General features: G+C 67.9%; 52 protein-coding genes (1 of these 52 only partly in view). 25 read left to right on the top strand and 27 right to left on the bottom strand.

Annotated elements, in window-relative coordinates; genetic code table 11:
- From OWC43_RS02875 to OWC43_RS02860, 4 genes are all read left to right on the top strand, one after another.
- On the top strand, positions 1–852 hold the 3' portion of the coding sequence (locus tag OWC43_RS02875; protein WP_393955649.1) for a sugar MFS transporter. The gene continues 456 nt to the left of window position 1, outside the view; 852 of the gene's 1,308 nt are visible here — the last part of the coding sequence; its start codon lies off the left edge, out of view; its stop codon occupies positions 850–852.
- Between the two features lie 505 nt (positions 853–1,357).
- Positions 1,358–2,683 carry a proline--tRNA ligase gene (gene proS / locus OWC43_RS02870; protein WP_137828744.1) on the top strand — a complete coding sequence of 442 codons (1,326 nt, stop codon included), beginning with the start codon at positions 1,358–1,360 and terminating at the stop codon, positions 2,681–2,683.
- A gap of 10 nt (positions 2,684–2,693) precedes the next feature.
- Entirely contained in the window at positions 2,694–4,001 is a 1,308-nt protein-coding gene (locus OWC43_RS02865; RefSeq protein ID WP_393955647.1) for a lipoprotein-releasing ABC transporter permease subunit, read from the top strand.
- A gap of 25 nt (positions 4,002–4,026) precedes the next feature.
- The gene (locus OWC43_RS02860) at positions 4,027–4,737 is read left to right on the top strand and encodes an ABC transporter ATP-binding protein (protein WP_137828742.1); all 711 of its coding nucleotides are present in this window, start codon (positions 4,027–4,029) and stop codon (positions 4,735–4,737) included.
- A gap of 51 nt (positions 4,738–4,788) precedes the next feature.
- On the opposite strand, the gene OWC43_RS02855 is transcribed toward OWC43_RS02860, so the two are convergent.
- Genes OWC43_RS02855 through OWC43_RS02845 form a run of 3 tightly spaced genes read right to left on the bottom strand, consistent with a single transcriptional unit; the run spans position 4,789 to position 7,710 of the window.
- The gene (locus OWC43_RS02855) at positions 4,789–6,228 is read right to left on the bottom strand and encodes a DUF2142 domain-containing protein (RefSeq protein WP_393955645.1); all 1,440 of its coding nucleotides are present in this window, start codon (positions 6,226–6,228) and stop codon (positions 4,789–4,791) included.
- On the bottom strand, positions 6,225–6,929 hold the full coding sequence (locus OWC43_RS02850) for a TVP38/TMEM64 family protein (RefSeq protein WP_393955644.1): 705 nt from the start codon (positions 6,927–6,929) through the stop codon (positions 6,225–6,227). The genes OWC43_RS02855 and OWC43_RS02850 overlap by 4 nt, the downstream gene beginning before the upstream one ends.
- Positions 6,930–6,936: 7 nt before the next feature.
- Entirely contained in the window at positions 6,937–7,710 is a 774-nt protein-coding gene (locus tag OWC43_RS02845) for a glycosyltransferase family 2 protein (protein ID WP_393955643.1), read from the bottom strand.
- Between the two features lie 627 nt (positions 7,711–8,337).
- On the opposite strand from OWC43_RS02845, the gene dnaE reads away from it, so the two are divergent.
- Together dnaE and OWC43_RS02835 are read left to right on the top strand one after the other, a co-directional pair.
- Positions 8,338–11,859, top strand: a complete 3,522-nt coding sequence (gene dnaE / locus OWC43_RS02840) for a DNA polymerase III subunit alpha (protein WP_393955642.1) — start codon at positions 8,338–8,340, stop codon at positions 11,857–11,859.
- A gap of 255 nt (positions 11,860–12,114) precedes the next feature.
- Positions 12,115–12,900, top strand: coding sequence for a lytic transglycosylase domain-containing protein (locus OWC43_RS02835; RefSeq protein WP_137828740.1), 786 nt, complete (start codon positions 12,115–12,117; stop codon positions 12,898–12,900).
- 19 nt (positions 12,901–12,919) lie between these two features.
- Here OWC43_RS02835 and OWC43_RS02830 read toward each other — a convergent pair whose 3' ends face one another.
- The gene (locus OWC43_RS02830; protein ID WP_393955641.1) at positions 12,920–13,621 is read right to left on the bottom strand and encodes a gamma-glutamylcyclotransferase; all 702 of its coding nucleotides are present in this window, start codon (positions 13,619–13,621) and stop codon (positions 12,920–12,922) included.
- A 195-nt stretch (positions 13,622–13,816) separates the two neighbouring features.
- Positions 13,817–14,209, bottom strand: a complete 393-nt coding sequence (locus OWC43_RS02825) for a hypothetical protein (RefSeq protein WP_393955640.1) — start codon at positions 14,207–14,209, stop codon at positions 13,817–13,819.
- A 235-nt stretch (positions 14,210–14,444) separates the two neighbouring features.
- Here OWC43_RS02825 and recO point away from each other — a divergent pair, with 235 nt between their 5' ends.
- The 6 genes from recO to OWC43_RS02795 all read left to right on the top strand — a co-directional run bounded on the left by recO (position 14,445) and on the right by OWC43_RS02795 (position 21,369).
- Positions 14,445–15,185, top strand: a complete 741-nt coding sequence (gene recO / locus OWC43_RS02820; protein ID WP_393955639.1) for a DNA repair protein RecO — start codon at positions 14,445–14,447, stop codon at positions 15,183–15,185.
- A 123-nt stretch (positions 15,186–15,308) separates the two neighbouring features.
- On the top strand, positions 15,309–17,555 hold the full coding sequence (gene parC, locus OWC43_RS02815; RefSeq protein ID WP_137828736.1) for a DNA topoisomerase IV subunit A: 2,247 nt from the start codon (positions 15,309–15,311) through the stop codon (positions 17,553–17,555).
- Positions 17,556–17,961: 406 nt separating this feature from the next.
- Positions 17,962–19,056 carry a hypothetical protein gene (locus tag OWC43_RS02810; RefSeq protein ID WP_393955638.1) on the top strand — a complete coding sequence of 365 codons (1,095 nt, stop codon included), beginning with the start codon at positions 17,962–17,964 and terminating at the stop codon, positions 19,054–19,056.
- Positions 19,057–19,059: 3 nt separating this feature from the next.
- Entirely contained in the window at positions 19,060–19,530 is a 471-nt protein-coding gene (locus OWC43_RS02805; RefSeq protein WP_393955637.1) for a TadE/TadG family type IV pilus assembly protein, read from the top strand.
- 55 nt (positions 19,531–19,585) lie between these two features.
- A complete protein-coding gene (locus tag OWC43_RS02800) occupies positions 19,586–20,068 on the top strand; it encodes a hypothetical protein (RefSeq protein ID WP_393955636.1) in 483 nt (160 codons plus the stop codon).
- Positions 20,069–20,997: 929 nt separating this feature from the next.
- Complete coding sequence (locus OWC43_RS02795) at positions 20,998–21,369, top strand: plastocyanin/azurin family copper-binding protein (RefSeq protein WP_393955635.1); 372 nt, start codon at positions 20,998–21,000, stop codon at positions 21,367–21,369.
- Positions 21,370–21,522: 153 nt separating this feature from the next.
- On the opposite strand, the gene OWC43_RS02790 is transcribed toward OWC43_RS02795, so the two are convergent.
- Genes OWC43_RS02790 through OWC43_RS02775 form a run of 4 tightly spaced genes read right to left on the bottom strand, consistent with a single transcriptional unit; the run spans position 21,523 to position 24,160 of the window.
- A complete protein-coding gene (locus tag OWC43_RS02790) occupies positions 21,523–22,119 on the bottom strand; it encodes an NTP transferase domain-containing protein (protein WP_393955634.1) in 597 nt (198 codons plus the stop codon).
- Complete coding sequence (locus tag OWC43_RS02785; protein WP_393955633.1) at positions 22,109–23,119, bottom strand: molybdopterin-binding protein; 1,011 nt, start codon at positions 23,117–23,119, stop codon at positions 22,109–22,111. Before OWC43_RS02785 ends, OWC43_RS02790 begins: the two co-directional genes overlap by 11 nt.
- 3 nt (positions 23,120–23,122) lie before the next feature.
- The gene (locus OWC43_RS02780) at positions 23,123–23,827 is read right to left on the bottom strand and encodes an XdhC family protein (RefSeq protein WP_393955632.1); all 705 of its coding nucleotides are present in this window, start codon (positions 23,825–23,827) and stop codon (positions 23,123–23,125) included.
- A gap of 9 nt (positions 23,828–23,836) precedes the next feature.
- Positions 23,837–24,160 carry an XdhC family protein gene (locus OWC43_RS02775; protein WP_137828728.1) on the bottom strand — a complete coding sequence of 108 codons (324 nt, stop codon included), beginning with the start codon at positions 24,158–24,160 and terminating at the stop codon, positions 23,837–23,839.
- A 293-nt stretch (positions 24,161–24,453) separates the two neighbouring features.
- On the opposite strand from OWC43_RS02775, the gene OWC43_RS02770 reads away from it, so the two are divergent.
- Positions 24,454–25,572 (top strand): branched-chain amino acid ABC transporter substrate-binding protein, encoded by a 1,119-nt coding sequence (locus tag OWC43_RS02770; protein WP_393955631.1) that lies wholly within the window; start codon positions 24,454–24,456, stop codon positions 25,570–25,572.
- Between the two features lie 322 nt (positions 25,573–25,894).
- Positions 25,895–26,176, top strand: coding sequence for a translation initiation factor IF-1 (gene infA / locus OWC43_RS02765; RefSeq protein WP_056239380.1), 282 nt, complete (start codon positions 25,895–25,897; stop codon positions 26,174–26,176).
- 45 nt (positions 26,177–26,221) lie between these two features.
- Here the strand turns inward: infA and OWC43_RS02760 are convergent, their stop codons facing one another.
- Complete coding sequence (locus OWC43_RS02760; RefSeq protein WP_171015437.1) at positions 26,222–26,410, bottom strand: DUF2256 domain-containing protein; 189 nt, start codon at positions 26,408–26,410, stop codon at positions 26,222–26,224.
- 144 nt (positions 26,411–26,554) lie between these two features.
- A complete protein-coding gene (locus OWC43_RS02755; RefSeq protein ID WP_137828726.1) occupies positions 26,555–27,421 on the bottom strand; it encodes a methionyl-tRNA formyltransferase in 867 nt (288 codons plus the stop codon).
- Between the two features lie 159 nt (positions 27,422–27,580).
- On the opposite strand from OWC43_RS02755, the gene OWC43_RS02750 reads away from it, so the two are divergent.
- Positions 27,581–28,315 carry an SDR family NAD(P)-dependent oxidoreductase gene (locus OWC43_RS02750; protein WP_393955630.1) on the top strand — a complete coding sequence of 245 codons (735 nt, stop codon included), beginning with the start codon at positions 27,581–27,583 and terminating at the stop codon, positions 28,313–28,315.
- Between the two features lie 11 nt (positions 28,316–28,326).
- Complete coding sequence (locus OWC43_RS02745; RefSeq protein WP_393955629.1) at positions 28,327–29,877, top strand: cryptochrome/photolyase family protein; 1,551 nt, start codon at positions 28,327–28,329, stop codon at positions 29,875–29,877.
- A gap of 8 nt (positions 29,878–29,885) precedes the next feature.
- Here OWC43_RS02745 and bcsS read toward each other — a convergent pair whose 3' ends face one another.
- On the bottom strand, positions 29,886–30,581 hold the full coding sequence (gene bcsS / locus OWC43_RS02740; RefSeq protein WP_393955628.1) for a cellulose biosynthesis protein BcsS: 696 nt from the start codon (positions 30,579–30,581) through the stop codon (positions 29,886–29,888).
- Between the two features lie 384 nt (positions 30,582–30,965).
- Here bcsS and OWC43_RS02735 point away from each other — a divergent pair, with 384 nt between their 5' ends.
- Positions 30,966–31,598 carry an exopolysaccharide biosynthesis protein gene (locus OWC43_RS02735; protein ID WP_281405164.1) on the top strand — a complete coding sequence of 211 codons (633 nt, stop codon included), beginning with the start codon at positions 30,966–30,968 and terminating at the stop codon, positions 31,596–31,598.
- Positions 31,599–31,698: 100 nt separating this feature from the next.
- Here the strand turns inward: OWC43_RS02735 and OWC43_RS02730 are convergent, their stop codons facing one another.
- From OWC43_RS02730 to OWC43_RS02720, 3 genes are read right to left on the bottom strand one after another with little or no spacing between them, the layout of a single operon-like run.
- Entirely contained in the window at positions 31,699–32,529 is an 831-nt protein-coding gene (locus OWC43_RS02730; protein ID WP_137828807.1) for a metal ABC transporter permease, read from the bottom strand.
- Positions 32,530–32,582: 53 nt separating this feature from the next.
- A complete protein-coding gene (locus OWC43_RS02725) occupies positions 32,583–33,449 on the bottom strand; it encodes a metal ABC transporter ATP-binding protein (RefSeq protein ID WP_393955627.1) in 867 nt (288 codons plus the stop codon).
- Positions 33,431–33,565 (bottom strand): hypothetical protein, encoded by a 135-nt coding sequence (locus OWC43_RS02720; RefSeq protein WP_281405163.1) that lies wholly within the window; start codon positions 33,563–33,565, stop codon positions 33,431–33,433. Before OWC43_RS02720 ends, OWC43_RS02725 begins: the two co-directional genes overlap by 19 nt.
- 147 nt (positions 33,566–33,712) lie before the next feature.
- Between OWC43_RS02720 and OWC43_RS02715 the strand changes: the two genes are divergently transcribed.
- The gene (locus OWC43_RS02715; protein WP_137828721.1) at positions 33,713–34,243 is read left to right on the top strand and encodes a Fur family transcriptional regulator; all 531 of its coding nucleotides are present in this window, start codon (positions 33,713–33,715) and stop codon (positions 34,241–34,243) included.
- A 170-nt stretch (positions 34,244–34,413) separates the two neighbouring features.
- On the opposite strand, the gene OWC43_RS02710 is transcribed toward OWC43_RS02715, so the two are convergent.
- Positions 34,414–35,919, bottom strand: coding sequence for an exopolysaccharide biosynthesis polyprenyl glycosylphosphotransferase (locus tag OWC43_RS02710; RefSeq protein WP_393955626.1), 1,506 nt, complete (start codon positions 35,917–35,919; stop codon positions 34,414–34,416).
- 224 nt (positions 35,920–36,143) lie between these two features.
- Here OWC43_RS02710 and OWC43_RS02705 point away from each other — a divergent pair, with 224 nt between their 5' ends.
- Positions 36,144–37,400 carry an MFS transporter gene (locus OWC43_RS02705; RefSeq protein WP_393955625.1) on the top strand — a complete coding sequence of 419 codons (1,257 nt, stop codon included), beginning with the start codon at positions 36,144–36,146 and terminating at the stop codon, positions 37,398–37,400.
- Between the two features lie 101 nt (positions 37,401–37,501).
- Here the strand turns inward: OWC43_RS02705 and OWC43_RS02700 are convergent, their stop codons facing one another.
- Complete coding sequence (locus OWC43_RS02700; RefSeq protein WP_137828719.1) at positions 37,502–37,837, bottom strand: antibiotic biosynthesis monooxygenase; 336 nt, start codon at positions 37,835–37,837, stop codon at positions 37,502–37,504.
- A 455-nt stretch (positions 37,838–38,292) separates the two neighbouring features.
- Between OWC43_RS02700 and OWC43_RS02695 the strand changes: the two genes are divergently transcribed.
- On the top strand, positions 38,293–38,697 hold the full coding sequence (locus OWC43_RS02695) for a helix-turn-helix domain-containing protein (protein WP_137828805.1): 405 nt from the start codon (positions 38,293–38,295) through the stop codon (positions 38,695–38,697).
- A gap of 105 nt (positions 38,698–38,802) precedes the next feature.
- Here OWC43_RS02695 and OWC43_RS02690 read toward each other — a convergent pair whose 3' ends face one another.
- The 7 genes from OWC43_RS02690 to OWC43_RS02660 form a co-directional block, all read right to left on the bottom strand.
- On the bottom strand, positions 38,803–40,125 hold the full coding sequence (locus OWC43_RS02690) for a cobyrinate a,c-diamide synthase (protein ID WP_393955624.1): 1,323 nt from the start codon (positions 40,123–40,125) through the stop codon (positions 38,803–38,805).
- Positions 40,122–40,907 (bottom strand): precorrin-4 C(11)-methyltransferase, encoded by a 786-nt coding sequence (gene cobM, locus OWC43_RS02685; RefSeq protein ID WP_393955623.1) that lies wholly within the window; start codon positions 40,905–40,907, stop codon positions 40,122–40,124. Before cobM ends, OWC43_RS02690 begins: the two co-directional genes overlap by 4 nt.
- Before the next feature lie 57 nt (positions 40,908–40,964).
- On the bottom strand, positions 40,965–41,369 hold the full coding sequence (locus OWC43_RS02680) for a cobalamin biosynthesis protein (RefSeq protein ID WP_393955622.1): 405 nt from the start codon (positions 41,367–41,369) through the stop codon (positions 40,965–40,967).
- Positions 41,348–42,586 (bottom strand): precorrin-6y C5,15-methyltransferase (decarboxylating) subunit CbiE, encoded by a 1,239-nt coding sequence (gene cbiE / locus OWC43_RS02675; RefSeq protein ID WP_393955621.1) that lies wholly within the window; start codon positions 42,584–42,586, stop codon positions 41,348–41,350. The genes OWC43_RS02680 and cbiE overlap by 22 nt, the downstream gene beginning before the upstream one ends.
- A gap of 193 nt (positions 42,587–42,779) precedes the next feature.
- Positions 42,780–44,069, bottom strand: coding sequence for an oxalate/formate MFS antiporter (gene oxlT, locus OWC43_RS02670; RefSeq protein WP_393955620.1), 1,290 nt, complete (start codon positions 44,067–44,069; stop codon positions 42,780–42,782).
- Positions 44,070–44,204: 135 nt separating this feature from the next.
- Complete coding sequence (locus OWC43_RS02665) at positions 44,205–45,050, bottom strand: class I SAM-dependent methyltransferase (RefSeq protein WP_393955619.1); 846 nt, start codon at positions 45,048–45,050, stop codon at positions 44,205–44,207.
- A 75-nt stretch (positions 45,051–45,125) separates the two neighbouring features.
- Positions 45,126–46,721 carry a gamma-glutamyltransferase family protein gene (locus OWC43_RS02660; protein ID WP_393955618.1) on the bottom strand — a complete coding sequence of 532 codons (1,596 nt, stop codon included), beginning with the start codon at positions 46,719–46,721 and terminating at the stop codon, positions 45,126–45,128.
- A gap of 277 nt (positions 46,722–46,998) precedes the next feature.
- Between OWC43_RS02660 and OWC43_RS02655 the strand changes: the two genes are divergently transcribed.
- Both OWC43_RS02655 and htpG read left to right on the top strand, forming a co-directional pair.
- Positions 46,999–47,295, top strand: coding sequence for a hypothetical protein (locus OWC43_RS02655; protein WP_137828711.1), 297 nt, complete (start codon positions 46,999–47,001; stop codon positions 47,293–47,295).
- Between the two features lie 206 nt (positions 47,296–47,501).
- Positions 47,502–49,385 carry a molecular chaperone HtpG gene (gene htpG, locus OWC43_RS02650; RefSeq protein WP_393955617.1) on the top strand — a complete coding sequence of 628 codons (1,884 nt, stop codon included), beginning with the start codon at positions 47,502–47,504 and terminating at the stop codon, positions 49,383–49,385.
- Positions 49,386–49,409: 24 nt separating this feature from the next.
- Here htpG and OWC43_RS02645 read toward each other — a convergent pair whose 3' ends face one another.
- Complete coding sequence (locus OWC43_RS02645; RefSeq protein ID WP_393955616.1) at positions 49,410–49,628, bottom strand: hypothetical protein; 219 nt, start codon at positions 49,626–49,628, stop codon at positions 49,410–49,412.
- A gap of 202 nt (positions 49,629–49,830) precedes the next feature.
- On the opposite strand from OWC43_RS02645, the gene OWC43_RS02640 reads away from it, so the two are divergent.
- The 3 genes from OWC43_RS02640 (at position 49,831) to OWC43_RS02630 (ending at position 51,551) form a co-directional block, all read left to right on the top strand.
- Positions 49,831–50,112 carry a hypothetical protein gene (locus tag OWC43_RS02640; RefSeq protein ID WP_137828708.1) on the top strand — a complete coding sequence of 94 codons (282 nt, stop codon included), beginning with the start codon at positions 49,831–49,833 and terminating at the stop codon, positions 50,110–50,112.
- Positions 50,109–50,996: a tRNA glutamyl-Q(34) synthetase GluQRS gene (gene gluQRS, locus OWC43_RS02635; RefSeq protein WP_393955615.1), complete on the top strand. Its 888-nt coding sequence runs from the start codon at positions 50,109–50,111 to the stop codon at positions 50,994–50,996. The genes OWC43_RS02640 and gluQRS overlap by 4 nt, the downstream gene beginning before the upstream one ends.
- 66 nt (positions 50,997–51,062) lie before the next feature.
- Positions 51,063–51,551 (top strand): lysozyme inhibitor LprI family protein, encoded by a 489-nt coding sequence (locus tag OWC43_RS02630; RefSeq protein WP_393955614.1) that lies wholly within the window; start codon positions 51,063–51,065, stop codon positions 51,549–51,551.
- A gap of 25 nt (positions 51,552–51,576) precedes the next feature.
- On the opposite strand, the gene OWC43_RS02625 is transcribed toward OWC43_RS02630, so the two are convergent.
- Entirely contained in the window at positions 51,577–53,637 is a 2,061-nt protein-coding gene (locus OWC43_RS02625; RefSeq protein WP_393958476.1) for a M23 family metallopeptidase, read from the bottom strand.
- Positions 53,638–54,112: 475 nt separating this feature from the next.
- Positions 54,113–55,561 (bottom strand): IS1182 family transposase, encoded by a 1,449-nt coding sequence (locus OWC43_RS02620; RefSeq protein WP_393955613.1) that lies wholly within the window; start codon positions 55,559–55,561, stop codon positions 54,113–54,115.
- Positions 55,562–55,631 lie beyond the last annotated feature (70 nt).

Raw genomic sequence — 55,631 nt, 5'->3', positions numbered from 1 at the left:
ACGCTCGCCCAGACCTTCAACGCCCTCGGCACCACCGTCGGTCCGGTGATCGGGGCCTGGGCGATCCTCTCCCATACCGTCACGCCCTCGGGCACGGATGCGGCGGCGCTGGCGGCGGCTCGGCAGGCCGAAGCGGACGTGGTGCGCACGCCCTTCCTCGTCATCGCCGCGGGTCTCTTGGCCCTCGCCGTGCTGTTCTGGTTCCTGCGCCGCCGGGTCCGCGAGGAGGATGCCGGGGAGAGCGCCGGCTCGGGCGGGCTCGGGCTCGACCTTCTCCGGCGGCCGCGCCTCGCCTTCGGGGCCTTGGCGATCTTCCTCTATGTCGGCGCGGAAGTGGCCATCGGCACGCTGATGGTGAGCTATCTCGAACAGCCGCGGGTGCTCGGGGCGAGCCCCGAGACGGCGGGCCATCTGCTCAGTTTCTACTGGGGCGGGGCGCTGGCCGGGCGGATCGTCGGCTCCTTCGTTCTGCGTGCCGTCCGACCGGGAGCCGCGCTCTGCGCCGTCGCGCTGGCCGCCGCGGGGCTCACGGCCCTGTCGGCGACCAGTTCGGGCATGCTCGCGGGTTGGGCGCTGATCGCGGTCGGCCTAGCCAACGCGATCCAGTTCCCGACGATCTTCGCACTGGCGATCGAGGGGCTCGGCGAGCGCACGGCACAGGGCGCCGGCATTGTCTGCGTGGCGATCGTCGGCGGCGCGATCGTGCCGGTGCTGACCGGGGCGCTCGCCGACGGTTACGGCCTCGCTATCGCCCTGGGCGCCCCCGCGCTCTGCTATCTCTGCATCGCGGCCTTCGCCCTGGCCCATGCCCGCGACGCCCTCGGCCGTCCGAGCGCTGTCGCAGCGGAGTAGAGCGAGGGTAGAGGCTGCGACACGGAGCGGATCGTGTCAGATGTCCAAAAAACAAAAAGCAAGGCACGAGGCCTTGCTTTGAAACAATCTAGTGTTTTGCAGCCTAGCTTTATCTCGCGCATTTCTTGCGGCGCGGCGGCTGCTTGTTCCTCCCGAGACTCGGACCGTGCGCCGCCTCGTTGGGCGGCGACCATCGCGGGGTGCTTATAGGAAGAAGATTTCCCTTTGTCATCAGGCCGGAGACGGTTCGCGGCGCTTTTTTGCAAACCTTGCTGCAAACCGCCCCCTGATCTCCGCCTCGACTGCGATCGGCGCAGCGAACTTCGCATCCGCCGCCATCTCCACGCAGAGATCGACGAAGCCAAACGGTACGGCTGTCGGCATCGGAAGCTGCGGCGGCCTGTGCTTCCCTGGCGCTTGTATTTTGCAGGCGCAATGTGTTGTGTGCCTCGCGCACCGGCCCGTTTCCCGCCGCCGGCCTGCGCCAGCCGTTCAAGGTCGAAAGATGCGTCTCTCCCGCTACTTCCTGCCGATCCTGCGCGAGACGCCCAAGGAAGCCGAGATCGTCTCGCATCGCCTGATGCTGCGCGCCGGCATGATCCGCCAGGAGGCCGCGGGCATCTACGCGTGGCTGCCGCTGGGGCTGCGGGTTCTCGACAAGGTCTGCAAGGTGATCCGCACCGAGCAGGACCGCGCGGGCGCGATCGAGATCCTGATGCCGACGATCCAGGCCGCCGACCTGTGGCGCGAGTCCGGCCGATACGAGGCCTACGGCAAGGAGATGCTGCGCCTAAAGGACCGCCACGAGCGCGAACTGCTCTACGGGCCCACGGCGGAGGAAGTCGTCACCGAGATCTTCCGTGCCAGCGCCCGCTCCTACAAGGACCTGCCCAAGAACCTCTACCAGATCTCGTGGAAGTTCCGCGACGAGGTGCGTCCGCGCTTCGGCACCATGCGCTCGCGCGAGTTCCTGATGAAGGACGGCTACTCGTTCGACCTCGACCAGGCCGCGGCGCGCCACTCCTACAACAAGGTCTTCGTCTCCTATCTCCGCACCTTCGAGACGCTGGGCTTGCGCGCGATCCCGATGCGGGCCGATACCGGCCCGATCGGCGGCGATCTGAGCCATGAGTTCATCATCCTGGCCAATACCGGCGAGAGCGAGGTGTTCTGCGACCGCGCCTATCTCGACATGCCGGTGCCCCCGCCGTCGGTCGATTTCGACGACGTCGCTGGGCTCCAGGGCGTCGTCGATTCCTGGACCTCGCATTACGCCGCCACCGACGAGATGCACGACACCGCAGCCTTCGCCGAGGTGCCGGAGGCCGCGCAGCTCTCCGCCCGCGGCATCGAGGTCGGCCACATCTTCTATTTCGGCACCAAGTACTCGACGCCGATGAAGGCGGTCGTCACCGGCCCCGACGGTCAGGAGCGGCCGGTGCATATGGGATCCTACGGCATCGGTCCGAGCCGGCTTGTGGCCGCAACCATCGAGGCGAGCCACGACGAGGCGGGCATCATCTGGCCGGATGCGATCGCCCCCTTCGACGTGGCGCTGATCAACCTCAAGGTCGGCGATGGCGCCTGTGACACGGCCTGTGCCGAGATTCAGGCGGCGCTCGAAACCGCCGGGCTCTCCGTGCTCTACGACGATCGCGACGACCGGCCCGGCGCGAAATTCGCCACCGCCGACCTGATCGGTCTGCCCTGGCAGGTGATCGTTGGTCCGAAGGGGCTCGCCGACGGCAAGATCGAGCTGAAGCGCCGCGCCACCGGTGAGCGGGAGACGCTCGATCCGGTCGATCTCCCGGCCCGGCTCCGGCGCATCTGAGGCGGACGCGATGGCGCTCGCGCTCAGCGACTGGAAGGGCGCGCTGGCCCGATTGCGCAGCGCGCAGGCGAGCGCCTCGACGCGGCCTTTCGCAGGCTTCGAGTGGCTGATCGCCGGTCGCTATCTCCGTGCCCGGCGCCGGGGTGGCGGCGTCTCGGTGGTCGCCCTGTTCTCGGTGCTCGGGATCGCGGTGGGGGTCGCCACCCTCATCATCGTGCTCTCGGTGATGAACGGCTTCCGCACGGAATTGCGCTCCAAGATCGTGGGTCTCAACGGCCACGTCTTCGCCGCGCCGATCGACAAGCTCTTCACCGACTACGTCGATCTGTCCGAGCGGCTGGAGAAGGTCGCGGGCGTGCGCGCCGTCGTGCCGATGGTGCAGGGACAGGCCTTCGCCTCCTCGCCCTATGGCGGCTCCGGCGTACTGGTGCGCGGCGTGCGCGAGGCGGATCTCGCCAAGGTCCCCGCGGTCTCCACCGCGATCAAGAGCGGCACGCTCGAAGGCTTCGACGACGGAACCGGGGTGGCCTTGGGCCGGCGCCTCGCCGATTCCCTCGGGCTTCAGGCCGGCGATCAGGTCACGCTTCAGACGCCGAAGGGGGCGAGCACACCGTTCGGCACCGCGCCGCGCTCCAAGGCCTACACGGTGAAGGCGATCTTCGAGATCGGCGTGACCGATTTCGACACGACCATGGCCTTCATGCCGCTCACGGAGGCACAGGCCTTCTTCAACCGCGACGGCGATGTCAGCGTGATCGAGATCTATCTCGACGACGCCGAAACGGTGGCCGAGATGCGCGAGCCCCTCGAGATGGCGGCGGAGCGCCCGATCCTCCTGACCGATTGGCGGCAGACCAACCGCACCTTCTTCGGCGCGCTCGAGGTGGAGCGGAACGTGATGTTCCTGATCCTCAACCTCATCGTCATCGTGGCGACGCTCAACATCATCTCGGGGCTGATCCTGCTCGTTCGCGACAAATCCTCCGATATCGCGATCTTGCGCACCATGGGCGCGACGCCGGGCACCATCATGCGGGTCTTCCTGATCAACGGGGCCCTCATCGGCCTCGTCGGCACGGCGATCGGGCTCGTCGGCGGCGTGCTGTTCACCCTCAACATCAAGCCGATCCAGCGCACGCTGTTTCCCGGTGCCTGGGACCCGACCGTGCGCTTCCTCGCCGAGATCCCGGCCGAGATGAACTCGACCGAGGTCGCCGTCATCGTCGTCACCTCGATCCTGTTGTCGCTCGCCGCGACACTCTATCCCTCCTGGCGCGCCGCCCGGCTCGATCCGGTGCAGGCCCTGCGCTACGGCTGACGGTATCCCAGGGTACGGACTCTCCATGGCACAGTCGCAAGCCGACGCCGCGCAGCCGGTGCCGGCCCTGTTCTTCTCGGGCGTCGAGCGCCGCTACCCGCAGGGGGAGGGGGCGCTGGAGATCCTGCGCGGCACCGATCTCGCCATCTGGCCGGGGGAGCTCGTCGCGCTGGTGGCGCCCTCCGGCGCGGGCAAATCGACCCTGCTTCACATCGCCGGCCTCCTGGAGCGGCCCGATGGCGGCGAGGTCTATATCGGCGGCCAGCCGACCGCCTCGATGTCCGACGGCGAGCGGACGCGGTTACGGCGCGAGGAGATGGGCTTCGTCTATCAGTTCCACCATCTCCTGCCGGAGTTCTCGGCGCTGGAGAACGTGGTGCTGCCCCAACTCATCCGCGGCCTCGGTCGCCGTGAGGCGGAGACCCGTGCGGCCGAACTCCTGAGCTTCCTCGGCCTCAAGGAACGCCTGCCGCATCGCCCGGCCGAGCTGTCCGGCGGCGAGCAGCAGCGCGTCGCCATCGCCCGCGCCGTCGCCAACGGCCCGCGTCTCCTGCTTGCCGACGAGCCGACCGGCAATCTCGACCCGCAGACGTCGGGCCGGGTCTTCAGCATCCTGCTCCAGCTGGTGCGGGCCTCCGGTCTCGCCGCGCTGATCGCCACCCACAACATGGACTTGGCCGCCCGGATGGACCGGCGCGTCACGATCCGCGACGGGATGATCGAGCAGGTGGGGTGACGTCGTCTGGGGTTCCGCCCGGAATCTCTCGGTGTCGGGACGGACGATCGGCTAGAACTGCATCAAAGCGGGGATCAGAGTGAGCCCGGCCCCGGCTGCAAGGTAAGGGAGCCAGCCCACCGCTCGACGCCAGCGCGTCGGCGATGCTGCTTCGTCCGCAGCCAGCAGCGGCACGATCAACGGCAGCAGCGGCAGCAGGTATCGCCCCTGCGGCCCGTCGATTCGGCTCTCGCCGACATTCGTCCATGTCAGGTATTGCGAGAGCAAGATGGCCCATAGGCAGGCCAATCCCGCCATTAGTAGGAGTAGGCCCTCTCGCCGCAGCCCGGCACGGGCCCGCCCCCCGGCCTGCAGCGCCCCGAAGAAAGCCAGCGGCCAGAGCCCGTAGATGAGCGCTGGAATCGGCCGGTCGAGCCAGCCGAGGCAACCGATACCGGTTCGTGCCAGCCAGATCATATGCTTGATCGTGAACAGATAGCCCGCCGGGAGGGTGAGGAGCCGCGCCGGGGCAGCGGCGAGGACGTTGAGCTGCGCCTTCGGATCGGTGCTTTGGAACGTCGCCGGTCGCAGACCTGGCCAGAGCGGACCGGCCTCGTAGGCGGTGCGGGGCACCGGCGTCGCCACCGTCGCCATGGTGAAGCCCGCCCAGAGAATGCCCGGCAGGACCGCAAGCAGCACGATTGCCGCGCGAGCGAGGAGGCCGAGCCGGGTCAGGGGCAGGAGGAGTGCCAGGGCGAGAGGGGCGTAAGGCGGCTTCGCCAGCACGACGAGGGCGATCGAGATGGCGGCGAATCCATAGGCCGGATGCCTGAGCCTAGCCCCGGCATCGCCGGTTCGGACACGGGTGAGCAGGGCCGCCGCAAGCGCCGAAGTCGCGATGATCAGGCCATCATGATTGAACGAGCCTGCCAGGGAGAGGGACATCGGCAGGGCGAGCGTGACGAACAGGAGCAGCCGACCCCGCCGCGTCAGGGCCAGGGCCGCACAGGCCAGGATGGCATAGGTAAGCAACGCGGCGAGCCGGCCGAGCGTGGCAGCCTGACGGGGAGTGGCGCCGACGATTCGACCGGCGGCCAGACCGAGCGCTGCCGGCGCGTAGAAGGCCGGAAAATAGGTGCCGATGGTGTAGAGGGCATGGAATCGGCGCTCGGTCCCCCAAGGTCCTGTGCCTGAAATCGGATCGGGCGCGGGCACGGCGACTCGCGAGACATCCACCGGGTCACGGCTGCGGCTCATCGCTTCCCAGACCGGATCGACGAGGATTCCGGCCGCGGCGACGGGGCGGCCATCGGGCAGGGTGATCGTCTCGCGATGGCCGACGATCGCTCCGTCGAGCAGGGCTGCGGCCCGCATGAGATGGGCCGGCTCGTCGGCGACATCGCCGAGCGGCGTCATCACGGCGAACCAGAGGCCGAGCGGCAGCGCGAGCAGCAGGAAGGCGAGGAGGCAAGTGCGGGCGCCGTCCGCACGTGCTTGGCCGCGAACGATCACGAAGCCGCCTCGGCGATCAGGTCCGGTTCGCCCAACTGCCGCGCGAGGCTGCGCCGGAGGCGGATGGCGAGGACCAGCGTGGCCGCCGCGCCAAGGCCGAGCAGCATCGTGCGGGCGAGGTCGGTGACTCCGTTCCGGCTCACGCTGCCGATCATCACGTAGACGAACAAGGCGGGCAGGGCAGCCAGTGTGCCGAAGCCGTAGGCGGAGATCGAGACCCGGCTGAGGCTAAGGGCCCAACTCGTCAGGGCGAAGGGCATGATCGGGGACAGGCGCAACAGGCACACGGCCCGCCAGCCATCCCGCACGATCATCGCGTCGACACGGTGCAGGCGGCCCGTGAAGGGGCGGGATTTCTCCCGGCTCCACCGTCGTCTCCACCATCGTCCGATGGCAAAGCTCAATCCAGCGCCGAGCAGCGTGCCGATGGCGGCGAGCGCGAAGCCGAGGGCCGGACCGTAGAGGGCTCCGGCCATGATTCCGAAGAGCGAGCCCGGCAGGATCCCGCTGGCCGCGACCGTGACCTGGATCAGAACGAGCAGGGCCCAGCCGGCCGGACCAGCGGCGTCGCAGGCTGCCGCCACAGTTCTCGAGGCGGAGGCCGCTGTCTCCGGCGCAAGCAGACCGGCCGCCGTTCCCGATACGGTGATCAGTCCGAGGGCGATGGGCGCGAAAACGCGCCGGAGCGGTGGCACCGTCATGGCGGCGTTACTCCCCGGCGGCGCGTAGCTGGCCCGCGGAGGTCTCGGCAAAGAGCGGCGAAGCGTGCAGGCCGAGGCGATGAGCGCGATAGGCGAGGGACGTCCGCAGGACGCCCAGGCCGTAGATCACGCTGCGTTGGAAATTGATCGATGAGGCCTCCGCGAAATAGCGGGTCGGGCAGGAGATCTCACCGAGGCGGAATCCGGCATAGGCGGCCTGCGCCAGCATCTGGTTGTCGAACACGAAATCGTCCGAGCAGCGCAGCAGCGGGAGGCGTTCCAGCACGGTCCGGCTCCAGGCACGGTAGCCGGTGTGATATTCCGAGAGCTTCTGGCCCATCAGCAGGTTCTGCACGAGGGTGAGCCCACGATTGGCGACGTATTTCCACGTCGGCATCCCGCCGGCCAGGGCGCCTTTACCGAGAATGCGCGAGGCCAGCACCGCGTCGTACTCGCCCGAGACGATCATCGACGCCATCGCCGTGACGAGGCGCGGGGCGTATTGATAATCCGGGTGCAGCATCACGACGATGTCCGCGCCTCGCTCGAGGGCGATGCGATAGCAGGTCTTCTGATTGCCGCCGTAACCGCGGTTCATCGGGTGCACCACGGTATGCAGACCGAGTTCTTGCGCCACCCGAGCGGTATCGTCGGAACTCGCGTCGTCGATCAGGACGATTTCGTCCACCACGTCGCGGGGAATTTCGGCGACGGTCCGACGCAAAGTCCTGGCGGCATTGTAGGCCGGCATGACCACGATGACCGTCTTCCCGTGAAGCATGAATGCGTTTGCCCCCGCTGGAAAAGCGGTTCTTTCGCCCCGCCGCGTTCCGGACGGGGCGGGGGCCGGCGTGCCGTTTTGTTGCGAAAGCGGGCGGCCGATAGACCGAATTAATTAATTTATGTTGGTGAGTGCCGATGGTTTGCGCCGCTGTCAATGAGGGTTAATGAATCGGCCCCGCTCGAAGGCTCAAGACGGACCGGGTGCGACGGGGCTCCGCGTGGCCTTGGAAACACATCGTTCACCAACTCGCCGAGTTCGGCCGGTCCGCGCTTTACAAAGAACAAAACAAGAACAAAACTCGCTTCATCACCAGGGAGCGACCAGATGGCCAAGCGCGGGTTCCTCACCAACCTCGTCGAGTTCACCGCCTTCGGCATGCTGTTCGGCGCGGTTGCGCTGTGGGCGGTAGCCTTGGCACCCATTCACTAAGCGTTCGCGTCCGAACGCGCTTTGTTCCGGTGTCGAGCGGGTTGCGCACAGGAAAGAGGCGGGAACGGCGATTTTCGGTCCAGCCCCGGCCTCGGGGTCGCGAAGCAGTGGATATCACGGTCGGTGCGGTGCCTCGGTGACAGACTCGGAAGGCATTGATCGGCGATCTTGAGCGGGCTCCGAACAAGGTCCCCCATGTCGCGCACGCTCAAGGAGGTCGGCTTCGTCCACCTCCACGTCCACTCGTCCTACTCGCTGCTCGAAGGCGGCGTGAAGGTCGCCGACATCGTGAAGGCGGCCGCCGCCGACCGTCAGCCGGCGCTGGCGCTCACCGACACCAACAACCTGTTCGGCGCCCTCGAATTCTCGGAGAAGGCCGCCGGCACCGGCATCCAGCCGATCGCCGGCCTGCAGCTCACCGTCTGCTTCGAGGCGCCCGATCCGATGGCGCGCATGCCCCAGGCGGGCTGCGCCAACATCGTGCTGCTGGCCCAGAACGAGACCGGCTACGGCAATCTGCTGCGGCTCGCGAGCCGGGCCTATTTCGACGGGCCGCTGGGGGCTGCCCCCAATCTCGCCGTCTCGGCCCTCGACGGCAATGTCGAGGGGCTGATCGGCCTGACCGGCGGTTTCTCGGGGCCGGTCGACACCAGCCTGCGTGCCGGCCGCGCCGAGCAGGCGGCGCGTCGCCTCGAGGTTCTGAAAGGCGCGTTCGGCGAGGACCGGCTCTATGTCGAGATCCAACGTCACGGCCTCGACGACGGACCGGCCGTCGAGCGTGAATTGCTGCGGCTCGCCGACCGCCACGGCCTCGGTCTGGTGGCGACCAACGAGCCCTACTTCGCCAAGCCCGACGATTACGGGGCCCACGATGCGCTGCTCGCCATCGCGGAAGGCCGCCTCGTCTCCGACGAGCGCCGCCGGAGGCTGACGCCGCGCCACGCCTTCACGACGCGCGCCGCGATGATGGCCTTGTTCTCCGATCTTCCGGATGCGCTGGCCGCGACCGTCGAGATCGCCATGCGCTGCTCCTACCGGGCGCGCACCCGCAAGCCCATTCTGCCGAACTTCGCCACGGTCGCCGCGGGCGAGACGGCGCCGATGGCCGACATCCTGGCCGAGGCCGCGGACGCGCCGGTGCAGGTGGTCGCCGCCGACGAGCCGACCGAATTGTGCCGCCAGGCCGAGGCCGGGCTCGACCTGCGGCTGAAGCAGCATGGCACGGCCCCCGGGTTCACGGAGGACGATTACCGCGCGCGTCTCAAGTTCGAGCTCGACGTCATCGTCAAGATGAAGTTCCCGGGCTACTTCCTGATCGTCTCGGACTTCATCAAATGGGCCAAGGACCACGACATTCCGGTCGGTCCCGGCCGCGGCTCGGGCGCGGGCTCGCTGGTGGCGTGGTCGCTCCTCATCACCGATCTCGATCCGCTCCGGTTCGGCCTGCTGTTCGAGCGCTTCCTGAATCCCGAGCGCGTCTCGATGCCGGATTTCGACATCGATTTCTGCGTCGAGGGCCGCGAGCGGGTGATCCGCTACGTGCAGCAGCGCTACGGCGAGCGTCAGGTCGGGCAGATCATCACCTTCGGTACGCTGCTCGCCCGCGGCGTGCTGCGCGATGTCGGCCGCGTGCTGGAGATGCCCTATGGGCAGGTCGACAAGCTGACCAAGCTGGTGCCGCAGAACCCGGCCAACCCCGTCACGCTGGTGCAGGCGATCGAGGGTGAGCCGAAGCTCCAGCAGGCGATCGAGGAGGAGCCGATCGTCGCCCGGCTCATGGAGATTTCGAAGAAGCTGGAGGGCCTCCACCGTCACGCCTCGACCCACGCCGCCGGCGTGGTCATCGGGGATCGCCCGCTGGAAGAGCTGGTGCCGCTCTACCGAGACCCGAAGACGGGCATGCGGGTGACCCAGTTCAACATGAAATGGGTCGAGCAGGCGGGGCTGGTGAAGTTCGACTTCCTGGGCCTCAAGACCCTCACGATGCTGCGGTGCTGCACCGACCTGTTGAAGCAGCGCGGCATCGAGGTCGATCTGGCCCAGATTCCGCTGGACGACGGAAAAACCTACGAGCCGATGGGCCGGGGCGAGACGGTCGGCGTGTTCCAGGTGGAATCCGCCGGCATGCGCAAGGCCCTCTGCGAGATGCAGGCCGACCGGCTGGAGGACATCATCGCCCTGGTGGCGCTCTATCGGCCGGGCCCGATGGCCAACATCCCGGTCTATTGCGAGCGCAAGCTCGGGCGTGACGCCGGCAACGAGGCGAGCTGGTATCCGCACCCGATGCTGGAGCCGATCCTGCGGGAGACCTTCGGGATCATCGTCTACCAAGAGCAGGTGATGGAGGTCGCGAAGGTTCTGGCCGGCTACACGCTGGGCGAAGCCGACATGCTCCGTCGCGCCATGGGCAAGAAGATCAAAGCGGAGATGGACGCCCAGCGCGACCGCTTCGTGAAGGGCTGCCTGGAGAGCGGGATTGCCCAGGCGAAGGCCAATGAAATCTTCGACCTTCTGGCGAAATTCGCCGATTACGGCTTCAACAAATCCCACGCCGCAGCCTACGCCCTGGTGACCTACCAGACGGCCTATCTGAAGGCGAACCACCCGGTCGAGTTCCTGGCCGCAGCCATGACGCTCGACCTCGACAACACCGACAAGCTCGCCGAATTCCGTCAGGACGCGCAGCGTCTCAAGATCACCGTCGAGCCGCCCTCCGTGAACACCTCCGGTGTCGTGTTCGACGTGAAGGAGGGGCGGATCCTCTACGCCTTGGCGGCCATCAAGGGCGTGGGGCGTTCGGCGGTGGAATCGATCGTTGCCGCCCGCGGCGACCGTCCGTTCAAGGATCTGGCCTGCTTCGCGCGCCGTCTCAACCCGCGCCACGTCAACAAGCGGACGCTGGAGAACCTGATCGCGGCGGGCGCCCTCGACTGCATCGAGCCGGATCGGGCGCGGGCCTGGGCCGCCGTCGAGCCGATGATGAAGATGGCGCAGGGGGCGGCCGAGGCCGAGACCTCGGGGATCGCAGACATGTTCGGCGGCGTCGCCTCGGCGGATGTGGGCCTGCGCATCCCGCCGCACGAATTCTGGACGCTCACCGACAAGCTGAAGCGCGAATGCGACGCGGTCGGCTTCTTCCTCTCCGGCCACCCGCTCGACGAATACGGGCAGATCCTGGAGAAGCTGCGGGTGCAGTCCTGGGCGGATTTCTGCCGGGCGGTCCGGGCCGGCTCCGCCAGCGTCGGGCGGGTCGCGGCCTCGGTGCTCGACCGCTCGGAGCGGCGCACCAAGAGCGGCAACAAGCTCGGCATCGTCACGCTGTCGGACCAGACCGGGCATTTCGAGGCGATCATCTTCTCCGAGGGTCTCAACCAGTACCGCGACATCCTCGAGCCGGGCCGGCCGCTGGTGCTGACCCTCCAGGCGAATGCGGAGGGGGAGGATGTGCGCGCCCGGATCACCACGGCCGAGCCCCTCGATCAGGCCGCCGCCCGTCACCAGAAGGGCATGCGCATCTATCTCCGCGACGACCGCCCGATCGGCTCGGTGCACAAGCAGCTCTCCCTGCGCGGTGAGGGCGAGGTTTCGCTCATCCTGATCCTCGACGGGGGCGATCGGGAGGTCGAGGTCAAGCTCCCCGGCAAGTATCAGGCGACGCCCCAGGTCGCCGGTGCGCTGCGGGCGGTCCCGGGCGTGGTGCAGGTGGAGATGAACTGACATCTCCGCTGTCCCGGCCGCCGCCCGCCCTGTTTCGATGCGCACGGTGTATCGAGTGTGTCTTCGAAGCGTAGAAGGCCCGAGCTTGGCCTTACGAGTGCCACAGCTCAATGATTCTCCGGTGCTCGGTCCACGGTCAACCGCGGCCAGTGGGGCTCGACTTTGGATCGAGAGTGTCCACTTGCTCGACGGAACGGCCGAGCTGTTCGAAATGGTCGCGGCGCTGCGGAAGTGCCGCCTGGAGGATTGACGTTGATGACCAGACGCGGGTTCAGGATGCTCGTGGCGGCCGGGCTGACAGCCCTCGCCGGCGGGGCGCAGGCCGCGCAATGCGGCAACTCTGCCGCCGGGTTCGAGGCCTGGAAGGACCAGTTCGCCGCCGAGGCCCGCGGCCGGGCGAGCGCGGCGAGCCTTCAGGCGCTTGAGGGCACCTCCTACTCCACGGCGACGATCTCGGCCGATCGTGGCCAGAAGAGCTTCAAGCTGTCCCTCGACCAGTTCCTGGCCAAGCGCGGCGGCAACACCATCGTCTCGCGCGGGCGCGCCCTCAAGGCTCAGAACGCGGCGCTCTTCGCCTCGATCGAGCAGCGCTACGGCGTGCCCCCCGGCCCGCTGATCGCGATCTGGGGCATGGAGACCGGCTTCGGTGCCGTGAAGGGCAACGTCAACACGCTCTCGGCGGTGGCGACGCTGGCGTACGATTGCCGCCGCTCGGAATTCTTCACCGACCAGCTCTACGCCGCGCTCAAGCTCGTCGATGCCGGCGTCATCACCCCGTCCACCCGCGGCGCCGCCCACGGTGAGGTCGGCCACACCCAGTTCCTGCCGAAGAACGTCCTGACTTACGGCGTGGGCGGTAGCCTCGACAGCGCCCCGGTTGCGCTGAACTCCACCGCGAACTTCCTCAAGGGCCATGGCTGGCAGCGCGGCGCGGGCTACCAGCCCGGCGAGCCGAACTTCGCTGCCATCCAGGGCTGGAACGCGGCCGGCGTCTACCAGCGCGCCATCGCGCTGCTCGGCGCGCGCATCGACGGGCAATGATCGACGGGCCGTAAGGCCCTCATACCGGCGGGCCGTTCGCGGCCCGCCGCTCCAATCGCTCGGCGACGAGCTTTTGCAGGATCCAGAGGTGCCGGTCGCGGATGCCGAGCTCGGCGCAGGCCTGCGTGGTGCGAAACAGGTATTCGGCACTCGGCCCGAGATTGCCGCAGGCCGCCGCGATCATGTCCGCCAAGGCCTCGTCCGGAAGACGGCCCGTGTAGCGTGCGCTCCGGCGGTTCGCCACGAAGGTGAGCGCCGGCAGCGGCCCTTCCTCGGTCGCGACCATCACCCAACGGGCCTCGTAGCCCTTGCCCTTCATCTCGCGGCGCCAGACCGGCATCAGGGTGGCATGCGGGTCGGCCTCGTCGAGCCGGAACGCGACGCCCCGGCACAGGCCCCCGCGCTCCAGTGCCAGCACGAGGCCCGGCCGCTCGGGTGTGCCGCGGAACCGATGCTGCAACAGGCAGAACCGCCGGTGCCAGCCGCGCACCGCGCCGACGCGTTTCTCCGTGAAGACGAATTCCGGGCTCCATAACAGCGAGCCGTAGGCGAAGACCCACAACCCACCCTCGGGCGAGAGCCGCCGCGCCAGCATCGCGGCGAGGTCGGGCGCCATGTCCTCGTCGCTGAGGAGGGCGAGGGCGGTCGGGTCGTCCGCGACTTTCTCCGGATGGGCGCGGGTGATGAGGTCGAGGGAGAGGGCGAGCGAGCGGGGTGACATGGGCCGGGAGCGGACCATTCCGAGAGGCACAGCGCAACCCTCGCTGCCGCCTATCCTCCTCATCCTGAGGCACTGCCTCAGCGGCCTCGAAGGAGGGTTCGGGCCTATCGCGCGATCCCTGGAGCCCACCTTCGAGGCTCCGCCTTCGGCTGCCCGGCTCAGGAAGAGCGGAATGGGTGAGAGCGACATTGAGCCCTATGCCGCCGTGTCCAATTCCGGAAACGGCTCGCTGCGGTGCCCCTCGCACACCTCGTCCTCGTCGCGCAGCACGCTGAGCGCGCCGTTATCGTCGCGCAAAACCAGCTTCGGCCGTTCCGGCTTGCCGAAGGTCCGGCCGAACATGCGGCTCTTGACGCAGTAGAGCCGCCGCCCGCCATCCTCGAACGGGCCGGCCAGCCGGCTATGCTCCAGCCGCACGGGCAGCAGCGAGACCGAGCCGAATTCGACCTGCCTCAGGGCCAGCGCGGCGATGCGCTCGCGCAGCGTGCCGGGGGATGCGCCGGGCGGGGGCGGCGGGGCGGCCGTGGTGCAGGCACCAAGACCGGCGGCGAGCCAAGCCGCGCCCCATACCCTACCGCCGCTGCGCATCGCCGAATCTCCCCGTCGGGGCGAAGCGTAGCCATTTCTAGCAGGACGGGAAACATCCCTGGCGGTGCAATCCATCGGCCGCCATTCCGGGCGCCGCAAGCGAACCGTGATCGACGACGGGCCGCGACATGGAGCGTCCGACGCCTGTCACGGATGGGTCCCGGTTTCCGCTGCGCGGCCCCGGGAAGACGGCGCACACCATCCCAAGGCGCGAAAAAATCCCTATCTTCTCCCTATGCAATGGATCGACGAGGGCCTCGTGCTGGGCCTGCGCAGGCACGGCGAGACGTCGGTCGTGCTCGAACTGATGACGCCGGAGCGTGGGCGGCATCTCGGCCTTGTCCATGGGGGGCGCTCGCGGCGGATGCAGCCGGTGCTCCAACCCGGAAACACCGTGCGGGCGACCTGGAGGGCGCGGCTCGACGGGTCGCTCGGCGCCTACACGATCGAGCCGCTGCGACCCGCCGCTTCGCGGCTGATGGGCTCGGGACTGGCGCTCTACGGCATCGGCCATCTCTGCGCACTGCTGCGCCTGCTGCCGGAGCGCGATCCCCACCCCGACCTCTACGCGGCGGCCCAGGTGCTGATCGAGCATCTCGACGAGACCGAGATCGCTCCCGCCCTGATGGTGCGGTTCGAGCTCGCGGTGCTGGCCGGTCTCGGATTCGGGCTCGACCTGTCGCGTTGTGCCGCCACGGGAGCCAACGATGCCCTGGTCTACGTCTCGCCCAAGAGCGGGCGCGCCGTCAGCGCCTCGGCCGGGGAGCCGTATCGCGACCGCTTGCTGGCGCTGCCGCCCTTCCTGCGCGACCGCGACCAGCCCGGCAGCGGCTGGCGCACGCCCGATGCCCACGACGTTCGGGAGGGGTTTACCTTGACGGGGTATTTCCTCGATCAGCACGTCTGGCGCCCGCGGGCGCTGGCGCCGCCGGAGGAGCGGGCACGATTCGTCGCACATGGCACTGGCCAGGGGTGACAATGTTCGTGTTATGTTCCTACGGATTCCCTTTGCACCGCGATGCGTCCGGCGATCGATCGCCGCCGTCGCGGGGGCGGACGGCGTAACCGCCGTCCGGTCCGACAGGTTTTGGAGTGAACGATGGGCCAGCCCGTCCTGCCGCCGCCGGGCGACGGCATCGAGAGCGTCGAACTGAAGACGGCGCTGGAAGAGCGTTACTACGCCTACGCGCTCTCCACGATCATGCAGCGCGCGCTGCCGGATGCCCGCGACGGCCTGAAGCCGGTGCATCGGCGCATTCTGCACGGCATGAACCTGCTGCGGCTGAACCCGACCGCAGCCTTCAAGAAATGCGCGAAGATCGTCGGCGACGTGATGGGTGACTTCCACCCCCACGGCGATCAGGCGATCTACGACGCGCTGGTGCGCCTCAGCCAGGATTTCGCCCAGCGCTATCCGCTGGTCGACGGTCAGGGCAATTTCGGCAATATCGACGGCGACGGTCCCGCCGCCTACCGCTACACCGAGGCGCGGCTGACGGAAGTCGCCCGCCTCCTGCTCGACGGGATAGACGAGGACACCGTCGATTTCCGGCCGTCCTATAACGGCGAGAAGGACGAGCCGGTCGTCCTGCCGGCGGCCTTCCCGAACCTGCTGGCCAACGGCTCGCAGGGCATCGCCGTCGGCATGGCGACCTCGATCCCGCCCCACAACGCGGCCGAACTCTGCGACGCGGCGCTCTACCTGATCCAGAATCGCGAAGCGACGTCCGAGCAGCTCTGCTCCTTCGTGCAGGGCCCGGATTTCCCCACCGGCGGCATCCTGATCGACAGCCCGGAGACGATCCGCGAGGCCTACCGCACCGGCCGCGGCGGTTTCCGCGTGCGCGCCCGCTGGGCCAAGGAGGATCTGGGCCGCGGCACCTGGAACATCGTCGTCACCGAAATCCCCTACGGCGTGCCGAAGGCCCGGCTCATCGAGAAGCTGGCCGATCTCCTGCAGGAGAAGAAGCTACCGCTGCTCGCCGATGTGCGCGACGAATCCGCGGAGGATGTTCGCGTGGTGCTGGAGCCGCGCTCGCGCTCGGTCGATCCGGTGATGCTGATGGAATCGCTGTTCCGGCTCTCGGAGCTGGAGGCGCGGGTCCCGCTCAATCTCAACGTCCTCGTCGGCGGAGTCGTCCCCCGCGTGATCGGGCTCGCCGAGTGTCTGCGCGAATGGGTCGATCACCGCCGCGTCGTGCTGCAGCGGCGCTCGACCTACCGCCTCGGCCAGATCGACCGGCGCCTCGAAATCCTCGGCGGCCTGCTCATCGTCTATCTCGATCTCGATGAGGTGATCCGCATCATCCGCGAGGAGGATGAGCCGAAGGCCGCGCTGATGGCCCGGTTCGAACTGACGGAAGTGCAGGCCAACGCCATCCTGGACACCCGCCTCCGCAGCTTGCGCAAGCTGGAGGAGATGGAACTCAAGCGCGAGTTCGAGGCGCTGAGCGCCGAGAAGGAAGGCATTGAGGCGCTGCTGGCGTCCGAGAAGCTGCAATGGACCGAGATCACCAAGCAGATCCGCGCAGTGAAGAAGACGTTCGGGCCGGACACCAAGCTGGGCCGCCGCCGCACTACCCTGGAAAACCCGCCGGACACCGCGGGCATCGACTTCACCGCCGCCATGGTCGAGCGCGAGCCGATCACCGTGATCCTGTCCGAGAAGGGCTGGATCCGCGCGCTCAAGGGCCATGTCGCCGATCTCTCCGGCGTCGCCTTCAAGGGCGACGACACGTTGAAGGTCTCCTTCCCCAGCGAGACGACGCAGAAGATCCTGCTGCTCGCCTCTAACGGCAAGGTCTTCACCATCGAGGCGTCGAAGCTGCCGGGCGGACGCGGCTTCGGCGATCCGGTGCGGCTGATGGTCGATCTCGACGACGGCACCGAGATCGTCGCGGCGCTCCCCTACAAGCCGGAAAGCAAGCTGCTGGTGGCGGGCTCGGATGGGCGCGGCTTCATCGCACCCTCCGACGCGCTGGTCGCCAACACCCGGAAAGGCAAGGCGATCCTGGGATTGGACGAGGGCGCCAAGGCCGTCCTGCTGGTGCCGGCAGAGGGCGACCACGTCGCCGTCTGCTCCTCCGACAAGCTGATGCTGATCTTCCCGGCCTCGGAACTCACCGAACTCGCCCGCGGCAAGGGCGTACGGCTGCAGCGCTGCCGCATGAGCCGGCTCGCCGATGCCTGCGTCTTCTCCCTGGCCGAGGGCTTGCCCTGGCGCGACGGATCGGGCCAAGCGAAGATCGCCAACGCCGCGATGCTGGAGAAGTGGATCGGCCACCGCGCGGAGGCCGGCACCCTGATGAGCCGGAGCTTCCCGAAATTCGAGCGGTTCGGGCGCTGATGGCGCCGGAACCGCCTGACCGGGAGCGTCGCGCTTCGTTCGGAACGCGCTCGGTGCGGGCCGCGTGACCCGGCTCGGGACGAACGAACCGCGTCCTCGAACCATGGCAGGGGTCTCGGCGCCCCGTGGGCCTCTCGAACACTGCTAGCTCCGCATCCGGCGTTGGTTGCGCGCAGTGAATGGCGCGAACACGTCTCATCAATGGAGGGCAAGTGCCAATTGGCCCTCAGATCAATGCAGCGATGACGCTTGCTCAAACAACGGGTCAGGAAGCATTAACGCTACGGTTCCGAAGTCAAGTTCGGGCATCTGAGCGACGCACGTTAACCCGCTCGCGCGGCTGATTTTTAAAATATGTTAGTAACCGGAGTCTAAACCTATCTTTTGATAGAGAGGCGAGGGTTGCATGTTCCGGAAGGACGAAGGTGGGACGGTCGTCGTCGTCGTGGCCCTGGTGCTGCCGGCCATACTCATCGGTACCGGTGGAGCGATCGAACTCACGCGCGCCGTGACCTTCCGGCAGCAACTCGCGAGCGCCGTCGAGCTGTCGTGCAAGCAGGCAGCACTTTATGTCGATGATAGGAAGCAAAAAGACTTCCATAATGGCGTAACTGTTTTGACCTATCCCAGTGAAGTGGCGGATATCGCAGTCAGAAATTTCAAGGCGAAAAATGTTTTGGATGGTGATCCGCCAACGACCGTGAATACGGACTCCAACGTTCATGTGGAAGCTCAGCGGACGATGCCGTTAATCTTCGCGCGGCTTCTCGGAACGAACAGTCTGAGTTTTTCGGCGTCTCAAGATTGCGCGGTCACGCCGACCGACAAACTCCCCCACAATCCGGATAAGCCCGCCGTCGTCTTTCGCGAGTCTTTCGAAGGAAACCACGATGTCGCCGCAACCGGATCAGGCTGGGGTGTTTTCGGGGGCTACAACAACAAGAATTCGTGGAATGGCTGGACCACTGAAGGCGCCGGTGTCGAGATCGACAGTCAGCGGGCGATCGCCGTGAGCAGGGTGTTGTTCGGTTCCTACTTTGCTGAACTCGATAGCGACTGCAGGACGGCAACGAACAAAGGAAATCAGAGTTGCAGATCGAATTCCACGCTATCTCATAAAGTGAATGCGAGGCCCGGAACGTATCAAATTCGCTACTGGTACGTTTCTCGTAAGGGCGACTCCTCTCTTGGAAAAAACGTCATCTGCGGGGCGAAAGACAAGGACGTCGCTTATTATACAAAGGATGGTCAGACTAATCGCATTGAGATTTATTTCAATAAATTGGACAAAAATAAAGACGGACAAGAAATAAAATATAATGTCGATGATCTAATCGACGTTTGCGTTCTATCGAACGAATGGACGGAACGCGTCATCAATGTAACCGTCTCGACCGCTGGTGAATATCTCTTCACGTGGCGCGCCGCAGGCCGGGAGGATACATATGGCGGGTTGATCGACAATCTCCGGATCTGCGAAAATTTCTGTCCGGCGACCTGAGCGATGCCGACTTTCGTCTTTTCTCGCCATACAGTTCGACGTTTCACGCATGATGTGCGTGCGGCGACAACGGTCGAATTCGCCATGGTGCTGTGGCCGCTGATTGCCATCGTCATGATGTGTCTACAGATTGCCTTGCACCAATACGTCCAGTCGATCTTGAGCAATACCCTGTTCGACACGGCGGCGACGCCGCCGGCCGTGATCCTCGCCGGGGATCAGTCCGGCTATAAAGGCGAGATCTGCGACAAGATCCCTTTCATCAAGAAGTCCGTCTGCGCGGAGCAGCTCTTGGTTGAGATGTCACCCCTGTCGGAGGTCCCGATCGCAAAAACAGAGGTGACCGGTCGTATTTTCTCGGTCGGTCAATCGATGAATGTCATGATTTTACGGGCCGCCATACCGACGCCGCGCATCTTTCCGGCCTTGCCCCAGGGTTGGGCCAAGGCATCCGTCGTCTTTCGGAGGCCGTGATATGCGGAGGCTTCTTCGAATCCCTCCTTGTCTGCGCGGCGATCAGAACGGAAGCGTGACTATCGAGTTCGCTTTGCTGATGGTCTTCCTCTTGATGGTCGCCGCAGCCGGCACTGATCTGGCGAACATCTCGGGCCTCAATCGCGAGATCGAGCGATCGACGACCCAGATCGCGGCAGCTGTCGCCTCGTGTCCAATTGCACAACAAGGTTGTGTGCGCCAAACCAGGGATGACTACTTGGCCCGCCAGGCGAACACGCTCATTCGCTTTTCTTCGTTACAGTTAACCATCATGCAAGTTGTTAAAAATGCGGGTGGAGTTCGTGTCTGCGTCGGAAACGGTACTTACCTCGATAGTGACATCATGGCGAGCGCCAAGAGTGTGCTGGACGATGGTAATATCGGCGTCGTAGTCGTGATTTCCACGACGTACTTGCCCTTCCTGCCGGTCTTCACGAGACTCTTCATCGGCGGCACATCGACCAATCTGAGCGGGCATACGATCGCAGTCTCGCACATCGATGCACCGATTTGCTGAATGGGAACCGTGTCGAGTCGCCGAAGCCCGCTTGCAGTCGGAAGCAGGTCATGGAGCTGGGCGCATTGCGAGGCTGCGGGCACGACCTCCGGTGGGTTGTCGGAATGCACCGGTTGGCCTCCCCGTAGGATCGTATCGGGATCGCTGCGATCCTCGCTGTCCTGTCATCGTGACTCTGTCGCACGGTTTCTATCGACACGCGGCGACGTCAGATCACACCTCGATGTTGTTATATCGGAACTCCGCAACCCCTCTCACAGATGTCGGCTCAGGGCGTCTCAGGCCGGGAAGTTGCTCTTGTGATAAAGTGGCTTCGGCGAGATCAGCTTAGCGTTGCAGTATGCAGTATGAGAATTAGTTATCGGAGTAAAAACATTCGGGTATTTGGCAGTTATGTGAAGCGTAATTTTGTATTCAATCAGTAGTGAAGTTTTTGTAAGCCTGCTGATTGCAGCGCCTTCACGCTGTTTGGGGTCGGCAAATCGATCGGCAACTTCGTTACTGAATGCATTTAGGCAGGGGCAAGGACTCCTCAATGTCGGCTCTTATGCTGATTAGTAGATCTGTTCTCGGGGCGTAATCTGCTAAATTGGGGCTTGCGTGTGAATTTTAATAAGTATAAGAAATGAATATATTGTTTGATTCCTCATTTTATTTCGCTATTCAGGAGTCTCTGTGGTAAAGGGGATCCTGATTTTGACCCTTGATGTGTCATGGATTGAAATATTCGTCGCGCTCGACGCGATGATTGCTCTTCCGTGCCTATTGGTAGCAACTGTACTGATCGGGAAATATATCTGCGATATTCAAGCAATGATTCAAAGCCGTGCACGCGGAGATCGACGTGGTTCTCCGAGACATTTTCGGTCGGAGGCCTGCGAAGCACAATCGTAGTCAAGCTACGAGTATTGGAGGAGCTGTAAAGTAAAATGCGAGCATATGTTTTGGCCGCGTGTCTGGCCGTTCTTCCCGTGGCGATTGCCCATGCCGATCCGGTCGAGATCGTCGCCAACCCCTCCGCCGCGAGCGGATCGATCACCGAGATCGACATCAAGGACATGCTGTATGCCCCCACCACCGTGAAGGTGAAGCGGGGTACCATCGTGCGGTGGAAGAACATCGACGAGGTTGCCCATAACGTGCAGCTTCGGGGCGGACCCGCCAAGGGCTGGGACAAGGCCCAGGGGCCGATGTTGAGCCAGAACGAGACCTACGCTCTGCAATTCAACGATGCCGGCACCTACAAGTATATCTGCACCCCGCACTCGATCGCCATGAAGGGCGAAATCGTCGTCGAGTAAGCCGGGGTCCATAGCCCCCTCGGCCCGGTGAACCGAAGACCGGGCTGTTTGCTCGATGCGGGTCATCCGATCCGGGTTGGTCCTTCCGATCATCCCGGATCGGTGAACGAATCCCAAGCTCTTTGGTGATCGCTGTTCCGGCGTCGCCGAAAGCTAAGTTTGCGCCGATAATCGACTTGGCTCGTCGACATCGAAGGAAGTGGCCGGGGCGCCCGGAATTTCCAGCACGTCGTTCCGCCCGCCCAGGATCGGGCCGGCGCCGCGGTCGCCCGTGAGTCCGGCGAGATCGTCCGCCAGCAAGGTCAGGTCGAGGAGCACCGGATTGCCGCGGCGGTGGCCGTGCACCGGCACCACCGCGCTCGGGCGCGGATCGGCCCTCCGATAGGCCGCGATCAGGTCGTCGAGATGGGCCGCCTCGATGCGCGGCATGTCACCCAGAAGCACCAGCGCGGCCTCGGTGTTCGGCGGAAGAGCGGCCAGCCCGGCCCTCAACGAGGTCGAGAGCCCTTTGGCAAAATCGGGGTTTTCGACGAGGATCAGGTCGAGACCGGCGAGCACGGCTCGAATCTCGGTCGCGTGGGCGCCCAGGACGACCACGACCGGCCGTGCCAAAGAGGCCAGGGCAGCGTCCGCCGCGTGCCGCACCATCGCTTTGCCGGCGAAGTGGGCCAGCATCTTCGGTTGCGGACCGAACCGGCTCCCGAGTCCGGCGGCGAGGATCACCGCGCCGACGCGCGGATCAGGACTCATGCGCTGCCGCCCTCGGCTGGCCACGGAGCGGAATCTCACCGAGCAGCCCGCCGACGCCCATCCGCACGATGTCGGCCCGCGTCACGGACAATCCGGCCAGCAGACGGTGCAGGACGAAATCGAATCCGTTCTCCTTGGGCGAGCGGGCGCAGCCCGGCGCACCGATCACGGGCATATTTCCGAGCGTGCCGAGCAGAAGCAGGTTGCCCGGATCGACCGGCATGCCGAACTGCTCGACCCGGCCCCCCGCCGCCTCGAGTCCCGCCGGGATCACGTCGCGGCGGTCGGCGATGGCGGAAGCGCCGAACACCACCGCAAGGTCGCAGCCTTCGGCCGCCAAGCGTGAGAGCGCTTCGGCGACGGCGCCGGCCGCGTGGGGAACCCGTGTCTCCGCCACGATGCCGGCACCCGCCGGCGCGAGTCGATCGGCGAGCACCCGCAGGGTCTTGGCGATGGTGGCGGGTTTGAGTCCCGGCAGCAAAGTCGAGACGACGCCGATCCGGCGCCGATGATAGGGCGCGAGCCGGAGAGGGGGGTGCGGCGCCGCGTCCAGCGCTCGTTCCAGGCTCGCGCCCGCCACCGCGTAGGGGATGATCTTGATGGTGGCGACCATCTCGCCCGCCGCTACCGGGCGATAGGCCGGCAGGGTCGCCACCGTGATCGCCTCGTCGACGAGATTGACGGCGTCGATCCCGGCCGGATCGACCAGAAGCACGCCCGCCGCCGTGGCCACGAGGTTGCAGCGGCCGGTGAAGGCCGGCTCCGGCGTGAGACCAGCGCCCGCGAGATGGTGCGCCAAGCGGGCGGCGGCCTCGTCCTCGCCGACATCGTCCGGATCGAGCCGCACGGCCACGATCTGCCCCATGCCCGCTTCGGCGAGGAGGCGCGCCTCTTCCGCCGGAATCGGCCGGCCCTTGCGCAGGGTCGCGCCTTCCGCGCGCACCGTATGGGCCGCGATCAGTCCCGCGCTGTCGCGCGTGGCGACCGGTCCGAAGCGCATAGTTTAGGCTCCCGCCCGCGCGGCGATCCGGCCTTGTCGCAGGGTCGCGACGAGCTGGGCCAGGATGGCAAGGGCGATCTCGGCGGGGGAGACGGCACCGATATCGAGCCCGATCGGCGCGTGGATGCGAGCGATCGTGTCCTCGTCGAAGCCGGCTTGTCTCAATCGCTCGACGCGGCGCGCATGGGTCTTGCGCGAGCCGAGGGCACCGACATAGGCGCACCGCGCCCGCAAGGCGGCGATGAGGGCCGGGTCGTCGATCTTCGGATCGTGGGTGAGGGCCAGCAACGCCGTGTAGGCATCGAGCCCGATCGCCTCCAAGGCCATGTCGGGCCATTCGGCGATGAGCCGGACGCCGGGAAACCGTTCCGGCGCCGCGAAGGCCGTGCGTGGGTCGATCACGGTGAGGTCGAGCCCGAGCTGGGCCGCGATCGGGACCAAGGCCTGGGTGATGTGCACCGCCCCCACCGCGACGACCCGCACCGGCGGCGCGTGGATGGCGATGAACAGGGGGCGCCCCTCCGCGTCCGCGATCAAGCCGCTGCGCCCGCTCGCGAGCCGCTCGCGCAGAGAGGGCGCGAGCGGATCGGCGTCGATCTCATGATCGCGCACGAGGCGCTGGCGTCCGTCCGCCGGATCGGTGACGAGCAGGACCGGACGGCGCGCCGCGCGCTCCGCATTGAGGGCCGTCAGAGTGTCGAGGCGCATGGGGAGACCTCAATCGACCCGTTCGACGAAGATGCGGATGCGGCCGCCGCAGGAAAGGCCGACCCGCCACGCCGTCTCGTCGGCTACGCCGAATTCGAGCGTGCGCGGTCGGCCGTCGCCGATCACGTCGAGCGCTTCGGTGATGACGTCACCCTCGACGCAGCCGCCGGAGACCGACCCGAGGAAAAGCCCGTCCGCGTCGATGAGAAGATGGCTGCCGACCGGCCGCGGGGCCGAGCCCCAGGTCTCGATAACCGTGGCAAGGGCGACGCTGCGGCCCTCGTGCCGCCACGCCTCGGCGGCGCGCAGGATATCGTCCTCGGTGGAGAGCATGGTGGTGTCCCGGGCTCAGAGCCGCGCCCCGCCACGTCGGGTCGGATCACGCCGCTCAATCAGTGTTTCGACGCGCATTCTTCCGACGAACCGGCATCCCCTTCGTCGGACAACGCGCAAGCGGATCCGCTCGCCCCCGGGCGTCCCGTTCCCAGAGGTAGGGGCCCGCGTCCGTTCCGCAATGCGGCGGGGTTCCGGTCCCGCTCCCGATCCCCATGCCCCCTGTTTGCCAGGACGTCGCCGGGCCTTATCAAGGACGCTGCGCTGCTCAAGGATGGAACGCCGCTGTGACGATGGGACGGATCGCATGGCCGGCGCTCGCCCTGCTGGCCCTCATGGGAGGCGCGCAGGCCGCCGAACCCCTGCGGATCGGACTGGCTCTGCCGCTCTCCGGCCCCGATGCGGGGTTCGGGCAAGGCGCGCGGCTCGGAGCCGAACAGGCCGTGTCCGAGATCAACCGCGCGGGTGGCGTGCTCGGCCAGAAGATCCAACTCGTCGTGCAGGATGATGCGGGCGACCCGAAACAGGCCGTCGCCGCGGCTCGAAAGCTTGCCGGCGCCCATGTGCGCTTCGTCGTCGGCCATCTCAATTCCGGGGCCGCGGCTGCGGCGAGCCCAATCTACGAGGAGTCCGGCATCGTCTCCATCACCCCCGGAGCGACCTGGGCACCGTTGACCCGTCGGGGTGCGAGCCTGCTGTTCCGGTTGGCCGGGAGCGATGCGCAGCAGGGCCTCATCGGCGGTACGCTGCTCGCGCAGCGCTTCCGCGATCGGCCGGTGGCCATCGTCCACGACAAGACGAGCTTCGGCCGCTCGCTCGCCGATGAAGCCGCCCGGGCGTTGAAAGCGGGCGGCGGTCGCGAGCGGTTGTTCGAGGGGGTGTCGCGGGAGGATCGCGAGGTGGCGGGCCTCGTCGCCAAGCTGCGGGCTCTGGGGATCGAGGCAGTCTATTTCGGCGGTCTCCAAGCCCCGGCGGCTCTTCTGATCCGGGCGATGCGCGAAGCGGGACTCAACGCGACGCTGATCGGCAGCGATGGCCTCCTCGACAAGGATTTCGCGCAGGTGGCCGGCGCTGCGGCGGAGGGGACGCTCATGACGCTGGCGCCCGCGCCACCGCGCCTGCCCGAATCCAGGGGCGGCGCACGTACGCCGCGCACGCCGGAGGCCGACCTGTTCGCGGGCGCCGCCTACGCCGCCTTCGAAGTGATCCGGCAGGGGGCGGAGGGCGCGCGGACGACCGATCCGGCCAAGGTCGCGACCTATCTCCACGGCGGAGCCACGACGCGCACCGTCCTCGGCGAGGTCGCGTTCGACGCCCGCGGCGATCTCGTCCGGCCGCCCTTCGCGGTGGCGACGTGGCGAAAGCTCTCCGATGGCCGAATCGACTATGCGGGCACCGAAACCGCGCCCTGAGGCTGTGAAATCCGCTGTGACGCGCTTTCCGCTGGCGATAAGCCGTCATGCGGCGCCGCATATTCTTGCGCGAAGGCCCTTCGACGCTTAAGTCGCAGGACTGGTGCCTTTCGCGAAACGCCCGCCGCCCCGGCCGATGCCGGGACGACGACCTGCCTCATCGGGCATTTCGCGAGCGGCACCTGACGCCCGGCCGCGCCGCGTGCCACCTCCGAGTCACCGCGCTCGGCGGATCGGACCCGCAGGGCTGCGCGTTCTGCACGATACCCTTTTATCGATTTGCCGGTGCGCCCGTGCAGGCGGCCCGGCCGGAGACAAGTGCATGGCGAAAGAGGAACTGATGCAGTTCGACGGCTTGGTCGTCGAAATCCTGCCGGATGCGCGCTACCGGGTTCAGCTGGACCAGGGGCACGAGATCGTGGCCTACACGGCCGGCAAGATGAAGAAGAACCGCATCAAGACCCTGGCCGGAGACCGCGTCACCGTCGAGATGTCGCCCTACGACCTCGAGAAGGGGCGCTTGGTCTTCCGCCATAAGGACGAGCGCGGTCCGACCGGTCCCCGCCCGCCGCAGCGCGGTGGTCAGCAGTTCCGTCGTCGCTGAGGCGGCGTTTCGCGGCCTCTGCCTCGTTTGAAGGAATGGCCGACCTCAACGGTCGGTCCCGCTTCCAGCCAGATTGCGCGACGGGTCCTTGCGCTTGGCTTCGGATCGGCATCGGTCGGAGCAGTAACGGACCTCGTCCCAGACCCGCTCCCACTTCTTGCGCCACGCGAAGGGGCGCCCGCACTGCGCACAGATCTTTTGCGGGAGATCGCCTTTGCGGCGCATGGGCGGCATGGGGTCAACCTTCGGATCGCATGACGCGGCCAGTTCCGGCCATTCGGTCTTTCGAGTTCAGCCGGCTCGCGCGGAGGTAGGGCGCCACGCCTCTCCGCCTCGGGGCCGATATCGTCGCAGATCACCGGCGCTCGGTCGCACGCGTCACCGCCCGATCTGGGGCACCTCGCCCAGGGGCACCGGGCTCCAGCGGGTGAGCAGCACGTAGCCGTCCCTCGCGGCGATCACGACTTGGCGGCGGTGGCGATGGATCACCGTGCCCGGTGCGTGGCGGTGCGCCTCGCGCCAGCCCTCGGCCTCGGCCACGTAGACCCGGTTGTCGCCGAGCCGGGCGATGGTCTCGATCCGGCCGAAGGCGCGGACCCGGCGCAGGACCGTGTCAACGTCCTGGCGAAAATCGAGGGTGCGGTCCGCATCGTTCACCCGCTGCCAGTACGACCCGTCACCCTGCGGCTCGGGCCGGCGCCAGCGATCGGCCAGTTCACGGCCGATCGGCCCGGCCGCGAGGCGCCGGGCGGCCAACCGGCACTTGATCAGCAGGGTCTCGTGACTTTCCCGCGGATCGAGCGCGAACAGGTCCTGGGCCAGGATATCGCCGGTGTCGAACCCCTGTTCGGCGAGCACGTGAGCCGTGACGCCCCAGGTCTCGTAGCGGTCGAGGACCGCCCGGAACAGCGGGTAAGGCCCCCGCCCCGTCGGTAGCGGCGAGGGGTGGATGTTCAAGGCGTAACGCAGGCGACCGTGCCAGCCGCGGATCAGCCAGGGATAGCCCGCCACGACGAGCGTGATGTCGCGCCCGTGTTCCTTGGCAAGGCGTTCGATGTCGTCGGGCAGGATGCGCGACAGCTGGATCGGAATGCGGTGGCGTCGGGCCTCGGCCACGACCACGTCGTTGTGGTCGTAAACCGGATCGCAGGGCCGGGTGAACAGCTTGACCGGCGTCCATCCGGCCTCGACCAATCCGTCGAAGACGGTGCCGAGGAAGTCGATCCCGGCAAAGGCGAATTTCATCTCTGGCCTCGCCAACCCTTGCATGCGTGGACGCGGTCCGCCGCCGCGCCTGCGACCTTAGGCGACGGGGACGGACGAGCGGGCCCAACTCCTCGGCGGGCCGCCGGACCTTAGCTAGCCGATCCGGGACAGAGGTGAAGCCGGAAAGGTGGGCTCGAGATGGATCGCGTCGTGATCTATGGGGGGACGGGCGGCATCGGCGGCGCCACGGCCCGGCTGCTGCGGGCGCGCGGCGTGCCGCTCCACCTCGTCGGCCGCGACGCCGGGCGTCTGGAGCAGAAGGCCGCCGAGCTCGGCGAGACCGGCTTCACCGCCGGCGACGTGACCGATCCGGCCCTGTTCGCCCGCGTCTCCGAGGAAGCGGGGGATCGTCTCGGTGGCCTCGTCTACGCGGTGGGCACGATCCAACTCGCGCCGCTGGCCAAGCTCTCGCCGGAGCGGATCGAGACGGATTTCCGCATCAACGCACTCGGCGCCTTCCTGGCGGTGCAGGCCGCCGCCCGTGCCCTCAAGGCCGGGGCGGGGGAGGGGAGTGCCGGTATCGTGCTGTTCTCCACGGTCGCTGCGGCGCAAGGGTTCTCGAACCATGCCTCCGTCGCCATGGCCAAGGGCGCCGTCGAGGGTCTCGCGCTGTCGCTGGCCGCCGAACTGGCTCCCGCGATCCGGATCAACGTGGTGGCGCCCTCGCTGACGCGCACGCCCTTGGCCGAGGCCATCACCCGCAACGAGGCTTTGGCCTCGGGCATCGCCGGCATGCACGCCCTCCAGCGTCTCGGCGAGCCGGAAGACGTGGCCGAACTCGCGGCCTTCCTCGTGAGCCCGCAGGCCGGCTACGTCACCGGCCAGGTGATCGGCGTCGATGGCGGGCGCTCCCGCCTGCGCACCAAGGGCTGAGGGAGGCGGCGGTGAAGACCCTGCGCTTGCTGCTCGGCGACCAGCTTCACCGCCGCATCGCGACGCTCTCCGATCTCGATCCCGAGACCGACATCGTCCTGCTGGTCGAGGTTCGGGACGAGGCGACCTATGTCCGCCATCACAAGCAGAAGATCGCCTTCCTGTTCTCGGCGATGCGCCACTTTGCCCGTGACCTCGAGGCGGAGGGCGTCACGGTCGATTACGTCCGCCTGGACGATCCCGCCAACACCGGCTCGTTCGGCGGCGAATTGGAGCGGGCCTATGCGCGCCATGCCCCGGAGCGGGTCGTCGTCACCGAGCCCGGCGAATGGCGCGTCTGGGAAATGATGCAGGATTGGCGGGAGAGCCTCCCGCTGGAGATCCGCGAGGACAATCACTTCCTATGCTCGCGGGCCCGCTTCGAGGCCTGGGCCGAGGGTCGCAAGAGCCTGCGGATGGAGACCTTCTACCGCGACATGCGCAAGCGGACCGGCCTGCTAATGGAGGGCGGCGAGCCCGAGGGCGGACGCTGGAACTTCGACACCGAGAATCGCAAGGCCCTACCGAAATCGCTGGAGCCGCCCGAGCGGCTGAGCTTCCCGCCCGACGCCATCACCCGGGAGGTGATCGAACTGGTGGAGCGCGCCTTCGGCGACCATTTCGGCCGCCTCGACGGGTTCGCTTGGCCCGTCACCCGCCAGGATGCGCTCCAGGTGCTGGCCCGCTTCCTCGCCGAAGGACTGCCGCGCTTCGGCGATTATCAGGACGCGATGCGAGGGGACGCACCGTTCCTCTACCATGCGCTGATCTCGCCGATGCTGAATGCGGGTCTCCTCGACGCGGAGGAGGTCTGCGCCGCCGCCGAGCGGACCTATCGCGAAGGCGGCGTGCCGCTGAATTGCGCCGAGGGCTTCATCCGTCAGATCCTCGGTTGGCGCGAATACGTGCGCGGCGTCTACTGGGCGCGCATGCCGGATTACGCGCGTTCCAACGCCCTCTCGGCGGAGCGCGACCTGCCGTGGTTCTACTGGTCGGGTGAGACCGAGCTGGCCTGTCTCAAGGCCTGCATCGGCCAGACCCGCGACCACGCCTATGCCCACCACATCCAGCGGCTGATGGTGCTCGGCAATTTCGCGCTCATCGCCGGAATCGAGCCCCGGCAGGTCGAGGAATGGTATCTCGTCGTCTACGCCGACGCCTACGAATGGGTGGAACTGCCCAATGTCCACGGCATGGTGCTGTGGGCCGATGGCGGGCTTCTCGGCTCGAAGCCCTACGCCGCCTCCGGCGCCTATATCGACCGGATGTCGGATTATTGCGGCGCCTGCCATTACGACGTGAAGCTCAAGGCCGGCCCCAAGGCGTGCCCGTTCAACTACCTCTACTGGAACTTCCTGATCGAGAATGCCGAGCGACTCTCGGGCAATCCCCGCATGGCCATGCCCTACCGAACCCTCGAGCGGTTCGGGCCCAAGCGCCGGGCGGAGATCGCGGCGGACGCGACGCGCTTTCTCGATTCGCTGGAGCGTCGGCCTGAAGCGGACCATTCAGGTCGGAACTGATCGTCCGCTCACAACGGATTCCAGATCGCCAACGCGACATACGGGCCGGGACGGAGAGGTTCCTGTGCCGACCCCTCGAACTGGCAGCCCGCGGAGAGGCGGAAGCGGGATGGGCCGAGCGCAAGATCGGTCGCGTGCAACCCGAGACCCCACTTGCGATAGCCGGTCCGGTCGATCGCACCGATGACCTCCGGGCCGAAATAAGCGCCGAACAGGGACAGGCCCCAGGAAAGCCGAGCCCAGGCCTCGCCCCGGGCCGAACCCACGATCACGCTCGCCGTCGCCAGTGTCGCTTCGGTCGGGCGTGCCCAGATCTCGCCGTGCAGGCGCAGACCTTTGCGCAGCGGCAGGGGTTGCGTGCCGTCCAGTCCGGCCAGCACCTCGAAAGACAATTCCGGCCCCGCGAGCAGGGTCGCCACGCCCCAGCGCCGTACGAACTGGTAGCCACCCAGAGCCGCGCCCAGAGCGGTCGCCCTTGCCAGGACCGGAAGGCGGCCTCCGCCTTCGAGCCTGACGCCGGTGCCGATGCTCACCAGGGCCACGAAGCCGTCCCGGTCGAAGCGGTCGACGGCGAGCTTGGCGCCGCTCGTCGAGAAGGCCGAATGCCCGGCTTCGAGATTGTTGAACAGAACCGTGCGCCGGGTCGTGTCGTCCGCATGGGCCGCATTCCAGGCGAGCGTCGCCATGACGATCGACGCGCGCAACGGGGCAAGACGCATCCGCGACCGACGTTCGAGCCTGACCTCATCCCGGCGGACCGTCGCCATGCGGCCGTCGCCTCGCGATCCCCACTCTCGGGCGGTGCCGCTCGTCATCTTTCGTCGCACATGTCCACGGTCGACGATCGAATGTGCATCACAATCTCTAGATGTGCTAGAAAATTAACAATGATTTATTGATATTGTTTCCGTTCTTATCTCTAGGTATATTGATGCGGCAAGTATTAAACCTCAAGAAGAGGGATTCGGGCAGATTCCTGCGCGGGTGATCCTCCGCACGCCGTGCGCGGCGCGCGCACCCGAACCGCTTGGCGGAATCCCCGGCTTGGGCTAGAGCCGCGCCTGTCCGAAGCCAACGGCCGAGCCGGTTTGACCTCCGCTGCCCGCACCTCCGATGTTCTCACCCTGCTGGCGAGCCAGGAGAGCGAGCGACTGACCGTCGGCGACATCATCGCCGTGCTGCGTGACCGCGCCTTCGCGCTGCTCGTGGTGCTGCTCGGTCTTCCCAATTGCCTGCCGATGCCGCCGCCGATCCCGCTGGTCTGCGGCCTGCTCCTGTTGCTCATCGCCGTGCAGATCGTGGCCGGCATGTCCTCGCCCTGGCTGCCGCGGCGGGTTCTCGGCCAATCGGTCGCCCGCGAGACCGTGGCCAAGGCCGTGACCCGCGCGGTTCCGCTGCTCCGGCGCCTGGAGCGCTGGTCGAAGCCGCGCATGAGCGTGTTCGAGACCGCCATCGGCATGCGCGGCATGGGCGTGCTGATCCTGGCCCTGGCCCTTGCCCTGATCGTGGCGCCGCCTTTCTTCGGCCAGATCCCGCTCGGCCTCGCGGTCTCCCTGATTGGCCTGGGACTGGTGGAGCGCGACGGTCTCGTCGTCGTGGTCGGCCTCGCCATCGGCGGGCTCGGCGTCGGCATCTCGATCGGCTTCGTCTACACCCTGTTCGCCAGCGTCATGAGCGCGCTGAGCTGGCTCAGCCAAGCGATCCCGGGCCTCGCCTCGTAGGGCCTCCGTCCCGGAGGATCGGCTCCGGGAAGGCAGCCATCGGTCTGGAGAGCCTGCACCCGCGGGAGCGGCGTTCTCGCTGACGGATCGCGAGAGGACTTCACGCCTCCAGATGGCGGCGACGGACGAGTCGGTGCAGGAGTCCACCGCGAGGGCCCACCAGCATCGAGAACAGGTAGAGCGCGCCCGCCGCCAGCACGATCGCCGGCCCGGTCGGGAGCCGGATGCCGGCATGATAGGAGACGAGCAGGCCCGCTACGCTCGCCAGCATCGAGATCAGCATCGACACGGGAATCAGTCCGGAGAGATCCGCCGCCCAGAATCGTGCGGCGATGGCCGGAAGCAGCATCAGGCCGACGGCGAGCAGCGTGCCGAGGGCCTGGAACCCGCCAACGAGATTGATGACGACGAGCGCCAGAAAGGCCGAATGCACCGGCCCTCCGACGCGCCCGACCGTGCGCAGGAACAGCGGATCGACGCATTCGATGACGAGCGGTCGGTAGAGGGCGGCCAGCGCCAGCAGGGTCAGGCTGGCGATTCCGCCGAGCAGCGTCAAGGCGTCGTCGTCCAGCGCCAGCACGGTACCGAACAGGATGTGCAGCAGGTCGATCTGCGAGCCCCGCAGCGAGACGAGGAACACCCCGCCCGCGAGCGAGATCAGGTAGAAGCCCGCGAGGCTCGCATCCTCCTTCAGGACCGTCGAGCGGGTGACGAAGCCTGCGGCGAGCGCGACGGCGAGACCCGCGATCAACCCGCCCAGCGTCATCGCCGGCAGCGATAGGCCGGCGACGAGGAAGCCCGCGGCGGCGCCCGGCAGGATCGCGTGGCTCATCGCCTCGCTCATCAGGCTCATCCGGCGCAGCATCAGGAACACGCCCAGCGGCGGCGCCGACAGCGACAGGGCGAGGCAGCCCGCGAGCGCCCGGCGCATGAAGCCGAACTCGATGAAGGGGCCGACGAGAAGGTCCGACAGGCCGGCGAGCGTCACGGGGCGGCTCCGTGGCCGGCATGGGAGTGATCATGGGCGTGATGATGGGTATGCCCATGCCCTGGCGGGTGATCGTGCCCGGATGGGTCGTGCGCGTGCCTCCCGTCATGGGTCGGGCCCGCCTCGTGGCGGCAGATCGCGGCGGCCTCGTCCCAGGCCTCCGACAGGGCGAGCGCGCGGGCCAGCACGGGCGGCGACAGCACCTCCGGGGTCGGGCCCCAGGCGATCGGTCGGCGGGCGAGGACCAGGGTGGAGGGGAAATGCGCCCGCACCTGATGCAGATCGTGAAGAGCCGCGACGACGGTGCGGCCTTCGCCATGCCAGCCACGGATCAGGGCGAGCAGATCGGCGGTGGTGCGCTCGTCGATGCCCGTGAAGGGCTCGTCGAGCAGGATCAACCGCGCGTCCTGCAGGATCAGCCGGGCGAACAGCGCCCGCTGGAACTGACCACCCGACAGCGTGCCGATCGGCCGATCCTCGAAGCCGGTCAGACCGACCGCCGCGAGCGCGTCGAGAAGCTTCTGCCGGTGCCGCGAGAGGCTTGCCCAGGCGCCGAACGGCCGCCACAGGCCCATCGCGGTCAGATCGAGCACGCTGACAGGGAAAGTACGGTCGATCTCGGCGGCCTGGGGCAGGTAGGCGATCGCCCGCGTGCCCGTCTCGATGCTGCCGTCGAGGGCCGCCACCTCGCCGACGATGCCCTTGAGCAGGGTCGACTTGCCGGCCCCATTCGGCCCCACCAAAGCCAGCAGATCGCCGGCGGGAACCACCCCGTCGAGATGGTGGACGGCCGGGTGCCGATCGTAGCCCAGGGTCAGGCCCCGGAAGCGGATCTCCCCCTGGCTCACGCGGTCTGCGCCCACAGAATCACGGCCCACAGGAGCGCCGACAGCGCCAGCGCCGCCGCGAGGCGTGCGGACGCCCCGCTGCGGAACAGGGAGCGGCGCGGGAGACGGTCGGTCCCGCCGGCACGGTTCATGGGATCTCCGAAGGAGAAATCGGGGTGATGGGCAGGTGTCGAACGACGCGGGCCATCGTTGCCCAATGACGGGCGGACGCCTATCTTGGTGCGGCTGATACACTGTAACATGGCCCGAATTCAATCGGGCCGGACGGGGAGGCCGGGATGCGCGCATACGCGCAGCAGGACCACGGTCACGATCACCACCACGACGGGGCCGATGGTCGGCACGGCTGCGGCCGCTGCGCCGAGAGCGCGACCGAGCGGGCCGAGCGATTGTGCCAAGAGCGCGGCCTCCAGTTCACGCCGCTGCGGCGGGATGTGCTGGCGGTGGTGGCGGCGGAGGGCCGCCCGCTCGGGGCCTACGACATTGCCGAGCGGATGAGCGGGCAGGGGCGGCGGGTCGCGGCGGTCTCGGTCTACCGGGCCCTCGACTTTCTGACCGAGCAGGGACTCGTCCACCGCATTTCGAGCCGCAACGCCTTCGTCTCTTGTGAGCACGACCACGGCGACGGCGCGAGCCTCGTCTTCCTGATCTGCCGCAGCTGCGGCGGCATCGACGAGATGACCGCACCCGCGGTCGAGAGTGCCTTGGACGCGACCCTGGCCCAGGCCGGGTTCACGCCGACGAGCCGCATCTTGGAGGTCGAGGGCGAGTGCGGCAGCTGCCGCGAGCGCCGGCGCCGCGAGGGTTGATTCTCCGGGGGGCGCCTCGACGCCCCCCCCGTCTTGCCTCACTGCGTGATCGGCCCGTCGATGGCCATCGAAGCTGCGTCCGGCCTCCTCGGGCCGGGACGCATTTCTCGCGCTTCGGTCATGCCGCGCGTTCTTGCGACGAGTTGGTGTGCGCTTCGACGGGATGCGCCTTAGAAAGCGTTGCGGTAGGCGCGCGGCGAGATCACCGTCTGAATCATGATCGTGATGTCGAGCCAGATCGACCAGTTGTCGATGTAGTGCAGGTCGGCCTGGACGCGGGCTTCCATCGCCGCGTCGGTGCGGGTCTCGCCCCGAAAGCCATTGACCTGGGCCCAACCGGTGATGCCGGGTTTCACGTTGTGGCGCCGCGCGTAGAGCGCGATGCGCCGCTCGAAGCTGCGGTCGTGGGCGAGCGCGTGGGGACGCGGCCCTACCAGCGACATGTCGCCGAGGAGAACGTTGAGGAGCTGGGGCAGCTCGTCGATATTGGTCCGGCGCAGGAGCGCGCCGAGACGGGTGATGCGGTCGTCGTCACGGGAGGCCTGCCGGAACGGGGCATCGGCCTGGACCTTCATGCTGCGGAACTTGAACACGCCGAAGGCCTCTTGATTGAAGCCGTGGCGCCGCTGCCGGAAGAAGACCGGGCCGGGGCTGTCGAGCTTGATCAGCATGGCGATGACGAGGAAGAGCGGGGCGAGCAGCACCAGAGCGGTTCCGCTGACCACGAGGTCGAAGGCACGCTTGAGCATGACCTCGCCCGCCGAGAGCGGCCGACGCCCGATATTGATGCCCGCCAGGCGGCCGACCCGCGCGACCTGAAGATCCGGGAAGCGGTCCATCATCACGCTGGGGCGCAGGTGCAGGGCCGCCGGGACGCGCAGGAAGGCATCGATGCAGCGCTCGATATCGGCGGTCTGCGACCACGGCACCAGTACGAACACGTCGTCGGGCCGCAGGAAGCGCACGACCGAGACGGCGAGGTCGAGATCCTCGTCGAGGAGCGCTTCGGCGCTGGCTGCGCCGGAATTGGGATCGAAGCGGCGCAGGTAGCTCGTGCCGACGACCCGCAGGCCCAAGGCGTCCACGTCGTTGCTGGCGTAGAAGCCCGCGATATCCTCCTCGTAGCCGACCAGATGAATGCGGTTCGCCGAGGCCGAGGCTGGCGTCACGTGGCGGCGCACCAGCGCGACCATTCCGGCCCGCACCAGCAGGGCGGCCGGCAGGCCGACGAGGAAGAAGGCCGCGGAGGCGACCCGCGAGAAGTCGTTCGAGGTCTTGGTCGCGAAGCCGATCAGGAGGGCGATCGCCCAGGCCATCAGCCAGAGGGTGGCGGTGCGGCGCAGGTGCGGTGCGCGGGAGAGACAGTTCTCGATGCTGTACTCGTCGCGGACGAGATTGGTCAGCAACATGAGCAGAGCCAGGAATGCGCCTGTCTGGACGTTGCGGCTCAACGCCAGCGGGATGAGGGCGCCGTCGTTGCTGTAGGCGTAGTAGGCGGCATCGACGCCGAAGCCGGTCGCCATGATGGCCAGGAAATCGGCCGCCAGCACGGCCGACGAGATGCCGATCCGCAGGGCCATGCGCTCTCGCCGCGGCAGGAGCGCGGTCCAGACGGCGCGCCGCGCCCGCGAGAGGGGAAGACGCTGATAGACCTGGGGAGGACGCTCGTGAAACATCGGTCTCGCGCTGTGCTGTCCGAGGCGACCGCGAAGGCGTCCGCCCGGAGAGTGATTTGTCCCGGAACGGAACACCTTTCAGTGGTTCCGCCCATTCTCGACCGACTCCGAGCAAGCGACGCACCGGATCGCATGGGCCGGAAACGAGACGGCGATTGCCCGGTCCCAGTGGCGCTGTCATGGAACCGGCGAAGGGGCTCGCAGGACGTCGGACGGAGAGCGGAATGAGAGCCGGTATGCGGGCCGAGACTTTGGAGGCTGGCGCGGTTGAGCGCGGGTCGGTCCCGTCCGGCGGCGATGGGACGTCGGTGCGGGCCACAGGGCCGGCGCTGACGGTGCTGTTGGGCCTCAGCCTGTCCCATCTGCTCAACGACCTCGTACAGTCGCTGCTGCCGGCCATCTATCCGCTGCTGAAGCAGAGCTTTCATCTCGATTTCGGACAGATCGGCCTCCTGACTCTGGCGTTCCAGGCGACCGCCTCGTTGCTCCAGCCCGCGATCGGCCTCTCGACCGATCGAAACCCGATGCCGTTCTCGCTGGCTGCCGGAATGGCGGTGTCGCTGGTGGGGTTGGGGCTGCTGTCTCTGGCACCGACCTATGCGGTGCTGCTCGCCGCTGCCGCGCTCATCGGGCTCGGCTCGGCGATCTTTCATCCCGAGGCGAGCCGGGTCGCTCGGCTCGCCTCGGGCGGACGCTACGGATTGGCGCAATCGGTGTTCCAGGTTGGCGGCAATGCCGGGACCGCGCTCGGTCCGCTGCTCGCGGCCTTCGTGGTGGTGCCGCACGGCCAGGGCAGCGTCGCGTGGTTCGGCCTCGCCGCCTTGTCGGGGATCGCCGTGCTCTCCGCCGTCGGCCGCTGGTATGCCGGCAGGCTTGCGGCGGCGCCGCGAACCCCGCGCGTCACCATCGGTTCCGACGCGGCGGGCCTGAGCCGGGCGCGGATCGTCGCCACCATCGCGATCCTGCTGGCTCTGATCTTCTCGAAGTTCTTCTATACCGCGAGTTTCTCGTCCTACTACACGTTCTACCTGATCCACCGCTTCGGTGTGCCGGTCGCCCAGTCGCAGCTCTACCTGTTCGTGTTCCTCGGATCGGTGGCGGCGGGTACGCTGCTCGGCGGGCCCATCGGCGACCGCTTCGGCCGCAAGCTGGTGATCTGGGTCTCGATTCTCGGCGTGCTGCCCTTCACCCTGGCGCTGCCGCACGTGAACCTGTTCTGGACGGTGGCGCTCTCGGTGCCGATCGGCCTGATCCTCGCCTCGGCGATGCCGGCGATCCTCGTCTATGCGCAGGATCTGCTTCCGGGGCGGGTCGGCCTCGTGGGCGGATTGTTCTTCGGCTTCGCCTTCGGCATGGGTGGCTTGGGCGCGGCTTTGCTCGGCGAACTCGCCGACCGCATCGGCATCGAGCAGGTCTACGCGCTCTGCGCCTATCTACCCCTGATCGGGCTCCTCGCCGTGATGCTGCCGCGGCTCAGATAGAGTGCCGGCTCCCGCGCGGAGGCGCGCATTGCGACGACGGGCAGGCCGACCGTCGCCCTGCGCGGGTCCGCGCGGACGTATGCGCGCCGCGGCGCGACGGGTCAGGCCGCCTGATCCGCCTCCGGCCGCGCGACCGTCTGGATCGTCTCGAAGCCTTCGAACTGGGGATGGCCGAGATAGAGCGGCTTGGTGCCCGGCACGCGACCATGGGCCTTGCGGAACTGTTCCGAGCGGGTCCAGGCCTCGAAATCGGCCCGCGAGCGCCAGATCGTGTGGGACGCGTAGAGGATGTGATCCTCGGCTTCCGGCCCTTTCAGAAGGTGGAATTCGACAAAGCCGTCCATCTCACCGAGATGGCTGTCGCGCCCCAGCCAGACCTGCTCGAAATCCTGCGCCGAATCCTTGACCACCTTGAAGCGGTTCATCGCGATGAACATGCCTGATCAGCTCCCGATCCGTTGTCGTACCAGGTCGGCGAAGCCGCCTCGCCGACGTTAATCCCACAATACGTAGTTTAGCCTGGGGGCAGAAGCCCATGTCCGGTCTGAGGGGTGGCGATGCATCGCCGCGCCCTGCGCAACAAGCTCGATACACGCGAAATCATGCAACGTCGCATGATTTCACTATAGGTACATTTCGTGAACGCAGAGGACGCGATTGCTGAAAACTCCCGTCCGACAGCAAAGAGGCTCTTGCATTCAACATGCATCTCATGGTGAAGCTGGAGAGAAGCTACCCCACAGCGATACAACTGTCTGCCGATGTCCAAGCCTGGGTTGTTTCAGGCAATCAGAACCAGGGCAAGACGTACGGATTCGCTGCAGGGATGCGAACGCGGCCGATCCGAGGTCCTTGGACCGGGCGCGATATCGTCAGTGGACCGTACCGTAAGATGATGCCGAAACAGACAACCGATGTTGACCGTCTCGTCGGACTCCGGATCACCGCGCTGCGGAAAGCACGGGGCCTGAGCCAGACCGCACTGGGAACCGCCGTCGGCGTGACCTTCCAGCAGGTTCAGAAGTACGAGAAAGGCCAGAACCGCGTCGGCGCCGGGCGCCTGCGCGAGATCGCCCGTCTCCTCGAAGTGCCGGTCTCGGCGTTCTTCGACGAGAATGACGGCCCCGCCTCCCAGGAACAGGCCGAGGTGTTCGGCTTCCTGCGCGCCCACGGCGCGGTGGACCTGCTGCGGGCGTTCGCCTCGATCGAGGACGATCAGCTCCGTCGCGAGGTCTTGGCGATCGTGCGCAGCGCGGCACGCCTCGATCGGAAGAAGGACGCGGCCCTCGACGCCTGAGGCGGTCGGTCCGGAGACAGGGTTTCTCGTGCGGATGGGCCCAAAGGCCGGGGACGCTCCCCGGCCTTTTCTTCGTTCGCCCGAATTCGCTCGCGACGGACGGCTCTAGGGTTCGTCCGTCTCGGCGATGAGGTGGAAGAAGCTTCCGGTCACGAGGCCCCGGCGGTGGCCGGCAAAGCCCAGGGGCGTGCCCTCCGCATCCGTCACCCGCGCCAGGGCATTGTCGGCATCGGGTGCCGGCGTCAGCTCGCTGGCATAGTGGAACTCGTGCCCGACAAGGCGCGTGCCCGCCGCACCCAGCAGCCCGGTCTCGACGAGCCGGGCCACCCGGTAGCCCAGATGGAGCCGCCGCTTCCCGTAGGACGTCGCTACCGGGAGCAGGCCCGCCATCGGATGGGTGACGCCGTCGGCATCCTCCAAGCTCTCCCCGAGCACCATGTAGCCGCCGCACTCCCCGTGCACGGGCCGCGTGTGCGCGAACCGGTTCAGCCCCTCGCGGAAGGTGTTCGCCGCCGCGAGACGCCCGGCATGCAGTTCGGGATAGCCGCCGGGGAGCCAGCAGGCGTCGCAGGAGGGGTCGGGCGCCTCATCGGCGAGGGGCGAGAACGGCACGATCTCGGCCCCGGCCGCGCGCCAACCCGCGAGCATGTGCGGGTAGAGGAACGAAAACGCCGCGTCCCGCGCCACCGCGATCCGTTGGGCCGGGGGGCGGGGGAGGGCGCCTCGGCCCGGCTGCGCCTGCCCACCGGCGGCGGCGACGATGGCGTCGAGATCGAGAGAGGCTTCCGCCAGATCCCCGAGGCGATCCAGGCGTGCCTCCAGATCGGCGGTCTCGCCGGCCTGGACGAGGCCCAGGTGACGCTCGGGCAGGACGAGACCGGCCTCGCGGGGGAAGGCGCCGAGCACCCGCATGCCGATCCGGCTAAGACCCGCCTCGACGAGGCGGCGATGGCGTGGGCTCGCCACCTTGTTCAGAACCACGCCCGCGACACGGATGCGGGGATCGTAGGCGGCGCAGCCGAGCGCCACCGCCGCCGCCGATTGCGCGGCGCCCGACACGTCGAGCACCAGCAGCACCGGCCAGCCGTAGCGCGCGGCGATGTCGGCATTGGCCCCCGTGCGACCTTCACCCGCGACGATCCCGTCATGCAGGCCCATCGAGCCCTCGGCGATCACCAGGGCGGCATCCCGGGCACTGAGCCCGGCGCAGGCATCGAGCAGGCCGTCCGGCATCGCGAAACTGTCGAGATTCAGGCTCGGATGGCCGGTCGCCGCCTCGTGAAAGGCCGGATCGATGTAATCCGGCCCGCATTTGGCGCCCCGCACGGCCACGCCCCGGCGGCGGAGCGCCCGCATCAGCGCGAGCGTCACCGTGGTCTTGCCCGAACCCGAGCGCGGTGCGGCGATCAGGAGACCGGGGGCGGTCATGGGGCGTCTCCCGGGGCGCCCACCGCACCGCGGGGCCGGAAGCGGCGATCGTAGTCTGGGGCGTAGAGGGCGCTCTCGCGGAAATCCGACGGATCGAGCGCCGGCCCGACCAGGATCAGGGCGGTGCGCTCGATCCGCTCGGCCCGCACTTGCTCGGGCAGAGAGGCCAATGGACCCGTCAGGACCCGCTCGTCGGGCCAAGTGGCGCGGAACACGATCGCGGCGGGGCAATCCGCCCCGTAGAAGGAAACGAGTTCCGCCGCGACCGCATCGACGACGTGGATCGACAGATGCAGCGCCAGCGTCGCACCGGTCGCCGCGAAGGCCGCCAACGTCTCGCGCTCGGGCATCGGGCTCGCCCGGCCGGACGTGCGGGTCAGCACGACGGATTGCACCAGCCCCGGCACGGTGAGTTCGCGCCGCAGAACCGCCGCCGCCGCGGCGAAGGAGGGGACGCCGGGGGTCACCGTGTAGGGGATGCCAAGGGCATCGAGCCGCCGGGTCTGCTCGGCGAGCGCGCTCCAGATCGACAGATCGCCCGAATGCAGCCGCGCCACGTCCCGGCCGCTCGCATGGGCCGCCGTGATCTCCGCCATGATCGCATCGAGATCGAGGGGGGCGGTGTCGACGATGCGAGCTCCCTCCGGACACCAGGACAGGATCTCGGGGGCGACCAGCGAACCGGCGTAGAGGCAGACCGGACAGGCGGCGACGAGATCGCGTCCGCGCACGGTGATGAGGTCGGCGGCACCCGGGCCGGCGCCGATGAAATGAATGGTCATGACGGCCCGCTTACAGCATCCGACCGGGCGTTGGGGAGGGCGGCACGGATGCCCCGTTCATTCGGAGCGCCGGGCCAGCGCGCAGGTCGCGCCCGCGCTGGCAATGCGGGCCAGGAGGAGGCGCGCCCTCGATCCGGCGCCGGCCAAGGCCGCCGCCTCGGCGACGGAGCCGATGCCCCGGCTCGCCACGATCCGGTCCGAGCGGGTCACGCCCGCCGGATCGGCCGCGGCGAGGGCTGCGGCGTCGAGACCGACCGGGATCAGATGAAAAACGGCCGCCGCCGCCCGCAGGTTCGGCTCGCCCGCCCGGTCGGCGGCGGTGGCGATGGCGGCGAGATCGTCCGGGGCGAGCCCGGCCTCGGCGAGGGCGCGGCGCAGCAGGGTGGCGATCTCGTCCGGCGGAGTGGCGGCGCGAAAGCCGATCCCGGCGACCACCCCGCTCACGGCTTGGTCCAGACCCATTGCGTGACCGGCATCGCCGGCCGCCAGCCGGTGAGGCCGCCGACCGGCGCGGCATGGGCGATCGACAATCGGCGCAGGCGCCCGCCGGCCTCCGCGTGGGCGGCGAGCAGGGCGGCTTCGCCCTCGAGCGTCACCGCGTTGGCGACGAGGCGGCCTGCCGCGGGCAGCCGGGCGCGGCAGGCGGCGAGCAGGCCCGGTTCCGCCACGCCGCCACCGACGAACACGGCCTGCGGCGGCGGCAGCTCGGTGAGCGTCGCTCCGCTGGCGCCGCGCATCACGACAACCCGGGTCGCGACGCCCAGAGCCCTGGCATTGCGTGCGATCCGGTCGGCCCGATCCTCGCGCCGCTCGACCGCGATGGCCCGGTTGGCCGGGTGGCGCAGGCACCACTCGATCGAGACCGAGCCCGCCCCGGCGCCGAGGTCCCAGAGAATCTCTCCCGCCCGCGGTCGTAGCGCCGCGAGCGTGACGGCGCGGATCTCGGCCTTCGTCAGTTGCCCGTCATTCTCGAACCACGCGTCGTCGAGGCCGGGACTCACGGGCACGATCCGGGCATCGGGTTGGGCGACCACCTCGATGGCCAGGGTGTTGAGCGGGTCGATCTCGGTCAGGGCAAAGCTTTCCGCGACGTCGCCGCGCAGGCGCTCGCGGGGGCCGCCCATCGCCTCCAGGACCGTCAGCTGGGACCCGCGCATTCCGCGCTCGGCCAGCAATCCAGCGACCGCGCCCGGCGTCGATCCGTCCCAGGACAGGGCCAGGATGCGCGCGCCCGGCTGGAGATGGGGGACGATTCCCAGGAGATCGCGGCCGTGCAAGGTCACGCAGGCCGTCTCGGGCAGCGACCAGCCGAGCCGGGCGGCGGCGAGGCTGAAGGCCGAGGGCTGCGGAAAAGCGCGGATCTCGCCGGCCGGGACCAGCCGGGCGATCTCGGCACCGATGCCGAAATGGAACGGATCCCCGGTCGCGAGCAGGCAGGTGGGCCGACCGCGCCGCGCCAGGATGTCCGGATAGGCGTCGCTGATCGGGCTTGGCCAGGGCCGGCCCTCGCCGGAGAGCGGAGCGGCGAGGGCGAGGTGGCGCCGGCCGCCATAGACGATGTCCGCCCCGTCGAGGGCGGCGGCGGCGGCGGGCGAGAGGCCGGCGCGGCCATCTTCACCCATGCCGACGATGGTGAGCCAAGGGGGGCGGCCGGGCTCGGGGGCGAGCGGTGCCGTCATGGCCGGGGCCGCCGCACGGGGATGGGCATCGCGGTAGTCTGTTCGCCTGAGGGCCTCCCGCCGTCCTTCTCAGGAGAGGGGGAGGTGGGACAAGATCGCTCTCCCTGCCTGCAACCGATCCGGCCCGTCAAATCGACTTATGACGAACCGCGGCGGCGGGCCGACTCCGTACTGGAGTCGGCCCGCGCTCGTGTCAGACCGCCGGCCGGGCGGCGAGCGGGGCGGCGACCGCCGGAACGGCCGGACCCTCGACGCCGAGATAGGCGCGACGGGCGGGCTTGAGGACGAACCACGCCAGGGCCGCCACGACGAGATCGAGGCCGATGGCGATGCCGAAGACCGGCACCCAGCTGCCCACGCTGTCGTGGATCAGCGCCGCGACCGGGCCGCCGAGCAGCGAGCCCACGCCCTGAGCCATGTAGAGGAAGCCGTAATTCGTCGTGGCGTGCTTGGTCCCGAACGTGTCGGTGAGGGTGGAGGGGAACAGCGAGAAGATCTCGCCCCAGGCGAAGAACACCAGCCCCGAGAGCAGGGCGAAGGCGTAGGCGTTCTCGCGGAACATCAGCAGCATGCAGATCGCCACCGCTTCGAGGGCGAAGGCGACCGCCATGGTGTTCTCGCGACCCACATGGTCCGACACCCAACCGAAGAACGGACGGGTCAGGCCGTTGGTGATGCGGTCGAAGGTCAGGGCGAAGGGCAGGGCGGCGAAGCCGAACACGATCGCGTCGGCCACGCCGAATTCCTTGGCGAAGGAGGCGAAGTTCGCCACCACCATCAGACCGCCGGTCGACATCATCGCCATCATGGCGAACATCAGCCAGAAGAGCGGGGTCTTCAGCATGACCGAGGGGGCCACGTCGCGGGCGGCGCTCGCGACCTTGTCGGCGGGGATGGCCGGAATCTCGCTGGGCTTGGGATTGCGCAGGCCGAGCGCGGCCACGACGCCGATGATGGCCATGATGGCGCCGAACACGAGGAGCGTGTGGCGGTAGCCGGAGGCGGCGATCATATCGGTGATCGGGAAGGTCGTGGCGATGGCGCCCATGCCGTAGCCCGCCGCGACGATGCCGGCGGCGAAGCCGCGCCGCTCGGGGAACCAGCGCACCACGAGGCCGACGACGCCGACATAGACGATGCCGGTGCCGAGCCCGCAGAGCAGGCCGTAGGTGGCGTAGAGGCCCCACAGGCTGTCGACCTTCGAGGCCGCGACCCAGCCAAGACCGGAGAGCGCCGCACCGAGCGCGATCATCACCTTCGCGCTGAAGCGCTCGATCAGCCAGCCCTGGACCGGCGAGAAGAACGTCTGGAGGACGATGAGCATCGTGAAGGCGACCTGCACCGCGGGCAGGCTTGCCCCGGTGGTCGCCTGGAACGGTTTGACGAACAGGGTCCAGACATATTGCGGGCTGGAGATCGTCATCATCACGATCAAGCCCAAAGCGAGCTGGATCCAGCGGGTCCGGTTGGAAATCGTATCCATCATTCACTCCTTGACGGCGCCGGCACTTCCGCAAGGGATGTGCCAATCCGTCGATGGAAGTGGATGGTCGGCGGCCCGCCGCTCCGTCGAGATGCGCGCCGCTCAGGGGTTGGCCGAAAGCGCCGGATCGGGCGATCAGGCCCGCGCCGAGACGAGCCAGCAGGCGGCGCCGAGTTCGACCGGTCCGTTCCCGGAGAGGCGCACGAACAGATCGGCGAGGGTGCGCAGGGCCGCGTCCTGCACGGTCTGGTCGCAACCCTGGAGCAGGCGGGCGACGGGACTGCGACGGACGGCGTATTCCGCAGCGGCCTCCGGCGTCGGCCCCATCGTCATCGGGTGATCGACCGCCGTGATGGCGCTGTCGCGGAAGCCCGCTTCCGCCAGGATCGCCTGGACGGTCTCCCGCAGGGCGAAGCGGAACGGGCCGGGCGCGTCCGGCGCCGGGGGCTCCGACTCGGGAACGAGGGGCATCACCGCCGCGCGGGGCAGGGCGACCCAGGCGTTCTCGGCCATCGCCCGCCAGCAGAGGAAGTGCAGGCGCCCACCCTCCACGAGGCTGGCTCGAATATTGGCGAAGGCGGCCGCGGAATCGTCGAAGAACATCACGCCGAAGCGCGACAGGGCATGATCGAACCGTTCTTCGAAGGGGTAACTCTGAACGTCCGCCTGCAGCCATTCGATCGGGGCGCCGCCGGTCGGCTCCGCCGCCTCCCGCGCCCGTGCGGCATCCAGGAGCGGCCCGGACACGTCGGCCGCCGTCACGCGACCCTCGCGCCCGACCTGTCGCGCGGCCAGGAGTGACGTCTCGCCCGCGCCGCAGCCGATATCGAGCACACGCTCGCCGGGAGCGAGACCGGCGGCCGCGAACAGGGCCTGGGTGAAGGGGGTGAAGGCGGTATCCAGCGCCGAGTGGTTGTCCGCCCAGCGCTGTCCGACCTCACCGTTCCAGTAATCGATCTGTGCCTGGTTGCCGGTCACCATGTCGTCCGTCCTGCCGTCGTCCAGGGTTCCGCCCTGGTTCCACCGAAGGGGGTGGCCCTTCGGATTCCGCTGTCGTCACAGACCCTCGGCGCCCCCGTCGGAGCGCGGGTCGTGGGTCGCCTCGATGCGGCCGTCCCGGGGATGGCGCACCAGCATGCCGGCATGGCCGAGCGAGTCGATGTACGCGCCGCCGAGCTCCTCGATGTCGTGGCCCATGTTCCGGAGCGCGGCGATGCAGGCGGGATCGAACCGATCCTCGACCTTCACCGAGAGCGATTCCGCCCCCCAGGTCCGGCCGTAGAGCAGGCGCGGGGCATCGACCGCATCGGCCACCGACATTCCGTAATCGGCGTAGCGGGAGAAGATCTGCGCCTGGAATTGCGGCTGCCCGTCCCCGCCCATGGAGCCGTAGGACATCACCCGGCCGTCGTCGAAGGCGGCCAGGGCCGGGATCAGGGTGTGGAACGGGCGGCGGCCCGGCTCCAGCGGATTGACGGCGTTCGCATCCAGGGAGAACGACATCCCCCGGTTCTGCCAGCAGATGCCGGTCGAGGGCAGCACGCAGCCCGAACCGTATTCCCAATAGACCGATTGGATGAAGGACACGGCGAGGCCGTCGCCGTCGATCGCCCCCATCCACACCGTGTCGCCCTCGCCGGAGCGCACGGGAATGCTCGCCGCGCGCTTCATGTCGATCAGGGCTGCTTCCCGGTCGAGACGGCGCGGGTCGAGGAAGACGGAGGGATCGCCCGCGAGGCGGTCGAAATCGGTCACGTATCGGTCGCGGATCGCGAAGGCCCGCTTCGTCGCCTCGATCAGCCCGTGGTAATGCGCCGTGCTCTCCGCCTGCCGCACGTTCAGCCGTTCGAAGATTCCGAGGATGATCAGGGCGGCGATGCCCTGGGTGGGCGGCGGGAAGTTGTGGAGCGTTGCGTCGCGGCGGCGCAGGGAGAGCGGCGCCCGTTCCCGTGCCTGGTAGGCCTGAAGATCGGCCCGGGTGACCGGCGCGCCCAGGCGTTCCAGGTCCGCGGCGATCTCGCGGGCGATGTCGCCACGGTAGAAGTCGGCGAGCCCGGCATGGGCCAGCTGCTCCAGCGTGTCGGCGAGTTTGGGCTGCCGCCGCACCGCGCCCGCGGCGTAAGGCTTGCCATCGTTCAGGTAGGTGGCGGCGAAATTTGGCGCATCGTGGAGCGTGTCGAGTTCCTTCGGCACGTAGCGCGCCTCCGAGGCCGAGACCGGACAGCCCTCGCGGGCGTGGCGGATCGCATCGCCGAGGATGGCGTCGAGGGGTAACCGCCCGCCGAAGGCGCGGGCCATGGCCAGCGCCAAGTCCCACCCGCCGACCGTGCCCGCCACCGTCACTGCCGCATCGGGCCCGCGGGAGGGGATCGCGTCGAGTTCCTTCTCCCGGTAGCGCGCTCGCGTGGCCAGCGCCCCCGCCGGTCCGCAGGCCTCGATGCCGCGGACGCGACCGCCCTTCTCGCGGATGAGCCAGAACCCGTCCCCGCCGATGCCGTTCATGTGCGGGTAGACCACCGCGATGGCGGCCGCCATGGCGACCATCGCCTCGATGGCATTGCCGCCTTGGGCCAGCACGCTCTGGCCGGCCTTGGCCGCGAGCGCGTGGGGTGCGGCGACGGCCGCGTGGGCGAAGACGGGGGTCTCTGGCATGAACGGAACTCGGTTTCCTGCGGATGATCGGGGCGCCCTAGGCAGGATCAGGACCATGCGCCGGCGCCGACGGCAACTGGGGCGGCGGCATCCGTGCCGCGCGCACGCCACGCATCGAGTGGCCGAATGCCCCGCGATCCCGACCCGCTCGCCCGAATGGTGCGGGAGAAGGTTCCGCCGGAGGCACAGCTTTTTCCGGATGTGGCGGAAAAGGGACTGTGCAGCCGTGGAGCAAATGACATGATGCAACGCGGCGAATCGGCGGACATCCAGTAATATGAAGCAGAATGAGCGGGCGCTTCTTCAGGAGCGCGTGAGAACACTTGTGTTGCGTCATGCGCTCGAAGCGGCGCTTCAGCGTGTTGCGGATCTCTCCGGCGCCATGGCCGAAGAAGACTTGATCAAGCTGGAACACGCCGTTGTCGGCGCCACCCGCCGGGTCGGCGAGATGCCGGGCGATGTTCGGCTGGCGACCCTGATTGCGGTCGAGGATGCGGTGACGGTCATCCGCGCGGCGTTCGATACGGTCCATCAGCGCATCGAGGCGGCCCCGGCTTCGGCGCTCGCCGCCTGACGACAGCGGGTCCCCCGCAACTTTCCGTCTTCCTCCTCGCCGCGGCGATTGAATTGCCGCGCCGTCATGGGCATATCGCCCCCGCTTTTTCGAGTGTCCCACGCGAAGCGCTCACCTGACCCGCCGTGCCTCGAGAGGGCGGCGGGGTGCCGGGCTCTCGGACCGGGTGCTTCGCGGGGACATGTCCAAACAGGGGAGGCATTGGCGTGAGTGAGACGGTGGAGCGGCACGAATTCGGTGCCGAAGTCGGGCGGCTGTTGGACCTTGTGGTCCACGCGCTCTATTCCGACCGCGAGATCTTCCTGCGCGAATTGGTGGCGAACGCCGCCGACGCGACGGACCGGCGGCGGTTCGAGGCTTTGACCAACGAAGCGTTGGCTCTGCCCGCCGATGCCAAGGTGCTGATCGCCCCCGACAAGGCGGCGCGCACCCTCACCATTTCCGATGCCGGCATCGGCATGGCGAAGGACGATCTTGCTCAAAATCTAGGCACCATCGCCCGCTCCGGCACCCGCGCCTTCTCGCAGGCTCTGGGCGAAGCCAAGGCCGGTGAAGAGAAGGCGACCGAGGGCGAGGACCTTCGCCCGAGCCTGATCGGCCAGTTCGGCGTCGGCTTCTACTCCGCCTTCATGGTTGCCGACCGCGTCACCGTCACCTCCCGCCGCGCCGGCACCGAAGAGGCCTGGACCTGGGCCTCCGACGGCAAGGGCAGCTACACCCTCGAACCCGCGAGCCGCGACCAGGCCGGTACCGACATCGTCCTCCATCTCAAGGACGACGCCGACGAGTACCTGGAGAGCTACCGGCTCGATCACGTGGTCCGCAAATGGGCCGACAACATCGCCGTTCCGATCGCGATCCGCGACGAGGAGGGCAAGGAAGAGACCGCCAATCGCGGCACCGCGCTCTGGCGCAAGCCCAAATCCGAGATCACGGACGAGCAGTACAAGGAGTTCTACCGCACCGTCAGCCACGGCTTCGACGAGCCGTGGGCGACCCTGCACTGGCGGGCGGAGGGCGCGCTCGAATTCACCGGCCTCCTGTTCGTGCCGAGCATGAAGCCGTTCATGGCAATGGAGGACGAACGCCGCTCCAAGGTGCGGCTGCACGTGCGGCGCATGTTCATCACCGACGAGGCCGAGCTGCTGCCGAACTGGCTGCGCTTCGTCCAGGGCGTGGTCGATACCGATGACCTCCCGCTCAACGTCTCGCGGGAGATGCTGCAATCGACGCCGACGCTGCAGAAGATCCGCCGTGCCGTCACCACCCGCGTCATCAACGAACTGACGAGTCGTTCCAAGAACACCGAGAAGGCGGAGGAGTACCAGAAATTCTTCGAGAATTTCGGTCCGATCCTCAAGGAAGGCATCTATGAGGATTTCGAGCGCCGCGCCGAGATCGCGCCGCTCCTGCGCTTCCGCTCGTCCACGGAAGACGGCTGGACCTCGCTGCCCGATTACGTGTCGCGGATGAAGCCGGAACAGGAGGCGATCTACTACCTCGTCGCCGACGACGTGGAGGCCCTGAAGAACTCGGCCCAGCTCGAGGGGTTTCGCGCCCGCGGCGTGGAGGTGCTGCTGCTGTCCGACCACGTCGACGCGTTCTGGCCGGAGCAACTCGGCAAGTTCGACGACAAGCCGCTGCGCTCGGTCACCCAGGGCGCGGCCGACCTGTCGAAGTTCAAGCCCGAGGGTGAGGCGGGCGAGATTCCGGCCGCGGACAAGCTGGTGGCCGCGCTCAAGCTGGCCCTCGGCGCCGACGTGTCGGATGTGCGCACGACCGACCGCCTCGTCGACAGCGCCGTGGTGCTCGCCGCTTCCGGCTCGGGGCCGGATCTCCAGATGCAGCGCCTGCTGCGCCGGGCCGGCCGCGGCTTCGGCGGTTCGGCACCGATCCTGGAGATCAACCCGCGCCATCCGCTGATCCGGTCGCTCGACGCCCGGGCCGAGGCCGGCGACGATCTCGCGTCCGAGGCCGGGACTCTGCTCGACCTCGCCCGCGTTCAGGACGGCGACACGCCGCGCGATCCGGTCGCCTTCGCCCGCGCGGTTGCGACCGCGCTCGCGGGGACGTCGGCGCCTTCGGCTTAAGATCCTCGGGCGACGGGAGGCGGATCAGATCCGCGTTCCGTCGTCCCTCGGCGGCGAGCCGCAGCGGAAGCGGGCGACCCGCCAGCGGTCGCCGTGGCTGTTCTGCCACGCTGCCATCTGCGGCTGGGCCACCGCGAGGCATTGCTGCGGGGTGACGATATCCTCTTTGAAGCGGTGCACCCGCATCACGCAATGGGTCGGGTTGGAAACCATGCAGGTCAGGAAGTAGAGGCCGTAGAGCATGCGATGAGGCTCCGTGACGTCGTGAGCATCGCCTCCCGGGCCGTTTCTTGATCGTTTGCCGAGCAAGCACATCGCAATCGGCGTGCCGAAGGTTCCCGTGAGCCGGGTACGAAATGCGGGAGAGCTCTGCCGTTGTTGCAGGGCAACAGCGGGGCGCGGGCCCGTGTTGACAGCGCGGCCGCATCCGCGTCACGACCACTCCATGTCCGCCCTTCCGCTCACCGATCCGCAGACCACCCGCCGCGACAAGCGCATCGTCTGGGGCATCGTCGGCCTCATCGCGGCGACCGTGCTGATCGGTACGTTCGGACCTGCCCGGACGAAGCCTCCTGCCCTTGCCCCCGCCGAGGATCCGGCCTGCGCCGAGTGGGGCGATGGCTGCAAGGTCTGCCGCCGTCTCGAGAGCGGGTTCGCCTGTTCGCTGCCGGGGATCGCCTGCACGCCGGGCGCCATGGCCTGCCTGCGCGGCACCGGAGAGCCGTGAGCCGACCGGTCCTGCGCTTCGCGCCGAGCCCGAACGGACGGCTGCATCTCGGCCACGCCTTCTCCGCCCTTACCAACGCCCGCATCGCCGCGCGCCTGGACGGTCGGCTCCTCCTGCGCATCGAGGATATCGATCTCGGCCGCAGCCGCCCGGAATTCGTGCAGGGTATTCTCGACGACCTCGCTTGGCTCGGGCTCCGGTTCGAAACCCCGGTTCGCCGTCAGTCCGAGCATTTCGCGGATTACGTGGCCGCCCGGGCCCGCCTCTCCGCGCGCGGTCTGATCTATCCGTGCTTCTGCTCCCGGGGCCGCATCGCCGCGGAGGTGGCCGAGCGGAGGGCGAGAGGGGAGGGGGGGCGATGCGACCCCGATGGGGCGCCGCTCTATCCCGGCACGTGTCGCGCGTTACCCCGCGGCGCGACCGAGGCCCGGATCGAGGCGGGCGAGCCGCATACGTGGCGCCTCGACATGGCGGCGGCTTGCCGGGACATCCCCGGCACCCTCGTCATCCGCCGGTTCGCCCCCGACGGTTCCGAGGAGCGAGTGTGGGCTGATCCGGCCCGGTGGGGCGATGCGGTCATCGCCCGCCGCGACGTGCCGACGAGCTACCATCTCGCGGTGGTCTGCGACGACGCCCTGCAGGGGATCACCCACGTGGTGCGCGGCCAGGATCTGGAGGCGGCGACCGACCTGCATGTGCTGTTGCAGCACCTGCTCGGCCTGCCGAGCCCGGCCTATCATCATCATCCGCTGATCCGTGACGAGGGCGGCGAGAAGCTCGCCAAGTCGAAGGGTTCGCAGTCGCTGGCCGATCTGCGTGGCCAAGGAATTTCGACCAATACCGTTCTCGAAACTCTTGGATTTAAGATCCACCACTTCGCTTGATGTTTCTACTCTATTGCGTGGCAATTTAAATTGAATATCGTTGCTGTTTGTATAAGATTATTGATTATGAAATTGGTTGTATGGCTGTTGATTTTGGCAGGATTGTCTTCTGGTGTCCTGGCCGCAGAAGAAGATTGGATGCGGTCGGAGCCCAATGCCCAGGAATTGGCCGCGATCGAGTCCTGCCTGAAAAAGGAGATCGGGGTCGTAAAGCGACGACGGTGCATCGGTCTGGTTGTCGACCCATGCCGTGCCACGCAGGACGGTGCCACGACGCTCGGCAGAAACGCCTGTATCGGCCGCGAAGGCGGGATCTGGGACACGATCCTCAATCGTCAGTACCGTCAGCTATCGGCCGCCTTGGACGACGAGGGCAGAGCGGATTTGAAGAAGGCCCAGCAGGCTTGGTTGCACTTCCGGAAACACGCCTGCGGTTGGTCGTATCACGTCTACCGAGGTGGCTCTTTCGGCGGAGCGCTCTCCGGCGAATGTGACATGGACAAGATCGCCATCAGAGCGATCGATCTCATGGAGATTTTCGACAACATCCAGTGACGGAAAGGCGTGCAGCCAGGGTCGGCTACCGCATCGCGTCGCGCTGGGCCATCGCGGTGGCCGATTTCGACTTCTGCATCGTCCCCTCGATCTGGTCGCGCTGACGCTTGAACTCGGCGAGCAGCCGTCCGTCGAGTTCGCGCCCGCGCGGCACGCGGATCTTCATGGGATCGACGAAGTGGCCGTTGATGATCACCTCATAGTGGAGGTGGGCGCCGGTAGAGAGGCCGGTCGAGCCGACATAGCCGACCACCTGGCCCTGCCGCACCCGTGCCCCCGCCGAAACGCCGCGGGCGAACCGAGACATGTGATTGTAGGTCGTGACGTAGCCGTTGATGTGCTGGATCTCGACCCGGCGGCCGTAGCCGGAATCCCATTCCGCCTTGATCACGGTGCCGTTGCCCGCCGCCACGATCGGCGTGCCGATGGGGTTGGCCCAATCGACGCCGGTATGGAGCTTGGCGTAGCCGAGGATCGGGTGGCGCCGGTAGCCGAAGCCCGAGCGCATGATGCCGTCGGCGATGGGCTTGCGGATCAGGAACTTCTTCAACGACCGCCCCTGGTCGTCGAGATAGTCGATCGAGCCGTCGTCCGGGGACTGGAACCGGTAGACCTTGCGCCATTCTCCGCCGAGATTCAGCGCGGCGTAGAGCAGTTCCGGCCGGTCGGCGGCGGCGGGGCCGGCATCCTCGTCGTAAGTGTAGAACAGGTCGAGCCCGTCCCCGGCCGAGATGCGGCGCTGGAAGTCGATATCGTAGCTGAACACCCGGACGATATCCTCGACGGTGGGGCGCGGTACGTCGTGGCGCGCGGCCGTCTCGTAGAGGCTCTGGTAGAGCCGCGGTCCGGTGCCCTCGTCCTCCTCGTCGTCGCCGTCCTGCGTGTCGGCCTGGGCCGGCTGGGTCCGGGCCTTGGTCTCGTCGACCGGGGGCGCCACCGGGACGAAGCCGCCGCGGTCGTTGATCGCGGCGATCGCCTGCACACCGCTCTCGCCATAGAGGACGACCCGCGTCACCTGCCGCCCGTCTCCCGGCTTCGGCCCCGGCGCGACCTGGACGCGGAACTGCTGCCCCTCCGACAGGCCCGACACCTTGGCCTTGCCGCCCAGCGCAGCGACGATGCCGGCGATGGCCGCGTCCGAGGCGTGGCCGGTCGCCTTGAGCATCGCCTCGACGGTGTCGCCGCGCTTCAGGGCGAGATCGCGTTCCTCCACCAGCGGCGCCTCGCCGGAGCGCAACTCGACCTTGGCGAGCTTGGTGACGTTCTCGGGGACGACCAGGACCTCGATCGACTTGAACGGGCTGCCGTCCTCCCCGCTCTTCTTGTCGTCGAAGCCGGGGAAGGCCGAGCCCTGCCGCAGGGTGCGCGAGAGCATGATCTGCGGCGCCAGAGGCAGGGCGGTGCGCCGGCCGGCTTCCGCGGTGAGGCGGCGCTCTTCCTCGACCTGGGCCGTCACGTCCTCGTCGGAGAGGGCGGGCGCGTTCGGATCGAGGGCAACATCGCCGAGATCGCGCTTGATGACGCTGACCTCGGCACCCGGCGCGTCCGCCGTGCCGGGATCGGGGGCGCGCTCCTGCGGCTCGTCGGAGACGAACTTCATCGGATCGAAGCGCGGCACGTCGGCGGCGAACACGCCCGTCTGCATCGACAGCGTCGAGGCGATCCGCACGAACGGCTTCACCTTGATGATCTCGCGGTCGCCGAGCCGCACCGTCACCGGGGCACGAAAGCTCTGCTTGGCCGAAGCGATCATCAGGTTGCGCACCAACCGGTCACCCTTGTGCGCAAGGGCGATCGCGGCCTCCTCGGCCGGTTGGGGGCGGGCGATCTGCGCCGGTTTGTCGGAGATCGCCGCGAGCGACACGTCGCCCTGAAGCGAGACGTGGATCGCGGCGCCGATCAGGAGCGCCCCAGTGATCCCCGTGAGCGCGCTGGCGCAGAGCCAACGCAGGTTGACGTCGCGCCGATCGATCTGGGGAGCATGGGCGCCGAGGAGGTTGAGCGGCGGCTCGACACCGCGCGGCAGGTTGCCCGAGCGCCTCTGCACTCCGGATGCACCACCGATCTTCAGCCGCTCGCGCGTCACGGGCTTCCTCTGCATCGGCGCTCGGGACCGGATGTCTGGATCCGGTCCGGCCAAGATCGGCGTCAGGCTTACCAGAAACGCCTGGACCCGGCGACCTGCACCGGGGAGGCTGGGATGTCCGGGTCCAGCATGTCCAGATTGAGGCGGACGCGGCGATGCGCGCCCGATCCTCGCGGGCGAGGACCTGCCGCCCCGTCACACCGCCGTGATCCAGTTGTGGTGAGGTGCGGAACTTTTTCGTTTTTTTAGATTGACGGGCCCCAATGGCTCCCGTAAACGCTCCCTCACCGACGGGGCGCGGCGGTCCACCTTCTCTGGTGGTTCGGGGCTCCTGAGGGTTTCGGGACTGTTTGAGCGGCACGGCTGATCCGGGCGACTGGATCGGGCGATCGCCCACCGAGGCCGTGTGGAAACGCAGATCCCTCGGGATCGGGGCGAGCGCACCGAGTGGCGCCGGAGATCGAGCTGCTTGGCCTCAGGTCCGGATGGCCGCCAGCAGCGGGCGGACCCCGAAGATCTGGATCATCCGCTTCATGTTGTAGGCCAGAACCTGCAGGCTCATCTCGGTCCTGACCTTGGCCAAGGTCCGGGTCAGGAAGTGGGTGGCGCCCATCCAGTCCTTCAGCGTGCCAAACGGGTGCTCCACGGTCTGGCGACGGATCTTCATCGCGTCCGGCATCCGGTCGAGCCGCGCCTGCATCGCGTCGAGCACGCCCTCGTGCACCCAGCGCTTGACCCGCCGCGTCTCCGTTGGCGTGCAGCGCGGCTTGAGCGGGCAGTCGAGGCAGGCTGTGAGGTTGCGATAGTGATCCATCGCGTCGCCCTCGCTCCGGCGATCGGACCGAGCGGCCCCCTTGGTCAGGTGCTGGCCGGCGGGACAGGTGTAGTGGTCATGTTCGGCATCGTAGACGAAGTCCTGGCCGGTGAAGAGGCCGCGCTTGGCGTGGCCCGAGGTCAGGGTCTTGGGCACGCACGGCAGCACGCCGGTGCCCTCGCAGGCCAGTACCTGCTCCCCGTTGAGGTAACCCCGGTCGGCCAGCACCGTGAGCGTGGCGCATCCGGTCGCCTCCTGCGCCAGGAGCCCCATCGGCGCGAGCTGCGCCCGGTCGCTGCCGACGTTGGTCACTTCGTGGGCCACGATCAGGTGATGCTCGGCATCGACCGCGGCCTGGACGTTGTAACCGACCATGCCGGTGCCCTTGCCGCTGGTCGCCATCGAGCGCGCGTCGGGGTCGGTCAGGGAGACCTGGCCGTCAGGGGCGGCCTCGACCTGCCGGCCCATCGCCTGGAGGACCTGCATCTGCTCGCGCAGGCCCGCGATCTTCTCGTTGAGCCGCGTCGTGCGCGCCTCGGCGATGTCGCTCGGCTCGCGGTCGGCCCGGTCCAGCGCCGCGAGGTAGCGGCCGATGCTCGCCTCGACCTGCGCCAGCCGGGCTTCGACCTTGGCGGCGGTGAAGTTCTTGTCGCGGTTGTTGACCGCCTTGAACTTGCTGCCGTCGATCGCGACGACCGCCTTGCTGAACAGGTTCAGCCGGCGGCACAGCACCACGAACTGCGCGCAGGCGGCCTGGATGGCCGGGCCGTTGTCCTTGCGGAAGTCGGCCAGCGTCTTGAAGTCGGGCATCAGCCGGCCGGTGAGCCAGATCAACTCGTTGTTGCGCTGGCTCTCGCGTTCGAGGCGCCGGCTCGACGGGACGCGGTTGAGGTAGCCGTAGAGGTAGATCTTGAGCAGCGTCGCCGGATGGTAGGCGGGCCGCCCCGTCGCCTCCGGCATCGCACCCGCGAAGCCGAGCGCGCCCAGATCGAGCTCATCGACGAACACTTCGACGAGGCGAACCGGGTTGTCGGCGGCGATGTAGTCGTCCAGGCAGTCGGGAAGGAGCGTGATCTGCTGACGATCCTCGCCTGCAATGAAGCGCTTCATCCCGACCTCCTCAGATCGGAAACTACTCTACCAGATCAGGGCGTTTTCACACAGCCTGCACCCTTAGCGG

Source organism: Methylorubrum sp. POS3, assembly GCF_043352485.1.
In the GTDB taxonomy this organism is placed as follows: Bacteria; Pseudomonadota; Alphaproteobacteria; order Rhizobiales; family Beijerinckiaceae; genus Methylobacterium; species Methylobacterium suomiense.
The sequence above is the reverse complement of the archived record's forward strand: the minus strand, read 5'-3'. Positions and strand labels throughout refer to the sequence as shown.

Bases quoted from the DNA above. Each gene is read 5' to 3' on its own strand.
- proS (WP_137828744.1), top strand. From the start codon at position 1,358: ATGCGTCTCTCCCGCTACTTCCTGCCGATCCTGCGCGAGACGCCCAAG.
- OWC43_RS02865 (WP_393955647.1), top strand. From the start codon at position 2,694: ATGGCGCTCGCGCTCAGCGACTGGAAGGGCGCGCTGGCCCGATTGCGC.
- OWC43_RS02860 (WP_137828742.1), top strand. From the start codon at position 4,027: ATGGCACAGTCGCAAGCCGACGCCGCGCAGCCGGTGCCGGCCCTGTTC.
- OWC43_RS02850 (WP_393955644.1), bottom strand. From the start codon at position 6,929: ATGACGGTGCCACCGCTCCGGCGCGTTTTCGCGCCCATCGCCCTCGGA.
- OWC43_RS02845 (WP_393955643.1), bottom strand. From the start codon at position 7,710: ATGCTTCACGGGAAGACGGTCATCGTGGTCATGCCGGCCTACAATGCC.
- dnaE (WP_393955642.1), top strand. From the start codon at position 8,338: ATGTCGCGCACGCTCAAGGAGGTCGGCTTCGTCCACCTCCACGTCCAC.
- OWC43_RS02835 (WP_137828740.1), top strand. From the start codon at position 12,115: ATGACCAGACGCGGGTTCAGGATGCTCGTGGCGGCCGGGCTGACAGCC.
- OWC43_RS02830 (WP_393955641.1), bottom strand. From the start codon at position 13,621: ATGTCACCCCGCTCGCTCGCCCTCTCCCTCGACCTCATCACCCGCGCC.
- OWC43_RS02825 (WP_393955640.1), bottom strand. From the start codon at position 14,209: ATGCGCAGCGGCGGTAGGGTATGGGGCGCGGCTTGGCTCGCCGCCGGT.
- recO (WP_393955639.1), top strand. From the start codon at position 14,445: ATGCAATGGATCGACGAGGGCCTCGTGCTGGGCCTGCGCAGGCACGGC.
- parC (WP_137828736.1), top strand. From the start codon at position 15,309: ATGGGCCAGCCCGTCCTGCCGCCGCCGGGCGACGGCATCGAGAGCGTC.
- OWC43_RS02810 (WP_393955638.1), top strand. From the start codon at position 17,962: ATGTTCCGGAAGGACGAAGGTGGGACGGTCGTCGTCGTCGTGGCCCTG.
- OWC43_RS02805 (WP_393955637.1), top strand. From the start codon at position 19,060: ATGCCGACTTTCGTCTTTTCTCGCCATACAGTTCGACGTTTCACGCAT.
- OWC43_RS02795 (WP_393955635.1), top strand. From the start codon at position 20,998: ATGCGAGCATATGTTTTGGCCGCGTGTCTGGCCGTTCTTCCCGTGGCG.
- OWC43_RS02790 (WP_393955634.1), bottom strand. From the start codon at position 22,119: ATGAGTCCTGATCCGCGCGTCGGCGCGGTGATCCTCGCCGCCGGACTC.
- OWC43_RS02785 (WP_393955633.1), bottom strand. From the start codon at position 23,119: ATGCGCTTCGGACCGGTCGCCACGCGCGACAGCGCGGGACTGATCGCG.
- OWC43_RS02780 (WP_393955632.1), bottom strand. From the start codon at position 23,827: ATGCGCCTCGACACTCTGACGGCCCTCAATGCGGAGCGCGCGGCGCGC.
- OWC43_RS02775 (WP_137828728.1), bottom strand. From the start codon at position 24,160: ATGCTCTCCACCGAGGACGATATCCTGCGCGCCGCCGAGGCGTGGCGG.
- OWC43_RS02770 (WP_393955631.1), top strand. From the start codon at position 24,454: ATGGGACGGATCGCATGGCCGGCGCTCGCCCTGCTGGCCCTCATGGGA.
- infA (WP_056239380.1), top strand. From the start codon at position 25,895: ATGGCGAAAGAGGAACTGATGCAGTTCGACGGCTTGGTCGTCGAAATC.
- OWC43_RS02760 (WP_171015437.1), bottom strand. From the start codon at position 26,410: ATGCCGCCCATGCGCCGCAAAGGCGATCTCCCGCAAAAGATCTGTGCG.
- OWC43_RS02755 (WP_137828726.1), bottom strand. From the start codon at position 27,421: ATGAAATTCGCCTTTGCCGGGATCGACTTCCTCGGCACCGTCTTCGAC.
- OWC43_RS02750 (WP_393955630.1), top strand. From the start codon at position 27,581: ATGGATCGCGTCGTGATCTATGGGGGGACGGGCGGCATCGGCGGCGCC.
- OWC43_RS02730 (WP_137828807.1), bottom strand. From the start codon at position 32,529: ATGCGCCGGGCGCTCGCGGGCTGCCTCGCCCTGTCGCTGTCGGCGCCG.
- OWC43_RS02720 (WP_281405163.1), bottom strand. From the start codon at position 33,565: ATGAACCGTGCCGGCGGGACCGACCGTCTCCCGCGCCGCTCCCTGTTC.
- OWC43_RS02715 (WP_137828721.1), top strand. From the start codon at position 33,713: ATGCGCGCATACGCGCAGCAGGACCACGGTCACGATCACCACCACGAC.
- OWC43_RS02710 (WP_393955626.1), bottom strand. From the start codon at position 35,919: ATGTTTCACGAGCGTCCTCCCCAGGTCTATCAGCGTCTTCCCCTCTCG.
- OWC43_RS02705 (WP_393955625.1), top strand. From the start codon at position 36,144: ATGAGAGCCGGTATGCGGGCCGAGACTTTGGAGGCTGGCGCGGTTGAG.
- OWC43_RS02700 (WP_137828719.1), bottom strand. From the start codon at position 37,837: ATGTTCATCGCGATGAACCGCTTCAAGGTGGTCAAGGATTCGGCGCAG.
- OWC43_RS02695 (WP_137828805.1), top strand. From the start codon at position 38,293: ATGATGCCGAAACAGACAACCGATGTTGACCGTCTCGTCGGACTCCGG.
- OWC43_RS02690 (WP_393955624.1), bottom strand. From the start codon at position 40,125: ATGACCGCCCCCGGTCTCCTGATCGCCGCACCGCGCTCGGGTTCGGGC.
- cobM (WP_393955623.1), bottom strand. From the start codon at position 40,907: ATGACCATTCATTTCATCGGCGCCGGCCCGGGTGCCGCCGACCTCATC.
- OWC43_RS02680 (WP_393955622.1), bottom strand. From the start codon at position 41,369: ATGGGTCTGGACCAAGCCGTGAGCGGGGTGGTCGCCGGGATCGGCTTT.
- cbiE (WP_393955621.1), bottom strand. From the start codon at position 42,586: ATGACGGCACCGCTCGCCCCCGAGCCCGGCCGCCCCCCTTGGCTCACC.
- oxlT (WP_393955620.1), bottom strand. From the start codon at position 44,069: ATGGATACGATTTCCAACCGGACCCGCTGGATCCAGCTCGCTTTGGGC.
- OWC43_RS02665 (WP_393955619.1), bottom strand. From the start codon at position 45,050: ATGGTGACCGGCAACCAGGCACAGATCGATTACTGGAACGGTGAGGTC.
- OWC43_RS02660 (WP_393955618.1), bottom strand. From the start codon at position 46,721: ATGCCAGAGACCCCCGTCTTCGCCCACGCGGCCGTCGCCGCACCCCAC.
- OWC43_RS02655 (WP_137828711.1), top strand. From the start codon at position 46,999: ATGAAGCAGAATGAGCGGGCGCTTCTTCAGGAGCGCGTGAGAACACTT.
- OWC43_RS02645 (WP_393955616.1), bottom strand. From the start codon at position 49,628: ATGCTCTACGGCCTCTACTTCCTGACCTGCATGGTTTCCAACCCGACC.
- OWC43_RS02640 (WP_137828708.1), top strand. From the start codon at position 49,831: ATGTCCGCCCTTCCGCTCACCGATCCGCAGACCACCCGCCGCGACAAG.
- OWC43_RS02630 (WP_393955614.1), top strand. From the start codon at position 51,063: ATGAAATTGGTTGTATGGCTGTTGATTTTGGCAGGATTGTCTTCTGGT.
- OWC43_RS02620 (WP_393955613.1), bottom strand. From the start codon at position 55,561: ATGAAGCGCTTCATTGCAGGCGAGGATCGTCAGCAGATCACGCTCCTT.